Annotated in this window: 63 protein-coding genes and 1 riboswitch (1 of these 64 running past the window's edge); of the genes, 26 read left to right on the top strand and 37 right to left on the bottom strand. The window is 68.8% G+C overall.

Going from position 1 to position 49,238, the window contains the following annotated elements; all coding sequences use genetic code 11:
• Nucleotides 1–1,162: coiled-coil domain-containing protein (locus E5A74_RS18500; RefSeq protein WP_476712818.1), on the top strand; the 1,162-nt coding region annotated here is incomplete at its 5' end.
• A 26-nt stretch (nt 1,163–1,188) separates the two neighbouring features.
• On the opposite strand, the gene E5A74_RS18495 is transcribed toward E5A74_RS18500, so the two are convergent.
• From E5A74_RS18495 to E5A74_RS18465, 7 genes are all read right to left on the bottom strand, one after another.
• Nucleotides 1,189–1,593, bottom strand: a complete 405-nt coding sequence (locus tag E5A74_RS18495; RefSeq protein WP_135987106.1) for a hypothetical protein — start codon at nt 1,591–1,593, stop codon at nt 1,189–1,191.
• 77 nt (nt 1,594–1,670) lie between these two features.
• Nucleotides 1,671–3,185 (bottom strand): RNA polymerase factor sigma-54, encoded by a 1,515-nt coding sequence (rpoN, locus tag E5A74_RS18490; RefSeq protein ID WP_135987105.1) that lies wholly within the window; start codon nt 3,183–3,185, stop codon nt 1,671–1,673.
• Between the two features lie 6 nt (nt 3,186–3,191).
• Entirely contained in the window at nt 3,192–3,968 is a 777-nt protein-coding gene (gene lptB / locus E5A74_RS18485) for an LPS export ABC transporter ATP-binding protein (RefSeq protein WP_135987104.1), read from the bottom strand.
• 131 nt (nt 3,969–4,099) lie between these two features.
• Entirely contained in the window at nt 4,100–4,660 is a 561-nt protein-coding gene (locus E5A74_RS18480) for an LptA/OstA family protein (protein WP_135987103.1), read from the bottom strand.
• A complete protein-coding gene (lptC, locus tag E5A74_RS18475; protein WP_135987102.1) occupies nt 4,660–5,304 on the bottom strand; it encodes an LPS export ABC transporter periplasmic protein LptC in 645 nt (214 codons plus the stop codon). Before lptC ends, E5A74_RS18480 begins: the two co-directional genes overlap by 1 nt.
• 41 nt (nt 5,305–5,345) lie before the next feature.
• Nucleotides 5,346–5,966 carry a ribonuclease D gene (locus tag E5A74_RS18470; RefSeq protein WP_135987101.1) on the bottom strand — a complete coding sequence of 207 codons (621 nt, stop codon included), beginning with the start codon at nt 5,964–5,966 and terminating at the stop codon, nt 5,346–5,348.
• A 31-nt stretch (nt 5,967–5,997) separates the two neighbouring features.
• Nucleotides 5,998–6,810 carry a TerC family protein gene (locus tag E5A74_RS18465; protein WP_135987100.1) on the bottom strand — a complete coding sequence of 271 codons (813 nt, stop codon included), beginning with the start codon at nt 6,808–6,810 and terminating at the stop codon, nt 5,998–6,000.
• Nucleotides 6,811–7,019: 209 nt separating this feature from the next.
• Between E5A74_RS18465 and E5A74_RS21385 the strand changes: the two genes are divergently transcribed.
• Nucleotides 7,020–7,820 (top strand): cold-shock protein, encoded by an 801-nt coding sequence (locus E5A74_RS21385; RefSeq protein WP_166745767.1) that lies wholly within the window; start codon nt 7,020–7,022, stop codon nt 7,818–7,820.
• Nucleotides 7,821–7,900: 80 nt separating this feature from the next.
• Here E5A74_RS21385 and E5A74_RS18450 read toward each other — a convergent pair whose 3' ends face one another.
• Nucleotides 7,901–8,257 carry a VOC family protein gene (locus E5A74_RS18450; RefSeq protein WP_135987099.1) on the bottom strand — a complete coding sequence of 119 codons (357 nt, stop codon included), beginning with the start codon at nt 8,255–8,257 and terminating at the stop codon, nt 7,901–7,903.
• A 152-nt stretch (nt 8,258–8,409) separates the two neighbouring features.
• Between E5A74_RS18450 and E5A74_RS18445 the strand changes: the two genes are divergently transcribed.
• Nucleotides 8,410–8,931 (top strand): TetR/AcrR family transcriptional regulator, encoded by a 522-nt coding sequence (locus E5A74_RS18445; RefSeq protein WP_135987098.1) that lies wholly within the window; start codon nt 8,410–8,412, stop codon nt 8,929–8,931.
• Here E5A74_RS18445 and E5A74_RS18440 read toward each other — a convergent pair.
• The gene (locus tag E5A74_RS18440; RefSeq protein ID WP_135987097.1) at nt 8,921–9,769 is read right to left on the bottom strand and encodes a DMT family transporter; all 849 of its coding nucleotides are present in this window, start codon (nt 9,767–9,769) and stop codon (nt 8,921–8,923) included. The two genes, E5A74_RS18445 and E5A74_RS18440, sit on opposite strands and share 11 nt — an antisense overlap.
• A complete protein-coding gene (locus E5A74_RS21000) occupies nt 9,766–10,242 on the bottom strand; it encodes an Lrp/AsnC family transcriptional regulator (protein ID WP_166745747.1) in 477 nt (158 codons plus the stop codon). Before E5A74_RS21000 ends, E5A74_RS18440 begins: the two co-directional genes overlap by 4 nt.
• 143 nt (nt 10,243–10,385) lie before the next feature.
• Here E5A74_RS21000 and E5A74_RS18430 point away from each other — a divergent pair, with 143 nt between their 5' ends.
• Nucleotides 10,386–11,693: a S41 family peptidase gene (locus E5A74_RS18430; RefSeq protein ID WP_135987095.1), complete on the top strand. Its 1,308-nt coding sequence runs from the start codon at nt 10,386–10,388 to the stop codon at nt 11,691–11,693.
• Here the strand turns inward: E5A74_RS18430 and E5A74_RS18425 are convergent.
• Nucleotides 11,690–13,273 carry a cisplatin damage response ATP-dependent DNA ligase gene (locus tag E5A74_RS18425; protein WP_135987094.1) on the bottom strand — a complete coding sequence of 528 codons (1,584 nt, stop codon included), beginning with the start codon at nt 13,271–13,273 and terminating at the stop codon, nt 11,690–11,692. The genes E5A74_RS18430 and E5A74_RS18425 overlap by 4 nt on opposite strands.
• A gap of 69 nt (nt 13,274–13,342) precedes the next feature.
• On the opposite strand from E5A74_RS18425, the gene E5A74_RS18420 reads away from it, so the two are divergent.
• On the top strand, nt 13,343–14,179 hold the full coding sequence (locus E5A74_RS18420; protein ID WP_135987093.1) for a metallophosphoesterase: 837 nt from the start codon (nt 13,343–13,345) through the stop codon (nt 14,177–14,179).
• Here E5A74_RS18420 and E5A74_RS18415 read toward each other — a convergent pair.
• Nucleotides 14,176–14,532: a DUF1428 domain-containing protein gene (locus tag E5A74_RS18415; protein WP_135987092.1), complete on the bottom strand. Its 357-nt coding sequence runs from the start codon at nt 14,530–14,532 to the stop codon at nt 14,176–14,178. The two genes, E5A74_RS18420 and E5A74_RS18415, sit on opposite strands and share 4 nt — an antisense overlap.
• A gap of 151 nt (nt 14,533–14,683) precedes the next feature.
• On the opposite strand from E5A74_RS18415, the gene E5A74_RS18410 reads away from it, so the two are divergent.
• A complete protein-coding gene (locus E5A74_RS18410) occupies nt 14,684–14,998 on the top strand; it encodes a hypothetical protein (protein ID WP_135987091.1) in 315 nt (104 codons plus the stop codon).
• A gap of 66 nt (nt 14,999–15,064) precedes the next feature.
• On the opposite strand, the gene E5A74_RS18405 is transcribed toward E5A74_RS18410, so the two are convergent.
• Together E5A74_RS18405 and E5A74_RS18400 are read right to left on the bottom strand one after the other, a co-directional pair.
• Nucleotides 15,065–15,562: a Dps family protein gene (locus tag E5A74_RS18405; RefSeq protein WP_135987090.1), complete on the bottom strand. Its 498-nt coding sequence runs from the start codon at nt 15,560–15,562 to the stop codon at nt 15,065–15,067.
• Between the two features lie 162 nt (nt 15,563–15,724).
• Entirely contained in the window at nt 15,725–16,840 is a 1,116-nt protein-coding gene (locus E5A74_RS18400) for an amidohydrolase family protein (RefSeq protein ID WP_135987123.1), read from the bottom strand.
• A 156-nt stretch (nt 16,841–16,996) separates the two neighbouring features.
• Here E5A74_RS18400 and rpmG point away from each other — a divergent pair, with 156 nt between their 5' ends.
• The 4 genes from rpmG (at nt 16,997) to E5A74_RS18380 (ending at nt 19,955) form a co-directional block, all read left to right on the top strand.
• Nucleotides 16,997–17,164 carry a 50S ribosomal protein L33 gene (gene rpmG / locus E5A74_RS18395; protein ID WP_135987089.1) on the top strand — a complete coding sequence of 56 codons (168 nt, stop codon included), beginning with the start codon at nt 16,997–16,999 and terminating at the stop codon, nt 17,162–17,164.
• A gap of 110 nt (nt 17,165–17,274) precedes the next feature.
• Nucleotides 17,275–17,565 carry a hypothetical protein gene (locus tag E5A74_RS18390; RefSeq protein WP_135987088.1) on the top strand — a complete coding sequence of 97 codons (291 nt, stop codon included), beginning with the start codon at nt 17,275–17,277 and terminating at the stop codon, nt 17,563–17,565.
• A gap of 92 nt (nt 17,566–17,657) precedes the next feature.
• Nucleotides 17,658–17,749: riboswitch (TPP riboswitch) on the top strand.
• A 48-nt stretch (nt 17,750–17,797) separates the two neighbouring features.
• Entirely contained in the window at nt 17,798–19,699 is a 1,902-nt protein-coding gene (gene thiC / locus E5A74_RS18385; protein ID WP_135987087.1) for a phosphomethylpyrimidine synthase ThiC, read from the top strand.
• 4 nt (nt 19,700–19,703) lie between these two features.
• Nucleotides 19,704–19,955 carry a hypothetical protein gene (locus tag E5A74_RS18380; protein WP_135987086.1) on the top strand — a complete coding sequence of 84 codons (252 nt, stop codon included), beginning with the start codon at nt 19,704–19,706 and terminating at the stop codon, nt 19,953–19,955.
• 124 nt (nt 19,956–20,079) lie between these two features.
• Here the strand turns inward: E5A74_RS18380 and E5A74_RS18375 are convergent, their stop codons facing one another.
• The 3 genes from E5A74_RS18375 to E5A74_RS20995 are packed head-to-tail and all read right to left on the bottom strand — an operon-like array spanning nt 20,080 to nt 21,715.
• On the bottom strand, nt 20,080–20,436 hold the full coding sequence (locus tag E5A74_RS18375; RefSeq protein ID WP_135987085.1) for a hypothetical protein: 357 nt from the start codon (nt 20,434–20,436) through the stop codon (nt 20,080–20,082).
• Between the two features lie 45 nt (nt 20,437–20,481).
• The gene (locus E5A74_RS18370) at nt 20,482–21,576 is read right to left on the bottom strand and encodes a hypothetical protein (RefSeq protein ID WP_135987084.1); all 1,095 of its coding nucleotides are present in this window, start codon (nt 21,574–21,576) and stop codon (nt 20,482–20,484) included.
• Entirely contained in the window at nt 21,566–21,715 is a 150-nt protein-coding gene (locus E5A74_RS20995) for a hypothetical protein (protein ID WP_166745746.1), read from the bottom strand. The genes E5A74_RS18370 and E5A74_RS20995 overlap by 11 nt, the downstream gene beginning before the upstream one ends.
• 173 nt (nt 21,716–21,888) lie before the next feature.
• Between E5A74_RS20995 and E5A74_RS18365 the strand changes: the two genes are divergently transcribed.
• The 3 genes from E5A74_RS18365 (at nt 21,889) to E5A74_RS18355 (ending at nt 23,327) form a co-directional block, all read left to right on the top strand.
• Nucleotides 21,889–22,395 carry a 2'-5' RNA ligase family protein gene (locus E5A74_RS18365; protein ID WP_166745745.1) on the top strand — a complete coding sequence of 169 codons (507 nt, stop codon included), beginning with the start codon at nt 21,889–21,891 and terminating at the stop codon, nt 22,393–22,395.
• A gap of 99 nt (nt 22,396–22,494) precedes the next feature.
• Nucleotides 22,495–22,905, top strand: coding sequence for an NAD(+)--rifampin ADP-ribosyltransferase (gene arr / locus E5A74_RS18360; RefSeq protein WP_135987082.1), 411 nt, complete (start codon nt 22,495–22,497; stop codon nt 22,903–22,905).
• 17 nt (nt 22,906–22,922) lie between these two features.
• A complete protein-coding gene (locus E5A74_RS18355; protein ID WP_135987081.1) occupies nt 22,923–23,327 on the top strand; it encodes a VOC family protein in 405 nt (134 codons plus the stop codon).
• Nucleotides 23,328–23,343: 16 nt separating this feature from the next.
• Here the strand turns inward: E5A74_RS18355 and E5A74_RS18350 are convergent, their stop codons facing one another.
• Complete coding sequence (locus E5A74_RS18350) at nt 23,344–23,754, bottom strand: hypothetical protein (RefSeq protein ID WP_135987080.1); 411 nt, start codon at nt 23,752–23,754, stop codon at nt 23,344–23,346.
• Nucleotides 23,755–23,895: 141 nt separating this feature from the next.
• Between E5A74_RS18350 and E5A74_RS18345 the strand changes: the two genes are divergently transcribed.
• A complete protein-coding gene (locus E5A74_RS18345) occupies nt 23,896–25,038 on the top strand; it encodes a PQQ-dependent sugar dehydrogenase (protein WP_135987079.1) in 1,143 nt (380 codons plus the stop codon).
• Nucleotides 25,039–25,042: 4 nt separating this feature from the next.
• On the opposite strand, the gene E5A74_RS18340 is transcribed toward E5A74_RS18345, so the two are convergent.
• Together E5A74_RS18340 and E5A74_RS18335 are read right to left on the bottom strand one after the other, a co-directional pair.
• Entirely contained in the window at nt 25,043–25,417 is a 375-nt protein-coding gene (locus E5A74_RS18340) for a PaaI family thioesterase (RefSeq protein WP_135987078.1), read from the bottom strand.
• Nucleotides 25,411–25,860 (bottom strand): PaaI family thioesterase, encoded by a 450-nt coding sequence (locus E5A74_RS18335; protein ID WP_135987077.1) that lies wholly within the window; start codon nt 25,858–25,860, stop codon nt 25,411–25,413. The genes E5A74_RS18340 and E5A74_RS18335 overlap by 7 nt, the downstream gene beginning before the upstream one ends.
• A gap of 131 nt (nt 25,861–25,991) precedes the next feature.
• Here E5A74_RS18335 and E5A74_RS20990 point away from each other — a divergent pair, with 131 nt between their 5' ends.
• The 7 genes from E5A74_RS20990 (at nt 25,992) to E5A74_RS18310 (ending at nt 30,778) form a co-directional block, all read left to right on the top strand.
• A complete protein-coding gene (locus E5A74_RS20990; RefSeq protein ID WP_166745744.1) occupies nt 25,992–26,150 on the top strand; it encodes a hypothetical protein in 159 nt (52 codons plus the stop codon).
• Between the two features lie 14 nt (nt 26,151–26,164).
• Nucleotides 26,165–27,130 (top strand): hypothetical protein, encoded by a 966-nt coding sequence (locus E5A74_RS18330; RefSeq protein ID WP_135987076.1) that lies wholly within the window; start codon nt 26,165–26,167, stop codon nt 27,128–27,130.
• Complete coding sequence (locus E5A74_RS18325) at nt 27,118–28,008, top strand: transposase (protein WP_135987075.1); 891 nt, start codon at nt 27,118–27,120, stop codon at nt 28,006–28,008. The genes E5A74_RS18330 and E5A74_RS18325 overlap by 13 nt, the downstream gene beginning before the upstream one ends.
• 49 nt (nt 28,009–28,057) lie before the next feature.
• Nucleotides 28,058–28,396 (top strand): response regulator transcription factor, encoded by a 339-nt coding sequence (locus tag E5A74_RS21290; RefSeq protein WP_240699878.1) that lies wholly within the window; start codon nt 28,058–28,060, stop codon nt 28,394–28,396.
• Nucleotides 28,393–28,701, top strand: coding sequence for a winged helix-turn-helix domain-containing protein (locus E5A74_RS21285; RefSeq protein ID WP_240699877.1), 309 nt, complete (start codon nt 28,393–28,395; stop codon nt 28,699–28,701). The genes E5A74_RS21290 and E5A74_RS21285 overlap by 4 nt, the downstream gene beginning before the upstream one ends.
• A gap of 36 nt (nt 28,702–28,737) precedes the next feature.
• Nucleotides 28,738–29,517 carry a crotonase/enoyl-CoA hydratase family protein gene (locus tag E5A74_RS18315; RefSeq protein WP_135987074.1) on the top strand — a complete coding sequence of 260 codons (780 nt, stop codon included), beginning with the start codon at nt 28,738–28,740 and terminating at the stop codon, nt 29,515–29,517.
• Between the two features lie 67 nt (nt 29,518–29,584).
• Complete coding sequence (locus tag E5A74_RS18310) at nt 29,585–30,778, top strand: acetyl-CoA C-acyltransferase (RefSeq protein WP_135987073.1); 1,194 nt, start codon at nt 29,585–29,587, stop codon at nt 30,776–30,778.
• Here the strand turns inward: E5A74_RS18310 and E5A74_RS18305 are convergent.
• From E5A74_RS18305 to E5A74_RS18280, 6 genes are all read right to left on the bottom strand, one after another.
• Complete coding sequence (locus E5A74_RS18305) at nt 30,775–31,299, bottom strand: SRPBCC family protein (protein ID WP_135987072.1); 525 nt, start codon at nt 31,297–31,299, stop codon at nt 30,775–30,777. The genes E5A74_RS18310 and E5A74_RS18305 overlap by 4 nt on opposite strands.
• 1 nt (nt 31,300) lies before the next feature.
• Complete coding sequence (locus E5A74_RS18300) at nt 31,301–31,738, bottom strand: SRPBCC family protein (protein ID WP_135987071.1); 438 nt, start codon at nt 31,736–31,738, stop codon at nt 31,301–31,303.
• Nucleotides 31,735–32,130: a VOC family protein gene (locus E5A74_RS18295; protein ID WP_135987070.1), complete on the bottom strand. Its 396-nt coding sequence runs from the start codon at nt 32,128–32,130 to the stop codon at nt 31,735–31,737. The genes E5A74_RS18300 and E5A74_RS18295 overlap by 4 nt, the downstream gene beginning before the upstream one ends.
• On the bottom strand, nt 32,127–32,462 hold the full coding sequence (locus E5A74_RS18290; protein WP_206365913.1) for an ArsR/SmtB family transcription factor: 336 nt from the start codon (nt 32,460–32,462) through the stop codon (nt 32,127–32,129). The genes E5A74_RS18295 and E5A74_RS18290 overlap by 4 nt, the downstream gene beginning before the upstream one ends.
• A gap of 51 nt (nt 32,463–32,513) precedes the next feature.
• The gene (gene rarD / locus E5A74_RS18285; RefSeq protein ID WP_135987068.1) at nt 32,514–33,413 is read right to left on the bottom strand and encodes an EamA family transporter RarD; all 900 of its coding nucleotides are present in this window, start codon (nt 33,411–33,413) and stop codon (nt 32,514–32,516) included.
• Nucleotides 33,414–33,518: 105 nt separating this feature from the next.
• Nucleotides 33,519–33,818 carry a YciI-like protein gene (locus E5A74_RS18280; RefSeq protein WP_135987067.1) on the bottom strand — a complete coding sequence of 100 codons (300 nt, stop codon included), beginning with the start codon at nt 33,816–33,818 and terminating at the stop codon, nt 33,519–33,521.
• Nucleotides 33,819–33,895: 77 nt separating this feature from the next.
• On the opposite strand from E5A74_RS18280, the gene E5A74_RS18275 reads away from it, so the two are divergent.
• On the top strand, nt 33,896–34,426 hold the full coding sequence (locus E5A74_RS18275; protein WP_206365912.1) for a biotin transporter BioY: 531 nt from the start codon (nt 33,896–33,898) through the stop codon (nt 34,424–34,426).
• 3 nt (nt 34,427–34,429) lie between these two features.
• Here E5A74_RS18275 and E5A74_RS18270 read toward each other — a convergent pair whose 3' ends face one another.
• The 8 genes from E5A74_RS18270 to E5A74_RS18235 form a co-directional block, all read right to left on the bottom strand.
• Entirely contained in the window at nt 34,430–35,257 is an 828-nt protein-coding gene (locus tag E5A74_RS18270) for a protein phosphatase 2C domain-containing protein (protein WP_135987065.1), read from the bottom strand.
• Nucleotides 35,258–35,314: 57 nt separating this feature from the next.
• Nucleotides 35,315–36,616 carry a dihydrolipoamide acetyltransferase family protein gene (locus E5A74_RS18265; RefSeq protein WP_135987064.1) on the bottom strand — a complete coding sequence of 434 codons (1,302 nt, stop codon included), beginning with the start codon at nt 36,614–36,616 and terminating at the stop codon, nt 35,315–35,317.
• A 5-nt stretch (nt 36,617–36,621) separates the two neighbouring features.
• Entirely contained in the window at nt 36,622–37,626 is a 1,005-nt protein-coding gene (locus E5A74_RS18260; RefSeq protein ID WP_135987121.1) for an alpha-ketoacid dehydrogenase subunit beta, read from the bottom strand.
• Nucleotides 37,627–37,658: 32 nt separating this feature from the next.
• Nucleotides 37,659–38,924 (bottom strand): 3-methyl-2-oxobutanoate dehydrogenase (2-methylpropanoyl-transferring) subunit alpha, encoded by a 1,266-nt coding sequence (locus tag E5A74_RS18255; protein ID WP_135987063.1) that lies wholly within the window; start codon nt 38,922–38,924, stop codon nt 37,659–37,661.
• 125 nt (nt 38,925–39,049) lie between these two features.
• Nucleotides 39,050–40,612 carry a bifunctional phosphoribosylaminoimidazolecarboxamide formyltransferase/IMP cyclohydrolase gene (purH, locus tag E5A74_RS18250; protein ID WP_135987062.1) on the bottom strand — a complete coding sequence of 521 codons (1,563 nt, stop codon included), beginning with the start codon at nt 40,610–40,612 and terminating at the stop codon, nt 39,050–39,052.
• A 49-nt stretch (nt 40,613–40,661) separates the two neighbouring features.
• Nucleotides 40,662–42,395, bottom strand: a complete 1,734-nt coding sequence (locus E5A74_RS18245) for a heparinase II/III family protein (protein ID WP_135987061.1) — start codon at nt 42,393–42,395, stop codon at nt 40,662–40,664.
• Complete coding sequence (gene rpe / locus E5A74_RS18240) at nt 42,392–43,051, bottom strand: ribulose-phosphate 3-epimerase (protein WP_135987060.1); 660 nt, start codon at nt 43,049–43,051, stop codon at nt 42,392–42,394. The genes E5A74_RS18245 and rpe overlap by 4 nt, the downstream gene beginning before the upstream one ends.
• Before the next feature lie 74 nt (nt 43,052–43,125).
• Nucleotides 43,126–44,418 (bottom strand): RsmB/NOP family class I SAM-dependent RNA methyltransferase, encoded by a 1,293-nt coding sequence (locus tag E5A74_RS18235; protein ID WP_135987059.1) that lies wholly within the window; start codon nt 44,416–44,418, stop codon nt 43,126–43,128.
• A 13-nt stretch (nt 44,419–44,431) separates the two neighbouring features.
• Between E5A74_RS18235 and E5A74_RS18230 the strand changes: the two genes are divergently transcribed.
• Nucleotides 44,432–44,584, top strand: coding sequence for a DUF1674 domain-containing protein (locus E5A74_RS18230; protein ID WP_135987058.1), 153 nt, complete (start codon nt 44,432–44,434; stop codon nt 44,582–44,584).
• On the opposite strand, the gene E5A74_RS18225 is transcribed toward E5A74_RS18230, so the two are convergent.
• The 3 genes from E5A74_RS18225 to tsaD are packed head-to-tail and all read right to left on the bottom strand — an operon-like array spanning nt 44,581 to nt 47,113.
• A complete protein-coding gene (locus E5A74_RS18225; protein ID WP_135987057.1) occupies nt 44,581–45,117 on the bottom strand; it encodes a DUF1697 domain-containing protein in 537 nt (178 codons plus the stop codon). The genes E5A74_RS18230 and E5A74_RS18225 overlap by 4 nt on opposite strands.
• The gene (locus E5A74_RS18220; protein ID WP_135987056.1) at nt 45,114–46,091 is read right to left on the bottom strand and encodes an NAD(P)H-dependent glycerol-3-phosphate dehydrogenase; all 978 of its coding nucleotides are present in this window, start codon (nt 46,089–46,091) and stop codon (nt 45,114–45,116) included. Before E5A74_RS18220 ends, E5A74_RS18225 begins: the two co-directional genes overlap by 4 nt.
• Nucleotides 46,088–47,113 carry a tRNA (adenosine(37)-N6)-threonylcarbamoyltransferase complex transferase subunit TsaD gene (tsaD, locus tag E5A74_RS18215; protein WP_135987055.1) on the bottom strand — a complete coding sequence of 342 codons (1,026 nt, stop codon included), beginning with the start codon at nt 47,111–47,113 and terminating at the stop codon, nt 46,088–46,090. The genes E5A74_RS18220 and tsaD overlap by 4 nt, the downstream gene beginning before the upstream one ends.
• Nucleotides 47,114–47,149: 36 nt before the next feature.
• Here tsaD and hemC point away from each other — a divergent pair, with 36 nt between their 5' ends.
• The 3 genes in view from hemC to E5A74_RS18200 are tightly spaced (at most 31 nt apart) and all read left to right on the top strand, a layout consistent with a single transcriptional unit that may run on beyond the window.
• Nucleotides 47,150–48,064, top strand: coding sequence for a hydroxymethylbilane synthase (hemC, locus tag E5A74_RS18210; RefSeq protein ID WP_206365911.1), 915 nt, complete (start codon nt 47,150–47,152; stop codon nt 48,062–48,064).
• Nucleotides 48,061–48,729 carry a uroporphyrinogen-III synthase gene (locus tag E5A74_RS18205; protein ID WP_135987054.1) on the top strand — a complete coding sequence of 223 codons (669 nt, stop codon included), beginning with the start codon at nt 48,061–48,063 and terminating at the stop codon, nt 48,727–48,729. The genes hemC and E5A74_RS18205 overlap by 4 nt, the downstream gene beginning before the upstream one ends.
• A 31-nt stretch (nt 48,730–48,760) precedes the next feature.
• Nucleotides 48,761–49,238: the 5' portion of a hypothetical protein gene (locus tag E5A74_RS18200; protein WP_135987053.1), read on the top strand. Its footprint extends 383 nt past the window's final position; the window shows 478 of its 861 coding nt (coding positions 1–478); the start codon lies at nt 48,761–48,763; its stop codon lies beyond the right edge, outside the window.

The following is a 49,238-nucleotide window of genomic DNA, read 5'->3' as shown; positions in this document are numbered from 1 at the left end:
GCGGGGCGAGGGCGGGACGCTCGAGCGCGAGATCGCGCAGGCGCGCGAACGGCTCGCCGCCGCGACGGCCGAGACGCGCAGCTGGAAGTCGCGCGCGGGCGAAGCGGCGCGGCGGGCGAACGAGATGGAGAAGCGCGCCGCCGAGCTGGCCGAGGAGAGCGCGCGAATCGCCGCGCGGCCCGCCGAGCTCGATGCCGCGGTGGCCGAGGCGGAGGCGACGACCGAGGCGGCGCGCGTCGAATCGGCGACGGCGCAGGCGGCCGAGCGCGACGCCGAAAGCGCGTTGCGCGCGACCGAGGGCGCGGTCCGCGTCGCCAACGAGGCGCTGGCGGAAGCGCGCGAGACCCGGGCCGGGGCGAGCGCGCGGGCCGAGAACCAGGAGATGCGGCGGATCGAGATGGGGCGGCTGTCGGGCGAACGCTTCGAATGCCCGCCGCCTTTGCTCCCGCAAAAGGCCGGCTTCCAGGACGGCGATGTCCGCAGCCCGCAGGAGGAATCGGCAGCGCACGAGAAGCTCAACATAGATCGCGAGCGAATCGGACCGGTCAACCTCGTCGCCGAGACCGAGCTCGCCGAGCTCGAGGCGGTGTTCATGGGCAACGCAGCCGAGCGCGACGAGCTGGCGCAGGCGGTCAACCGGCTGCGCGGCTCGATCGGAACGCTCAACCGCGAGGGGCGTCAGCGGCTGCTCGCCGCGTTCGAGGCAGTCGACCAGCATTTTCGCCGGCTGTTCACCACTTTGTTCAACGGCGGGCAGGCGCATCTCCAGTTGATCGATTCGGACGATCCGCTCGAGGCCGGGCTCGAGATCATGGCGCAGCCGCCGGGCAAACGTCTTCAGTCGCTCACGTTGCTGTCCGGCGGCGAGCAGGCGCTGACCGCGGTGGCGCTGATCTTCGCGCTGTTCCTGACCAATCCGGCGCCGATCTGCGTGCTCGACGAAGTCGATGCGCCGCTCGACGACGCCAATATCGAGCGCTTCTGCGACTTGCTCGAGGCGATGACCCGCGAGACCGCGACGCGTTATCTGATCGTCACCCACAACGCCGCGACGATGAGCCGGATGCACCGGCTGTTCGGCGTGACGATGGTCGAGCGCGGGGTGAGCCGGCTGGTGTCGGTCGATCTGGGCGGAGCCGAATCGCTGCTCGCCGCGGAATAGGATCAGGCGCGGTGAGCGCGCGGATATCAGCCCGCCGCGCGAAGCGATCCCGCAATCGCGCCCTGGAACAGCCACGCCTCGGCCTCGACCACCGTGTCGAAGCACCGCGTATCGTTGCTGCGCCCGGTGAGCGCGCGCTGAAGCTGGCTGCGCGCCAGCGTGCGGCCGATCACGAAGGCGAGCCGGCGCGAGCGATATTCGGGCGCGCCGAGCATCTGCTGGAATTCGGCGACGCTGTCCTGCGGCTGGATTTTCATCTCGCGCAGATCGTTGATCGTCAGGTGCGCGTTGCGCGCGCAGGTGAGCCTCGCGTGCGCGGCCGCGCGCTCGGCATAGAAGCGTTGGATGTCTTCGGGCGTGAACAGACCCGCCATGGCGATCCGGATCAGATCGCGCTCGGGCTCGGCGTCGATGGAGAAGGTCGCGCTCATTCCCTCATTATAGGAAGAACGGCTCTACGGAGTCTTACGGCGCGGGACTCTCCGGCAGATTCGTCGCCAACCGCGTCTTAACCGACGCCTTCGAGCGCCTTTTGCCGCCGCCGCTGGACCGAGCTGCCGATCCCCATCGCCTCGCGATATTTGGCGACGGTGCGCCGCGCGATGTCGAAGCCCTTGGCGTTGAGCATCTCGACCAAGGTGTCGTCCGACAGGATCTTGCGCGGGTCCTCGGCCTGGATCAGCGCACGGATCGCGCTCTTCACTGCCTCGGCCGAAACCGCGTCGCCGCCATCGGCCGACTGGATCGCGCTGGTGAAGAAATATTTGAGCTCGAACAGCCCGCGCGCGCAGCTCAGATATTTGTTGCTGGTGACCCGGCTCACCGTCGATTCGTGCATCTCGATCACATCGGCGACCTGGCGCAGCGTCATCGGCTTGAGATGCGCGACGCCGTGGAGGAAGAACGCCTCCTGCTGCTTCACGATCTCGCTCGCCACCTTGATGATCGTGCGCTGGCGCTGGTCGAGCGCCTTGACCAGCCAGTTGGCGCTGGCGAGCATGTCGGACATCCACGCCTTACTCGCCTTGTCCTGCGGACCCGCCGAGATCTCGGCATAATAAGCGCGGTTGACCAGCAATTTGGGCAAGGTCGCGGCGTTGATCTCGACTGCCCAGCCGGCACCGCGGCGCGCGACGAAGATGTCGGGGACCACCGCCAGCGTCGGCTCGCCGCCATAGCGGCAGCCCGGCTTGGGGTCATAGTTGCGCAGTTCGCGGATCATGTCCGCCAGATCCTCGTCGTCGACGTTGCACAGCCGCTTCAGGCGCGCGAGGTCGCCGCGCGCGACGAGCTCGAGATTGTCGATCAGCCGCGCCATGCACGGATCGTAGCGATCTGCTTCCTTCGCCTGCAGCGCGAGGCATTCGGCGAGGTTGCGCGCGCCCACCCCGGTGGGATCGAAGGTATGGACCGTCGCCAGCACTGCCTCGACTCGCGCGAGCGGCACGCCGAGTCGGCCGGCGATATCGAGCAGCGGCGCCGTGAGATAGCCGGTCTCGTCGATCTGATCGATCAGATGCGCGGCGATGAACAGATCGGCGCCGTCGACGCTCGCTCCCGCCTGCGCCATCAGATGGTCGGCGAGGCTGAGCGCCGAGGCGCCCATATTGTCGAAATCGGGACCGTCCTCGGAGCCGCCGCCGCTGCCCGAGATGCCGAGGCTACCGTCGAGCCCGCCGATCGAATCGGCAGGGCTGTCATGGTGGAAGGTCTCGGCCGCGAAATCGACGTCGAGCGCCGCCTCGCCCGCCGCCTCGCCGCCGCCGGCGATCAGCTCGCTGGCATCGGCCGGCCCGTCGCGCGCGCCCTCGAAATCAGCTTCGGGCTCGGCCGCCGGCACGTCTGGCGTCTCGTCGCTGCCGCTGCCCTGCGATTCAAGCAGCGGATTCTTCTCGATCTCCTCGGCGATGAACGTTTCGATCTCGAGGTTCGACAGCGCCAGCAGCTTGATCGCCTGCTGGAGCTGCGGCGTCATCACCAGCGATTGCGACTGGCGCAGGTCGAGGCGAGGCGCGAGACTCATCGCAGGTTACAGCTCGAAGCTCTCGCCGAGATAGAGGCGGCGGACATTCTCGTCGCGCACCAGATCGTCGGGCGAGCCGGCGAACAACACGCGGCCGTCATAGATGATGTAGCCGCGGTCGACGATGTCGAGCGTCTCGCGGACATTGTGATCGGTGATCAGCACGCCGATCCCGCGGTTCTTGAGCTGGATCACGAGCTCGCGAATGTCCGAGATCGAGATCGGATCGATCCCCGCGAACGGCTCGTCGAGCAGGATGATCGTCGGATCGGCGGCGAGCGCGCGGGCGATCTCGGCGCGGCGCCGCTCGCCGCCCGAAAGCGCCATCGCCGGGGCGGCGCGGAGGCGCGTCAGGCCGAACTCGTCGAGCAATTGGTCGAGCCGCGCCTGCCGCGCCGCCTTGTCGGGCTCGGCGAGCTCGAGCACGGCGCGGATATTGTTCTCCACGGTCATGCCGCGGAAGATCGAGGTTTCCTGCGGCAGATAGCCGAGGCCGAGGATCGCGCGGCGATACATCGGCAGCTTGGTGATATCCTCGCCGTCGAGCATGATGCGGCCGCTGTCGGGCTTCACCAGCCCCATCACCGAATAGAAGCAGGTCGTCTTGCCCGCGCCGTTCGGCCCGAGCAGTCCGATGACTTCGCCGCGCCCCACCGAGACCGAGACGTCGGTGAGCACCACGCGCTTGTCATAGGATTTGGCGATCGAGACGACCGCGAGCCCCTTGTCGGGCAACGGCGCCGGATCGGCGACGGGGTGCTCGAGCATGGCTACGTCGTTCATAGGCTTTCCTGCACGAACCGTTTCAATCACGCCCGCATATAGGGCGTAGTTGGCAGGATTCCTGCAAGAGAATGACGAAGATGAAAAGCGAAACTGCGTCAGGGCGTTGAAAAACGCCGCTTACTCGCCTGCTATTGCTCGCCCTGCCGCTTGGGCACCGAGAAGCGGCCGGTGACTCGCCCGCCCGAGCTCTGCACCCCGGGCTGCCCCGGAGTCGCGCTGGTCGACCCGCGCACGCCCGATCCGTCGATCGTCGCGCGGCCGGTATCGAGGTCGATCGACAGCCGCCCGCCCGAAACGGTGTTCGCGCCCTGGCGCAGCGTCACGCCGCCGATCATCGTGATCACCCGGCGATTGAGGTCGTAGACCGCGAATTGCGCGCGCGCGCTCTGATCCGGCCGGTTCACGGTGACCCCGCCCGACGCGTCGAGTCGCGAGACCTGCGGCGAGCCGTCGCTGACCTGCCCGGTATAGGTGACGGTCACGCGTGCCGCGGTGAGCGTCATCTCGGCCTGGGTGATCTTCACATTGCCGCTCAGCAGCGCGCGGTTGGCGCGATCCTGCAGCTCGATACGATCCGAGGCGACGTCGATCGGCGCCGAGGAATTGTGACGCGTCTGCGCGACGGCGGGCACCGCCGCGGCGAAGATCAGCGGGAGCGCGAACGCATACAGAGCGGGGCCGCGGTGCATCACTGCCTATTTGCGCGGTTGGGCAGGATCCGCAAGCGGGCATTGCCGGTTAGCGATACGGTGCGCTGTTCGAGATCGGCGCTGAGCCTGTTCGCACTGAACACGCCGGATGGGGTATTGCCGGTCACCGCACCTCCGCTTTCGAGCCGCCGGCTCTTCAGATCGACCGTCGCGTCATGGGTGTTGAGCACATAGCCGTCGGACGTCTGGAATTTGAGCGGACCCTCGATCGCGACCTTCTGGTTGGCCATGTCGTAATGCCCGCGCTCGGCGCGGAGCGAGGCCGGTCCGGTGTCGAGCCGAATCTCGGCGGAAAGGTCGTTGAGCTTCACGATGGGCTCGAACGAACTCCGCTGCACCGCGGATCCCGCGTGCAGATGAAAAGGCCGCCCTTTGGCGTCGGCGCCGCGATATTCGGCAGCGTCGATACGCAGCCGCTCGGGCGAGACGTCGACCTTGTTCTTGTCGAGCACGAAGCTCATGTCGCCGCCCATCATGAGCGGCGCCACTACAAGGAATGCCGCGAGCACGCCGATGCCGATCGGGAGCAGGATCAGCCCAAGGCGCACGATGCGATCATGGCTGCTGCCGGGATGTGCCCAGCCGCGCTTCTGCGAGCGGAGGCGTGCGGCGACTTCAGACATGGCGTGCCATGCCCGCGAGATAGGACGTCGTGGGCGGGGCGCTAGATATGCGCAAAGATATCCACCTCGGGCCAGCCGGCGAGATCCAGCTCTGCGCGCCAGGGCAGGAATTCGAAAGCGGCCTGGGCGAGCGGCATGCGGCCTTCACGCTCGAGGCGCCGGTCGAGTTCCTCTTTCATCGCGTGGAGATAGCGCACGTCGGACGCGGCATATTCCTTCTGCGCGTCCGAGAGCTCGGGGCCGCCCCAGTCCGAAGACTGTTGCTGCTTGGAGATTTCCTGGCCGAGCAGCTCGCGAACGAGGTCCTTGAGGCCGTGCCGGTCGGTATAGGTGCGCACCAGCCGCGAGGCGATCTTGGTGCAATAGACCGGCGCCGCGGTCACGCCGAGATAGAAGCGGATCGCGGCAAGATCGAAGCGCGCGAAGTGATAGAGCTTGAGCCGTTCGGGATCGGCGAGCACCGCCCGCAGATTGGGCGCGTCGTAGGACGAGCGCGGGCCGAATCGAACGAGATGCTCGTCGCCGCTGCCGTCCGACAGCTGGACGACGCACAGCCGGTCGCGCGGGGTGATGAGCCCCATCGTCTCGGTGTCGACGGCAATCGCGGCGCCCGGTGCGAACACGCCTTCGGGCAGGTCTTCTTCGTGGAAGTGCACGGTCATGCCGACCGCCTAGACTTGTTCGCTCCGCGCCTCAATGGGTTGAACGCGGCTGATTCGCCGCCGCCCGCCGCTCTTTCGCGCGCCGCGACCAGATGTTGAGTCCCTCGACTGCCGCCGAAAAGGCCATCGCGGTATAGATATAGCCCTTGGGAACATGCGCGCCGAACGCCTCGGCGATCAGCACCATGCCGATCATCAACAGGAAGCCGAGCGCGAGCATCACCACCGTCGGGTTGCGGTTGATGAAGTTGGCGAGCGGGTCGGCGGCGAGGAGCATCACCGTCACCGCGAAGACCACGGCGACGTACATGATCTCGACATGCTCGGTCATGCCGACCGCGGTCAGGATCGAATCGATCGAGAACACGATGTCGAGCAGCAGGATCTGCACGATCGCGGCGGTGAAGGTGATCGACACCACTTTCTTCTTGTCGAGCAGATCGTCGGTGTCGTGCGCCCCCGAATCGACCGAATGATGGATTTCGGTGGTCGCCTTCCACACGAGGAACAGCCCGCCCGCGAGCAGGATCAGATCGCGCCACGAGAAGCGCGTTTCGAACGCGGGCTCGCCATGCGCGTCGAGCGGCCCGACGATGCCGAGGTCGAACACCGGCGCCGTCAGCCCCACGATCCACGCGATCATCGTCAACAACGCCAGCCGCATCACCAATGCGAGGCTGATCCCCACGCGCCGCGCCTTCTGGCGCTGCCCTTCGGGAAGCTTGTTCGACAGGATCGAAATGAAGATGAGATTGTCGATGCCGAGGACCACCTCCATCACGATCAAGGTGACGAGTGCAGCCCAGGCGGCGGGACTGGCGAGCAGTGCGAGGATTGCTTCCATCAAGCCCGGTCTGCCGCGCGCCGGAGCGGGGCGCAAGCATGGCTCCCGGACGAATCTGCCTTAATCAAGTCGATTTTCGTTCGCGCGCTGTACGATTTTGGGCTATGGCCGATTCCGTGGCGCTGTTTTTTGTGCCCGAACACCTGCGTTTTTCGTCCGACGCTTGGGTTTTGATTGGAGTATGGGCGAACCGGGAAGACGAACAGGGCATGAGTTTTGATCGAGGGCGCCGTGGTGATCGCGGCGGGCGCGGCAGAGACAAGCGCGACGGTTTCGGCGACGAGGGCGGTTTCGGCGGCAGCAGCTACGGGGATCGTGGCGGCTTCGGCGGCGGCGGCGGCTTCGGTGGTGACCGCGGCTTCGGCGGTGGTGGCGGCGGCTTCGGCGGCGGCGGCGGTGGTGGTTATCGCGGCGGCGGCGGTGGTGGCGGCTTCGGCGGCGGCGGTGGTGGCGGCGGCTTCGGCGGCGGCAACCGTATGCCCCCCCAGGTCGTCGGCGAGGCGACTGGCGTAGTCAAATTCTTCAACGCACAAAAGGGCTTCGGCTTCGTCGTCCGCGATGACGGCGGCGAGGACGTGTTCGTGCACATTTCGGCAGTCGAGCAGGCCGGCCTGACCGGTTTGGCGGAAGGCCAACCGATGGGCTTCACGCTCGTCGATCGCGGCGGCCGCATCTCGGCCACCGATCTCAAGATCGAGGGCGAGCCGATGCCGGTCGAGGACCGCGGCCCGCCGCGCGATCGCGATGCGGCAGGCGGCGCCCGTGGCGCCGGCGGCCCGCAGCGTCAGCTGACTGGCGAGAAGGCGACCGGAACGGTCAAGTTCTTCAACGCGATGAAGGGCTTCGGCTTCATTCAGCGCGACGACGGCCAGCCCGATGCGTTCGTGCACATCAGCGCCGTCGAGCGCGCCGGCATGCCGACGCTCAACGAGGGCGACCGGCTCGAGTTCGAACTCGAGGTCGATCGTCGCGGCAAGTATGCGGCGGTGAACCTGACGCCGGGCAGCTGATCTCAGCGAACCGAATCACGAAGGGGCCGGGCGGAAACGTCCGGCCTTTTTCGTTGCCGGCGGCAACGCGTGGCGCCGCGCTACTCCAACACCCGCCCCACCCGCACCAGCGTCCCACTTGGATCGCTCACGGCGAACTCGTACGTCCCCCATGGCCTGGCGTGCGGCGTGCCGGGCGCGATGATCAGCTCGCGGACGCGATCAGCGATGGCATCGACATCCTCGACATAGAGATAGAGGCCGAACGGATTGTCCTCGACGTTGCGCGGCCACCCCGGCATCCGGTTGAGATGGAGATGCCAGCCGCGCCCGTCGGCGAGGATGCGGTAATGGCCGTGGTCGCTTACCACCGCGAAGCCGAGCCGCGCATAGAAGCGCTCGCTCGCATCGAGATCGTCGCTCGGCAGAATCGCCACTACGCGGTGCGCTTCGCTCATTCGTCCACTCCTGCTTTTCCGCGTGCATCCTGCCGTGGCGGCGCGCGGTGCGCGAGGAACAATGCGCCGCGAATCGGCCTTTCCGGACGAACCCCCGCAAAAGTCCGGCGCGCTGCCGCCGCGATGCGCTAGACCCGGCGGCGGAGGGCCGGATGCAAGGCAATGATCCCCGCGCCGAACGCACCCGCGCCGCGATCCTCGGCGCGTTCACGGAGCTGTTGTTCAGCCGCCGCTACGACGCGATTCGCACCGCCGATCTGATCGCCGCGGCGGGCATCGGCCGCTCGACCTTCTACGAGCATTTCCGCGGCAAGGACGACGTCCTCGTCGCCGCCACCGAGCCCGTCCTGCAGACTCTCGCCGCCGCCGCGCTCGACCGCGCCAGCCCGGCCCAGCTGCGTGCGATGCTCGACCATGTCTGGCGACAGCGCGGCTTCGCGCGCCGGCTCCTCGAAGGCCGCACCGGGCGCATGCTCGAGGCCCGGCTCGCGGCGATGATCGCGGCCCGGCTCGAACCCGGCGCGCCGGCCGCGCTGCGATCGGCCGCCGTTGCCGCCGCTTTATGGACGATGCTGCGGCTCTGGCTCGCGGGCACGGTCGCGTGTCCCGCCGCCGAACTCGCCTTGCACCTCAAGGCCTGTGCCTGCCTGCGCGCCGCCCCCGTCACCGCGTGAGGATCAGCACCGCGCCGCCGAGAATTCCGAGCACCCCCGCCGCGCGCCCGAACGTCACGCGCTCCTTGAGGAAGAATGTCGCGATCAGCAGCGCGGTCACCATCCCCGTCTCGCGCAACGCGGCGAGCGGCGCGGTCGGCCCGCGCGCGAACGCGCTCAGCGCCAGCCCATAGGTCAGCACCGACAGCGCCCCCGCCGCGACGCCCGGCCGCCACTGCGTCCGCGCCGTGGCGAAGATCGCCCCGCGCGACAGCAAAGCGAACATCGTCGTGGTCAGGCTGCCCATCAGCACGAACATCCAGACGATGAAGCTCAGCGGAGTCGGCGCCGCGCGCACGCCATGCGCATCGATCACGGTATAGCCGGCGATCGTCACGCCGGTGAACAAAGCCCAGCCGAGCCCCGCGCGGCTGATGTGCCGGCCGCTGACCATCACGAACATCGCCGCGCCGATCAGCGCGATCCCGGCAAGCTCGCGTCCGCTCGCCGGCTCGCCGAACACCCCGATCGCCAGCGCCGCGGTGACCAGCGGCGCGGTGCCGCGCAGGATCGGATAGGCCGCCGAGAAGTCGCTCGTCTCGAACGCGCGGACCAGCGCGTAGAGATAGGCGCAATGGAGCAGCGCCGTGCTCGCCAGCCAGCCCCATGCCCCGTCGGGCAGCGGCACCAGCAGAGTCGCCGGCAGCATCAGCACCGCGCTCGATCCGTCGATCACCGCGCGCCCCGCCATCTTGTCCTTGCCGCCCTTGAGGATGGCGTTGACCACCGCGTGGATCGAGCCCGAGGCGATCATCATCGCCGGCGCCAGCCAGACCGGGTTCGCGTCCGCCCAGTTCATCCGGCGTCGATGTCGAGCGGCAAGGCGAGGCTGAACTTGCGCCGGCGTTTGACGAAGCTGGTCTCGTAGCGCCGCACTACCGGGTCGCTGCCGAGCATCGTGTCGGCGAATTCGTTGAACGCCGCCATGTCGCGCACCGTCACCAGCAGCAGCAGGTCGAAGGCTCCCGACACGTCGAGGAACAGCTGGACATGGGGGCTCGCGCCGAGCCGCCGTCGCAGTGCCTCGACCGCGGCGAGCGCGTGCCGGTCCATCTGCACCTGCACCACCGCCGAGAGGAACGGCCCGATCTCCTCCGACAGCACCGCGACATCGCCGGTGATCGCCCCGCTATCGCGCAGCCGGCGGATCCGCCGCGCGATCGCCGAGGCCGAGAGCGGCAGACGCTGCGCGAGCGCGTCTGCGGTGAGCAGCGCATCGTGCTGGAGCATATCGAGGATACGCAAATCGAGCGTGTCGCGCAGCGCGCCCATATTCCGGCGATCATCTCCCTTCGCGTGCCAGAAATGTGCGCGCGATCGCGCAAATATGCCTCCGCAACGGCGCGCAGGCCAGCGCAGACTGGCAGCAGGGGCGTCGGCCGGGGCGATACCGGCAGACTTCGGGAGGAAGTTCGATGCGTAGTTTGTTGCTGGCCGGGGCGATCGCCGCCGCGGCCCCGTTCGCTTTGGTCGCCATGCCGGCCCAGGCCCAGACCGCCGTAAAATTCGATTCGCGCGCCACGGTCGAGGCGGTCCGCAAGACATTGCGCGAGAATTACGTGCTCAAGGAGCGCCGCCCCGCGCTCGATGCCGCGCTCGCCAAAGGGCTGGCGAGCGGCCGCTACACCGTTACCGATCCGCAGGAGCTGGCCAGCCGCATCAACGCGGATCTCGACGCCGTCGCGCACGACAAGCATCTCGGCATCAGCTTCAATCCGCAGGTCGCCGCCGAGCTCAAGCCCGGCGGACAGGGCGACGACGATGGCGAGCAAGCGCAATTCTTCCGCGATCTCGCGCATCGCAACAATCACGGCGTCACCGAGCTGCGCGTGCTCCCCGGCAATGTCCGGCTGCTTCGTTATGACGGCTTCATGTGGACCGGCGCCGAGAGCCAGGCCGCGATCGACACCGCGATGGCGTTCCTGCGCGGCGGCGATGCGATCGTCATCGACTTGCGCACCAATGGCGGCGGCAGCCCCGACGCGGTCCGCCGCCTCGCCAGCTATTTCGTCCCCGCCGGCGCCAAGCTCGTCACCTTCCATATGCGCGACGAGAAGCCGACCGTGTCCAACGCCGATGCCGAGGTCGCCGGCGGACGCATCACCGGCAAGCCCGTCTATGTCCTGACCAGCGGGCGTTCGGCCTCGGCCGCCGAGGAATTCGCCTCGCACGTCAAGGGTTTCGGCTTCGGAACGCTGGTCGGAGAGACCACTGCCGGCGCCGGCTATCGCAACGATAGCTATCCGATCCCCGGCGGATTCGTGCTCAGCGTCTCGGTCGGGCGCCCCGAGCTTCCCGACGGCAGCGACTGGGAGGCCAAAGGCGTGCCGCCCAGGCTCGCGGTGGCGCCGGATCTCGCGCTCGATCGCGCCCAGCAGGACGCGCTGACCAACCTCGCGGGCAAGGCGCAGGGTCCGCTTCGCACCGAGCTCGAATGGGCCGCCGCGGTCCACGCCGCCCGCATCGCCCGCGCCGCGCCGGCGCTTGCCCTCGCCGCCTATGCCGGCCGCTATGGCGAGCGCTCGATCGCGGTCGAGGGCGCCGGGCTCATCTTCCAGCGCGACGGCGGCCCGAAGAGCGCGCTGGTCCCGCTCGGCGGCGATCTGTTCGCGCTCGAGCGCGATCCGCGGACGCGGCTGCGCTTCGTCTCGGCCAACGGCGCCGTCACCGGCTTCGTCCTCGAGCGCGCCGACGGCAGCAAGATCGAAGCAAGCAAGGCCTAGGTCGCGAGCTTCCGCAGCGCGGCGATCGTGTCCGCCTCCTGCGCGGGCTTGTCGTTGCGGATCCGGCTGATCCGCGGGAAGCGCATCGCCAGCCCCGATTTGTGGCGTTTCGATTCATGGATCGAATCGAACGCCACTTCGAGCACCAGCGACTTGTCGGTCTCGCGCACCGGCCCGAAGCGATTGACCGTGTGGTTGCGGACATAATGGTCGAGCCATTTGAGCTCCTCGTCAGTGAAGCCGAAATAGGCCTTGCCGACGGGGAGCAGCTCCCCGCCCTCGGTCCACGCGCCGAAAGTATAATCCGAATAGAAGGACGAGCGCTTGCCGCTGCCGCGCTGGGCATACATCAGCACGCAATCGGCGGTCAGCGGATCGCGCTTCCATTTGTACCACAGACCCGCGCGCCGCCCGGTGACATAGGGCGAATCGCGCCGCTTGAGCATCACCCCCTCGATCGCCGCGTCGCGCGCGCCGGCGCGGATCTCTTCGAGCGCGGCGAAGTCCGCCGCCTCGATCACTGCCGAGACATCGAACCGCTCGGCATCAAGCCCGGCGGCAAAAGCCTCGAGCCGCACCCGCCGCTCGGACCAGGGCAAGCCGCGCAGATCCTCCAGCCCGTCGAACAATATGTCGTAGAGCCGCACGAACGCCGGATATTCGGCGAGCGTCTTCGCAGAGACCAGCTTGCGCCCCAGCCGCTGCTGCAGCGCATTGAAGCTCCCCGCGCCGCCTTCGCCGCCCTGCGCGCTGCCCTTCACCAGCAATTCGCCGTCGAGCACGCCGGGTGTAGCGAACGCCTTCGCCACTTCGGGGAAACTGTGGGTGATGTCGTCGCCCGCCCGGCTGTAGAGCCGGGTCTCGCCCGCGACATGGACGAGCTGCACCCGGATCCCGTCCCATTTCCACTCGGCAGCATAGTCGTCGAGGCTGACTTCGGCCTCTTCGAGGGGATGCGCGAGCATGAACGGCCGGAACACGGGGACATTATCGGGAGTCGGCTGGGTCCCGCGCCCCTCGGCCCAGTCGAACAGCGGCGCATAGGGCGGGACGAGCCCGTGCCACACTTCCTCCACTGCATCGACGTCGAGCCCGAAGGCCTGCGCGAGCGCGGTCTTGGCCAGCCGCGCCGACACCCCGACCCGCAGCGCGCCCATCGCCAGCTTGAGCAGGGCGAATCGCTCATCGGCCTCGAGCCGGTCGAGCATCGCCGCCAGCGCCGCCGGCGCATCGGACTTCGAGATCGTCCCCAGCACGCGCACCACCTCGGAGAGCGTCAGCGGCGTGCCGTCCCCCGGCGGCACCTCGGGCGCGGGCCAGAGCAGGGCAATCGTCTCGGCCGAATCGCCGACAAAGTCGCGGCTCAGCGCGAACAGCACCGGATCGACGCGCGCCTCGACCAGCGCGCGCACCAGTGCCGGCTTGATCGCCGGCAGGTCGAGGCTCCCGGTCAGCGCTGCCATCGCCCAGCCGCGGTCGGGATCGGGCGTGCCCCTCAGATAATCGCCGATCAGCCGCAGCTTGGCGTTGCGCGAGCGAGTGTAGATCAGAGCGTCGAGCAGATCGGCAAAAGCGCGCATGGTCGCGCAACGCATAGCATGACGCTTGCGCTCCCGTTACGAGTTGTCGCGATGAGCGGAGGGATGCGGATGAAGCGCTGGGGTATCGCGATCGGACTATTGCTGCTCGCCCCAATTCTGCTCGCCGGCTACAGCTTCATCGAGGCACGCCGCGATCCCGTGGTCCGCACCGCAACGATCGCGCTGCCGCATTGGCCCGAGGGCGCGCCGCCGGTCCGCACCGTGCTGCTCAGCGACATCCATATCGGTACCGCCGCGATGGGGCCGGCGAGGCTCGGGCGAATCGTCGACCAGATCAACGCGCTGCATCCCGACATCGTCTTGATCGCCGGCGACTTCATCTTCGGCCATGCGCCCGGCAGTGCCACGCGGCTCGGCGAGCAGATGGTCGCACCGCTCGCGAGACTGCGGCCGCGGCTCGGGGTGATCGCCGCGCTTGGCAATCACGATCACTGGACCGGCGCGAGCGCAGTGCGCGATCAACTCCGGCGCGCCGGCATCGCCGTAGTCGACAACGGTGCCGTGATCCGCGGGCCGCTGGCGATCGCAGTCGCTGGCGACGATTTCACCGGGCACGCGGATCTGCCCGCGACGCTCCGGGCGATGCGGCGCCTCGCTGGCGCAAGGCTGATACTCACGCACTCACCCGACATCGCGCCCGCGCTTCCCGCCGACGTGTCGCTGCTGCTCGCCGGCCACACCCATTGCGGGCAGGTGTTGCTGCCATGGCTCGGGCCGATTTCGGAGGTCTCGCGCTACGGCGCCCGCTATCGCTGCGGTGTCGCGCGCGAGCCCGGCCGCACTGTTGTGGTCACCGCCGGCCTCGGCGCCAGCGGCGGACCCTTCCGCCTCGGCGCCCCGCCCGACCTCTGGCTGCTGACGCTGGGGCCATCGGCGCTGCGCTAATCCCTTCCCATCGCGACGATCGGCGTGAAGCAGCCGAGGATCAGCCGGCGCGCATCGAACGGTGGTTCGCCGGCGCTGTCCATCCGCGGGTCGTCGTGCATCCGGGCTTCGGCGGCTTCGAAAAACGCCTTGTCGGGCCAGATCTGCCACGTGAACACGATCTTCTCGCCCGGCTCTGCGGCGACGGCGCGGCGGAAATCGGTCTGTTTGCCCTCGGGGACGAAATCTTCCCAGCACTCGACGATCTCGAGGCAGCCATATTCCCTGAAGAAGGCCGCGCCATTCTCGGCCCATCGGCGATAGGCCTCGATGCGTTCCGCCGGTACGGGAATCACCAGTCCGCAGACATACATGGCGCCGCTCCGCTTGGGGTCGATTCAGCATGCCATAGCCGCCGGCGATGGCGAAACCGCGGCTGCGGCACTGCAATGGCGCCGCCACGAAACTGCGGTTAGATTCGCGCCGCCGGCGGCATGCCGGTCCCTGGGCAGAAGGTTCGCTCACATGAAGTTCATCGTTCCGGCCGCCGCCGCGCTCGCGCTGCTCACCCCTGCCGCCTTCGCCCAGACTGCAACCGCACCTGCGCCCGCTGCCAAGCCTGCCGCGGCGAAGTTCAATCTCGACACCCCGATCGAGACGCTCGTCGGCGATCCCAAGGCCAAGGCAGTGCTCGACGCCGACCTGCCCGGCATCGCCACCCATCCGTCCTACGAGTTTTTCAAGAGCATGAGCCTGCGCGCGGTCCAGCCGATGTCGGACGGCAAACTCACCGACGAGATGCTCAAGAAGGTCGAGACCGACCTCGCCGCGATCATGTAACCGGGCACAGACGCAAAAAGGGCCGGGGATCGCGCCCCGGCCCTTTCGACTCGATTATTCCGTCGATCAGCCCTTGCGGCTGGCCTCGAACAGGAACCAGGCGCGCTCCTCGGCCTGATCGGTCCATTCGTCGACGATTCCGCTGGTGGCGTTGTCGCCGGCATCCTCGGCGGCCTGCTTCACTGCCCGGAAGCTCTCGACCAGCTTGAGATTGTCGTCGCGCAGCTCGGCGAGCATGTCGCCCGGAGCGACATAATCGGCGTCATTGTCCTTGAGCGTCTGGCGGCGCGCGATGTCGCCGATCGAGCGGAGCGTGACGTTGCCGGTCTTGCGGACGCGCTCGGCGATCGCGTCGGTTACGCCATAGATCTGCGCGGCCTGGTCATCCATGAGCAGGTGATAGTCGCGGAAATGCGGGCCCGAGACGTGCCAGTGGAAGTTCTTGGTCTTGAAATAGAGCGCGAAGCAGTCGGCCAGCGCGCTGTTCAGCGCATCGGCCACGCTCTTGGTGTCGTTGCGGTTGAGATCGGTGGGCGTCTGAAGCGCCGCCTTGGTGTCTGCCATGTGTTCCTCCGGAAACGATACGGGTGCCCAACGAACGCCATATAGGAAGGGCTCCGCGCGCCGCCATGGCTATTTTCCGATGACTGTGATCGCCGGTGAGTGTCGCGCCGGCCTCTCGGCTGGAACGAAACCCAAGGACGGTCGTCGCCTGCGCGACATTGCTCATTCGATGTGAAAAAGCCGCTCCGCATTGCGATGGAGGATGCTGCTGCGCTGCGCGGGAGTCAGTCGCGCCCCATCGATGAAGGCCACCGCGTCCCGGGAATTTTCATAGGGATAGTCGATCGCCCACATCACGTTCTCGATCCCTGCGGTCTTGATGACCAGCTCCAACACTTCGGGGGCTTCGAAGCCACTGGTCGTCACTGCGATGTTTCGCCGGAAATAGGCGCTCGGGGCAAGCGCCAGCGGCTTCATCCGCCCGTCCTTGGCGCGGCGCACCGCCATGTGGTCCAGGCGCCACATCCAGAACGGCAGCGCCTCGCCCATATGGCCGAGGACGATGCGCAGGCGCGGGTATCGATCGAAAACGCCACTGAGGATCAGCCTGACGGCATGCGTTCCGGCCTCGACTCCGAAGCCCCAGATGGAGCCGCCCATGCTATAGTCGCGAAACGGCCCGGCCATGCCGTTCGACGGCGCGCGTGGGTGAAGGTAGATTGGCCGGTCAAGCGCCTGCGCCGCCTCCAGGATCGGCGCGAAGCGGGCGTCGTCGAGATACAGGTTGCCGGTGTGCGAATTGACGATGAAGCCGTTCAGCCCGAGCATTTTCACGGCGCGCTCCATCTCGCGAACCGCCCGCACCGGGTCCTGCGGCGCGAAGCAGGCCAGGCCGGCGAAGCGTCGGGGATGGCGCGCGATCGCCGCCGCGAGATGATCGTTGGTGGTGATGGCGAGTGCGCTGGCCATATCGGGCTCGAACATCTGGACACCTGGAATGGTGACCGAGAGTATCTGCATGTCGACGCCCGCCGCCTCCATGTCGGCGAGGCGTTCGGCGTCGAGATCGAGCAATTGCCGGCGAAAGCGATCCTGGTTCGAACCCGGGCGCGGATTGTCGAAGATCGAGAGAATGCCGGTCGGCACATCGAGGCTCGACCCGGGCTCGGCGCGCGCGATCGCGAGCCATGCCTTGACGAGCTCGGGTGTGGCGAAGGCCTCTTCGGTCGCGATCCTGCGTATGGGCGCCTGAGGTCGGCCGTCTGCCGGCGCGCCCAGGCTGGCCGCCGCGATCCCGGCTGTCGTTGCGGCCAGGAATTCCCGACGATTCGTGCGCATGGTCGGCTCCCCCCGCGGTCGCTTCTACAGATTTGGTGTATGTACGGACAGGCTGCCTTGACTTTTGCGCCCGATTCGCGCATCCGCCGCGGCCTGACAGCGGTGCGCCCGTGCGTGCCGCTCTTTTCTTTTCGCACGATTCAAGGGTTTCGGGTCATGGCCAAGCCGACCACTGTCAAGATCAAGCTCGTCAGCACGGCGGACACGGGTTTCTTCTACGTCACGAAGAAGAATCCGCGCACCCAGACCGAGAAGTTCTCCTTCCGCAAGTATGATCCCGTCGCGCGCAAGCACGTCGAGTTCAAGGAAGCCAAGATCAAGTAAGCCCGCTTGGGCGGCTTCCCCCGCCCGCGGCACGCGGAACCTCGCGGGGTTTCGGCGATTGGTGCGCGAGGCCCGCTTTGGCGGGCCCGCGAAACCATAAGGGGAACTCCATGAAGATTCTGCTCAAGGCGACCGTCGCTGCCGCCGGGCTGCTCGCGCTCGGCGCGTGCGGCAAGAATGCCGACGATCAGGCCGCCGCGAACATCGAGGCCATGGCCGACAACCACGCCGACGCGCTCGAGAACCAGGCCGATGCCGCCGCCGCGGCCGGCAACGACCAGCTCCACGACGCGCTCGAGGCGCAGGCCGACAATGTCGAGGATCGCGGCGAGGCCGCGGCCGACAAGGCCGATCATGATGACGACGCCCGCGTCGAAAATCAGGTCAAGAACACGCTCTGATCCGCCGGCAAGGCACAGAGAGGGCGCCCGCCGCATGGCCGGGCGCCCTTTTTCGTTTCCCCTCGCGCGCCCATCGGCCTAAGACCCCTGCATCCCCGGGGGACCGCTGGCGCAGCGGTTGAGAGGAGGGCCGCAGCCCTCGACCCGCTGAACCTGATCCGGCTGACACCGGCGTAGGGAGGGAGCGGCCGCGCCAGACGACCGTCCTCTCCCGTCTGAGGAGTAGAGACGAATGGCCGATATCCCCGCCCGCACCGAGCTCAAGGTCACCACCGGCCCGATCCGCGGCTCGCGAAAGATCCATGTCGGCCCGCTCGGCGTCGCGATGCGCGAGATCGACCTTGAGCCGTCGTCGGGCGAGCCGCCGATCCGTGTCTACGACACCTCGGGCCCCTATACCGACCCGCAAGCCCGGATCGACATCATGGCCGGCCTGCCCGAGATCCGCCGCGACTGGATCCGCGCCCGCGGCGATGTCGAGGAAGTCGCCCAGCGCGAGGTCCGCCCCGAGGATAACGGCCAGCTCGGCCCCGACCGCAGCGGCGGCGTCCAGCCCTTCCCCAATGTGCGGAAACAAGTGCTGCGTGCGAAGCCCGGCGCGAACGTCTCCCAGATGCACTACGCCCGCCGCGGCATCATCACCCCCGAGATGGAATATGTCGCCGAGCGCGAGAATCTCGGCCGCGCAAAAATGGGGACAGTCGCTCTTTCCCGCGACGGCGAGTCCTTCGGCGCGTCGATCCCCGATTACGTCACCCCCGAATTCGTCCGTGATGAGGTGGCGAGGGGCCGCGCGATCATCCCCAACAACATCAACCACCCCGAAAGCGAGCCGATGGCGATCGGCCGCAACTTCCTCGTCAAGATCAACGCCAATATCGGCAACAGCGCCGTCGCCTCGACCGTCGCGTCCGAGGTCGACAAGATGGTCTGGTCGATCCGCTGGGGTGCCGACACGGTGATGGACCTCTCCACCGGCCGCAACATCCACGACACCCGCGAATGGATCCTCCGCAACGCCCCCGTGCCGATAGGGACAGTCCCCATTTATCAAGCCCTTGAAAAGGTTGGCGGCGTCGCCGAGGACCTGACCTGGGAGATCTTCCGCGACACCCTTATCGAGCAGGCCGAGCAGGGCGTCGACTATTTCACCATCCATGCCGGCGTGCGGCTCGGCTACATCCCGATGGCCGCCAAGCGCGTCACCGGCATCGTCTCGCGCGGCGGCTCGATCATGGCGAAATGGTGCCTCGCGCACCACAAGGAGAGCTTCCTCTACGAGCACTTCGACGAGATCACCGAGATCATGAAGGCGTATGACATCGCCTACAGCCTCGGCGACGGCCTGCGCCCCGGCAGCATCGCCGACGCCAATGACGAAGCCCAGTTCAGCGAGCTCTACACTTTGGGCGAGCTCACCCACCGCGCGTGGAAGCAGGACGTCCAGGTGATGATCGAAGGCCCCGGCCATGTGCCGATGCACAAGATCAAGGAGAATATGGACAAGCAGCTCGAGGTCTGCGGCGAGGCGCCCTTCTACACATTGGGGCCGCTCACCACCGATATCGCGCCCGGCTATGACCATATCACCAGCGGCATCGGCGCCGCGATGATCGGCTGGTACGGCACTGCGATGCTCTGCTACGTCACCCCCAAGGAGCACCTTGGGCTGCCGGACCGCGACGACGTCAAGGTCGGCGTGGTGACTTACAAGCTCGCCGCCCACGCTGCCGATCTCGCCAAGGGCCACCCCGCCGCGCAGGTCCGCGACAATGCCTTGTCAAAGGCGCGCTTCGAGTTCCGCTGGCGCGACCAGTTCAACCTGTCACTCGATCCCGACACGGCGGAGGAATATCACGACCAGACCCTGCCGGCCGAAGGCGCCAAGACCGCGCATTTCTGCTCGATGTGCGGCCCCAAATTCTGCTCGATGCAGATCAGCCAGGAAGTCCGCGCCTTCGCCAACAAGCAGAATCAGGGCGTCGAAGGCTTCCTCGCCACCGGCCCGACCGGCGCCGAAACCGCAGCCGCCAGCAAGGCCGCCGCGCTCAAGGGCATGGAAGAGATGAGCAAGGTGTTCAAGGAGACGGGAAGCGAGCTCTACATGGGCTCGGGCGGACGCGAGCACGACTGAGCCGATGGCGCGACGGGCACTCGCGCTGCTCGCCAGTTTCGCGCTCTGCGTGCTGGCGGCGCTGCTCGTCGCGCTGACCCTGCACCGCGCGGAGCTGCCCTATGACGAAGCCGGCCGCTTCTTCGACGCGCGCGCGGCTGTGGTCTATGGCGAGGACGCCGTTCCGGTCTTCGCCACGATGGCCGCGCTGGCGGTCGTTGCGGCCGCGGCGGCGGTGCTCGCCACTCTCCGTCTGTGGCGCCGCAAGCCGCGCTAGCGGCGTAGTATTCTCAGAAACGGACGAGCTCTCCACCCATTTCGGCGCGGACGCGGATAGCTTCGAAGGCAGCGTTCACGTCGGGGATGAGGGCCCGGAGGCGAGCACGGCCGGCGCCCGCGACCTATCCGCGCAACAGGGCGGCGGACCCGGCAGCATAGCCCGGCACCCGCGCCGCGATCATCTCGGTCGGGATTTGCGGGCGCGGGGCGGCTTCACCGTGCAGCCAGATCGAAGCGAAGCTGGGGAAGATGAAGGCATAGCCAGGCCCCTCGTTGGTCTCCATGTCGTAGCGGACGCCACGCGCATTGCCGGGGCCGAGGCACATTTGCGGCCCGCTGAGCCCGGTCAAAAAGGCGCCCGGCGGCGATACCATGCCGACATATTGCATGCCGTTGAACAGTGGCGCCGCCACCGCCCCCGCGGACGGGTTGGGCGACGGGGCGGGGTTTGCGGAAAGTCCCTTGCGGCCAAATGTCATTGCGTTGCTCCCTTGCGCTTGCTGTTGCAGCACAGTCCCGGCGACCTAGGCTTTCCTTCGCCCGAACACCGGTCGGTTGCCAAAGCCCGGCGCCGGCAGCCCGCCCGGCCGCGCCGGGGGCGTGCCGCCATCGCCCGAATCCCTCGCGCGCACTTCGAAGCGGCCGCCGATCGCTTCGGCCAGCGCGCGCTTCTCGCGCCACTCGTTGACGAGCTCCATCTTGTCCTCGTCGTCCTCGGGCATCAGTTCCGGCGGCGGCGCCCGGTCGTTGATCACCCTGTCGAGCGGGACATAGTCGTCCGCCACGAAGCCATATTCGCGGAACAGCAACGGCCGAAGCTCGCAGAGCGGCACGTCGTCCGCCCCCGCCTCGCGGTGCAGGACGCGATAGGACAGGCTGCGATCCTCGGGTCCGAACGTATCGCCGTCTGGGATGACGTAACCGTCCTTGATCGTCGCGACGCGCAGGAAGGTGAGGATCGTCTCGTAATTGACGGCCCATGGCAGCACGCTCGGTTCGACGATGATCTCGCGCCCGATGAAGTGGCGCGCGCCGAAGGTGCGGATGCCGACCTTGCCGCTCTGTGCATCGCCGAACAGATAGGGGTGAATGTGCAGCGGACTCGGCACCGTTCCCACGGCGGCATAGACGTCGAACTTGTCGCCCGGAACGATCTGGTCGCTCTGCGTCCAGTGGACCGCCTGCGCCGGCGCGTGCTCGCAGACGATCCGCGCGATCATCGCGCACATCGCGAGCCGGTCGACGAACTGGGGCAGCGAATGCCCCTCCATCTCGCGCCCGATCGATGCCATCAGCGCCATCAGCTCGGGCGAGTTGCCGAGCACGCCGTGCGAAACGTTGATCAGGATGTGCGACTTGTTGCGCATCAGCCGCTGACGGACGTCAGGGCAGACGATCCCGGTGATCGTCGAGCGCAGCGCGGGCTGGAACACCTCGATATCGGCGGGATGATCGAGATATTCGAAGGTGATCATCCAGCTGTCGCCGCCATAGAGCCGGTAAAAGCTGCCCGGCCTGGATTCGGGCACATTGAACTGCGCCCCCGTGCGCGCGCCCTCGATCCGCATGAAATCGCGCACGATCGTCTCGAGGTTGGAGAGCGGTCGATCAAAAAGCAAAGCCGCCTGAATATCGTTCGGAAACTGCATCGCCCTCTTCCGCCAGTTGGCTGAGAAGATCCCTATCCGAAGCTTGTTTTACAATGGTTAATGCCGCGTCGATTCGCCCTGATGATACTTGTCCAGGCATGGCGCGCATTGCATCGTTACTTGGAATGGCCCGATATTCACTTGATCCAACAGGAGCCGATCGCCCGGGCCGGCATTTTAGCGCTGTCGCGGGCACAGGGTGCGACCGGGCTCTCGACTCCCGCCCAGGGACCGGGATGCCGCCGATCCCGCGCATCGCGCCAATCTGCTACACTTCTGGCGATGCGCGCCCGGAACCCCCTCTACATCCAGGCCAAACCGCCTCCGCACGTGCAGGCGCAGATCGTCGCGCTCGCGCGCAACGATCCCGGCCGCGGGCCGGAGCTTCTCCACGCCACGCTGATGTCGCTGTTCGACCTGCACTACGCCCCGGCCGATTGGCTGCCGCGCATCATCGCCGCGCTGGACAGCTTCTCCGCCCCTCCCTTCCCGCTCGCCTTCGACCGGATCGAGAATCGCAAGGCGGTCACCCTGCGCACCCGCGAACCCCTTGTCGAAGCCCGCGCCTTCCAGGCCGCGCTGGTCCGCCATCTGCTCGAACGGCGTGCGCCGATGATGCTCGGCACGACGCCCGAGCCGCATGTCACGATCAACTATCGCGGCGATCGACTGCGCGCGCAGAAAATCGCGCCGATCGGCTGGACGGTCGATGCGATCCTGCTGGTCGAAAGCGTGGTCGGCAAGGCCACGCATATCGAGCATGGCCGCTGGCCGCTCCGCACCGATTGAACCCGGCCGGCGAACGCCGGCCCGCTTTCGCGAGACATTTGCCAGCAGGCGGTGGCGTCGGCGCTTGCCGGGCACGATCCGGCACGGGATAGTCGCGCGATGACCTATGCCATCGACGCCACGCCGCCCTTTTATCACGGCACGCGCGCCGATCTGAAGCCGGGCGATCTGCTCGCACCCGGCTTCGCCTCCAATTATCGTGAGGCGAAGCTGTCGTGGATCTATTTCTCGGCGCGCCTCGAATCGGCGATCTGGGGCTGCGAGCTCGCGCACGGCGAAGGCCGCGAGCGCATTTATATCGTCGAGCCGACCGGCGCGTTCGTCGACGATCCCAACCTCACCGACACCAAATTTCCCGGCAACCCCACCCAGTCCTATCGTTCGCGCGAACCGCTCCGCGTAGTCGGTGAAGTCGCGACATGGCAGGGGCATTCGCCCGAGCAGCTTCAGGCGATGAAGGATGGCCTCGCACGGCTGACCGCCGAAGGCCGCGACCACATCATCGACTAGCCGGGGAACCGCGCCGCATGCCTCATCTCGCGCATATCGCCCTCGTCGTCCGCGACTATGACGCGGCGCTCGCATTCTATGTCGGCAAGCTCGGCTTCACCTTGGTCGAGGACAGCTACGTCCCCGAGCAGGACAAGCGCTGGGTGACGATCCGTCCGCCGGGCGCGACGGCGGACGCCACCACGATCCTGCTCGCGCGCGCGGCGACGCCCGAACAGGCGCGCTGCGTCGGCGATCAGGCGGGCGGGCGCGTCTTCCTGTTCCTCGCCACCGACGATTTCGACCGCGACCACGCCGCCTTCACCGCCGCCGGGGTCGTCTTCGTGCGTCCGCCCGCGGTCATGCCCTATGGCAAGGTCGCGGTGTTCGAGGATCTCTACGGCAATCGCTGGGATCTGGTCGAGTTCACCCTGGAGGCCTGAGCGCGTCGGCCGTGCTTCAGTGCGCGTCGGGGTTGGGGTCGACCATCGGCTGCCCCGGCTCGAACGACACGGCGTCGGGGCGCTCCTCGGCCTCGATCTGCGCCATCTGCCGGTCGATCGCCTCGCGGTCGCGCCGGACGATCGCCCGCGCCGCGGCGAGCTGTTCGGGAGTCACCGTGACGCTCGCTTCGCCGCGGCCATAATGGAGCTGCGCCCCGTTCGATTCCCCACCGCTCGCCTTCACCTGTTCGATCGCGCGGCGCATCTCGGGGCTGGTCGGCACCGGATCGCCAGGCGCGAAGGCGGTGGCGTCGGGGATCACGCGCGGCGGCTGCGGATGCGTCGGCGCGAAGACGAAGGCGATGCCGCGCACCGTCAGTGCCAGGCACAGGATGAACCCCAGCCGTGCCGCAAGTCTGCCGAGCATGTCCGCCGCCTCCCCTCGTCGCGTCGCGTCGCGCTTGCGTAGCCGCGCAAGGGTTAAGGATCGGCATGCGCGCGCCGAGGCTGGACCGCGGAACGCAACTGGGGGATGTAGGTTCGGCCAGCGAACAACAAAGGGTTCCCGATGCGTAAGCTCCGCATGCTCCTTCCGGCGGTGTTGCTCGCCGCGTGCAATTCCGGCTCCAACGCAGTGGCGCAGGACAATGCGACCCCTGCGGCGCCGGCCGGCGGGCTGCCGTTCAAGGTCACGCCGGTCGCCGATTTCGATGCGCCCTGGGCGATGACCTTCCTCCCCGACGGATCGATGCTGGTCACCGAGAAGGCGGGGACGCTGCTGCTGGTCTCGCCCGACGGCAAGCAGAAGCAGCCGGTGGCGAGCTTCCCGGTCGATTCGGCCGGCCAAGGTGGGCTGATGGACGTCGTCCTCGCCCCCGATTTCGCGAAGAGCCACCATGTCTATCTGAGCTATTCGGCCGCGGGCGAAGGCGGCAAGGGCGTCGTGCTCGTGCGCGGCGCGCTGACCGGCGATCCTGGGGCGCGTCCCGCGCTGACCGGGATCACCGAACTGTTCCGCGCGACTCCCTTCGTCGAGGGTAGCGGCCATTATTCGGGCCGCATCGCCTTCTCGCCCGACGGCAAATATCTGTTCTTCACCAATGGCGAACGCCAGAAGTTCGATCCGGCGCAGGATCCGAAGATGACGTTGGGCAAGGTGCTGCGGCTCACGCCCGACGGCAAACCCGCGCCGGGCAATCCGCTCGCCGCGCAGGGCTTCCATCCCGCGATCTGGTCCTACGGCCATCGCAACCTGCTCGGCATCGCCTTCGACGCGCAGGGCAATCTCTGGGAGCAGGAGATGGGCCCCAAGGGCGGCGACGAGGTCAATCTGATCCTGCCGGGCCGCAACTATGGCTATCCCAAGGTCTCGAACGGCGATCATTATGACGGCCGGCCGATCCCCGATCACAGTCCGGGCGACGGATTCGAGGCGCCCAGGGTCTGGTGGAACCCGGTGATCAGCCCGGGCGGGCTGATCGTCTATTCGGGCAGCATGTTCCCGCAATGGAAGGGGGACTTGTTCATCGGCGGCCTGTCGAGCCAGTCGCTGGTCCGCGTCGACGTCAACGGCACCGACGCGAAGAAGGGCGATCAATGGCCGATGGGCGCGCGCATCCGCGAAGTCGAGCAGGGCCCCGACGGCGCGCTCTGGCTGCTCGAGGACGGCGGCGAATCGCAGGGCCGGCTGCTCAAGCTGACCCCGAACTGATCGGTCAGCGCACGATCAGATAGTTCATCCGCGCCGCGGCGATCGGCCGATCGGGCTCGTCCTGCCACGCCACCGCCTCGACATTGGCGACGCGTGTGCCGAGCCTCGTGACCGTTCCGCGGGCGCGGGTCGGCTTGTCGCGGCCGCCGCGCATATAGTCGACGGTCAGGTTGATCGGTTTGATCCGCACCGCGCCCTCGTCGGCAAGCGCCTGCTTGAGCGCGCCGACCGCGGCCATTTCGAGCAGCCCGCCGATCGCCCCGCCATGGAGAAAGCCGGGGCGGCCGATCACGTCGACCGCGAAGGGCATCACATAGGTCGGCGCGGTCTCGCCGGGCTCGACGCTGAGCCCGAGCAGTTCGGCATAGGGAATCACCAATAGCCCTCCACCGCCATGAACGTCCCCGCGACATGCGCGAGCGGATCGTTCGGGTCGCCGTCATGCGCCTGCCCGCGGACAAAGGCGATCGAACGCGTGATCCGATAGCATTCGCCGCGGCCGATCACCGTCCGCCCGGGCCGCGCGGGGCGGAGATAGTCGATGCGCAGATCGAGCGTCGCATGCCCCTTGAACGCGTCGAGCTTGAGCCAGACGCCGACGCTCGTCGCCATGTCCATCAACGCGAGAATCGGCCCCGAGGCGAGCACGCCCGACGCCGGATCGCCGATCAGATCGGGGTGATAGGGCAAGGCCAGCTCGGCCCAGTCTTCACCATGGTCGTGATAGACGATCCCCAGCCTGCCGCCGTGCCCGCCGAAGCGGCCGCCGAACAGGCGCCTGGGATCGAACGCGCGCCCGGCCGGCGTCTCGCTATCGCTCATCCCCTCGCCCTAGCGCGCGCAGGGGCAGCGCGCAAACCCGCGGGATCCCGGCGATTACAGCGTTGTAATGTGCGCCGGGAGCGGCCCCGCGCTAGCCTCGTGGCGGGACTTGTTTGGCGGAGGCAGAGCAGATGGGGCTGGTGCAAATCGATCCCGGCGAGATCGTCGAGCTGGGGACGCAAGTGGCGGTGCACGGCGCGGTGCGCGTCGCGGAGATGGCGAGCGCCGACGATCTTTTCGAGCTGCTCGTCGGGATCGCCGTGCTGATCTACGAGATCGTGCCGGGCTGACCGGAGCGCGCGGCATGGACGCGACGATCTGCGCCGCGCTCCTCGCGGCCCGCGAACGCTCGGCCCGAACGAACGCGGCGTGGCGCACCAGCGCCGCGTACCGCGCCGCGACGGACGCTTTCGCCGGTTGCCCGGGCCCGGACAATCCTGCCGGCGCGCCCGAGGCTGCCACGGCGCGCGCAGAAGCGCTGCTGGCGGATGGCGGTTGGGTCGAGGCGCTGCTCGCGCCGCTGGTGACCGCGCTCGCCGGCGATCCTTTCTTCGAGCCGCCGTTCAAGGTGCATCGCGACGCGCTGCGGATCGGCGCAGTGCTTTTCGACTGCCCGGCAGCGTCGATCGCGGCGAGCGTCACGCGCGCTTCGGCAATGGCGGCGCTGCCGCCGCCGGCGACCATCGTCTTCACCGGCCGCGTTTCGATCACCCGGACGATCCGTGCCGGTGGCGCCCATCTGGCGCGGTGGTGGGCCGAACCGATCGACGCGCAGTTTCGCGCCGACGAGGCTCCGCAGTGCACGGCGCTCGAACCGATCGCGCTGCGCGACGGGATGCTGCACCGGACCGATGGCCGGCGCGAGGCGCAATTGATCCGCGACGCCGCCGGCGACGTGGTCACGCTGGTCGCGACGATCCGCGCGGGCGCCGCGCCGCTGCTGCGCGAATATGACCGCGCCAGCCGGGCGCTGCTCCGCGTCGGCGATGGCGACGACCGGCCGTCGCGCATCGGGATGCTGCTGCACCTGCTACGCGTCGCCGGACGGACCGACGCATCGCCCTGCTTTGCCGCCGCGACCGAGGCACCGCAATTCCATCTGCGCTGGGCGGCGATGCGCGAATGGCTGGCGCTCGACGCCGCCGCTGCGCTGCCCCGTCTCGCGACGATGGCGCGCAGCGATGCGCATGCCGAGGTTCGCGCCGCCGCCACGCGCATGCTGCCGGTGGTGGCGCAACGCCTTGCCGAGGCGGCGCGATGCCCCGGTTGATCGATCCCGGTGCCGGCGACGCGATCGGGCTCGACGATCTGGTCGAGGCGCTCGACGCCGCCCCGGTCGACGTCCGCGACGAGGATGCTTTCGCGGCGCTCGGCCCGCTGCTCGCCCGGTTGGGGCGCAACCGCGACTTTCTCGCCGATCTCGCGATCGAGGAGCTCAAGGGCCGATGCGAGGGCCAGCATCGCGGAAACGGCTATGGCGCGCAGGTCTTCCTGCTGCGCCCGCCCAATGGCCGCTATGTGCTACGCGCCAATTTCTGGCCGGCGCGCGCCGATCCGACGGTGCGCGCCAGCGGCGCCGCCGCCTTTTTCTACGACTTGCCGCACGATCACAATTTTCCGTTCCTCACCTATGGCTATGTCGGGCCCGGCTATTGGAGCGACTATTTCGAATATGACGTGGCCGCGGTGACCGGGTTGCCGGGTGAGCATGCCGGGCTGCGCTTCGTCGAGCATTCGCGGCTCGAGCCGGGCAAGCTGATGCTCTACCGGATGCGCCGCGACGTGCACCTCCAGCTGCCGCCTGACGCATTCTCGGTGTCGCTCAACATTCTCGGCGCCGATCCGGCCCAGCCCTGGCTCGATCAATATCGGTTCGACATCCGCCGCGGCACGATCGCCGAGGGCCTGACCTGCACCGCCGCCGAGGCGCTGCTCGCGATTGCGGTGCATGTCGGCAATGGCCAGGATCTCGCCGCCGCATTTCTTGCCCGGCATCCCTGCGATCGCATGCGGCTGACCGCGCTCGACGCGCTGGTCTCGGCGATGCCGGCCGATGCGGAGGCCTTGCTCGAACGCGCCGCCGCCTCGCCGCGGGCAGGCCTCGCCGGCCAGGCCCGGTTGCGGCTGGCAGCGCGGACAGCTCCGTAACGGAGATGTTTTCGTCCGAATCGGCTGAATAGCGCGCTAGGTTCGTGCGGTGGCGGGAATTGTCGCATGCGCACTCGACTTGCCCGATCTCCGGCGGGCGGCGGATGCGCGCGGCCTTGCCCTGCTCCCGATCGCGGCGACCGCGCTGGGGCCGAGCGGCGCGCAGGCGGCGATCATCGCGCTCGACGGCCGCGACGCCGCGGCGTGCGTCGCGATGGTGCGCGGGCAAGGCTGGCACGGCGCGTTGCTGCTGGTGCTCGCGCGCGATTGCGGGGCCAGCGTCGAGAGCGCGTTGGACGCGGGCGCCGACGACGCCGTGACGCTGCCCGCCTGCCCGGGCGAGATCGTCGCCCGGCTTGCCGCGCGGCTCCGCGTGTGCCGGCGGTGACGCTGGGCGACCTCCGGATCGATCCCGTCGAACGGCGGGTGGAGCGGGAGGGCCGCGCGATCGCGCTGTTGCCGCGCGAATATGCCCTGCTGCTCCACCTCGCGCGCTCGGCCGGGCGCAGCATCGCGCGCGAGGAGCTGCTCGCAGCGGTCTGGGGTTTGCGCTTCGATCCGGGAACCAATGTCGTCGAGGTCCATGTCTCGCGTTTGCGCGCCAAACTCGATCGCGGCTTCGCGGCGCCGATGCTGGTGACCGACAAGGGGCGCGGCTATCGGCTGATCGCACGGGCTGACCCGCAGCCGTGATCTGGGCTAGCATGGCCCGAGAAGAGGAACCCGAAAATGGCCGAGCAGCGCGTCACCATCGCATTCGCAGACCATGTCGCCGAGGTCCGGCTGGCCCGGCCCGACAAGCTCAATGCGCTCGATCCGGCGATGTTCGCCGGCCTGATCGACGCGATCGCCCGGCTGGCCGAGATGCCCGGGCTGCGCGCGGTGGTGCTCTCCGGCGAAGGCCGCGGCTTTTGCGCGGGGCTCGACATGGCGAGCATGGCGAGCGGCGGATCGGGCGTCGATCTGGCGGCGCGCACCCACGGGCTCGCCAATGATTTCCAGCAAGTCGCGTGGGGCTGGCGCAGCCTGGCGGTGCCGGTGATCGCGGCGGTGCACGGCGTGGCGTTCGGCGGCGGGCTGCAGATCGCCAGCGGCGCGGACATACGGATCGCGGCGCCCGATGCGCGGCTGTCGGTGATGGAGATGAAATGGGGCATCGTCCCCGATATGGCCGGCTTCGCGCTGTGGCGCGGCACCGTGCGCGACGATGCGCTGCGCGAGCTGGTCTACACCGCGCGCGAGTTCGGGGCGGAGGAAGCGCGGGCGCTCGGGTTCGTCACCCGGATCGCCGAGGATCCGCAGGCCGAGGCGATGGCGCTCGCGCGCGCGATCGCGGGGCGCAACCCCGATGCGATCCGCGCGGCCAAGCAGCTGGCCAATCTCGAGGGCGGGGCGGCCGCGATTCTGGTCGGCGAAAGCGTTGCGCAGGCGGGATTGCTACGCTCGCCCAACCAGATCGAGGCGGTGATGGCCAATATGCAGAAGCGGGCACCGCGCTTTACCGACTGAGTCTTGCAATCAGGGGAGACGGCTCTAGACAGACAACCATACCCGAAACTCGAAAAGCGAGTCCTGCATGCGAGAGGCTGCCATTGTTTCCACGGCGCGGACCGGTGTCGGCAAGGCCGTCCGCGGCTATTTCAACGATACCGAGGCACCGATACTCGCTGCGCACGTGATGAACGCGGCGATCGAGCGCGCCGGGATCGATCCGGCACGGATCGACGACGTGTTCTATGGCATGGGCAATCAATGGGGGACGCAGGGCGGCAACATGGCGCGGCTCGCGCTGTTCGCCGCGGGCATTCCCGATAGCGTTCCCGCCTTCAGCCTCGATCGGAAATGCGGCTCGGGGCTGACCGCGATCGCGCTGGCGGCACGATCGATCATGACCGACGAGATCGACGTCGCGCTCGCCGGGGGCATGGAGTCGATCAGCCTGACGATGAAGAACGCGCCGCGCGTGGTGAACCGCTCGGTGATCGAGCAGGTTGCGGCGGCCTATATCCCGATGATCGAGACCGCCGAGATCGTCGCCGAGCGCTACGGGATCAGCCGCGAGGCGCAGGATCTTTTCGCCGCGACCAGCCAGCAGCGCGCCGCGGCGGCGCTCGAGCGCGGCGCCTTCGACGCCGAGATCGCGCCGATCACCGTCGAGAAGGCGCTGTTCGACAAGGAAGGCAACCGCACCGGCAGCGAGACAGTGACCGTCACCCGCGACGAAGGCATCCGCCCGGGCACCACCGCCGAGGCGCTGGCAGGCCTAAAGACCGTCTGGAAGGACGGCGCCTTCGTCCAGCACGGCCGCAACGTCACTGCCGGCAACGCCAGCCAGCTCTCCGACGGGGCGGCCGCGCAGATCCTGATGGATCGCGCCACCGCCGAGGTCGAGGGCAAGGACATCCTCGGCATCTATCGCGGCTTCCAGGTCGCCGGCTGCGCGCCCGACGAGATGGGGATAGGCCCGGTCTTCGCGGTGCCAAAGTTGCTTGCCCGCGCCGGGCTGACCGTCGCCGACATCGGCCTGTGGGAGATCAACGAGGCGTTCGCCAGCCAGTGCCTCTATTGCCGCGACACGCTGGGCATCGATCCCGACAGGCTCAACGTCAATGGCGGCGCGATCGCGATCGGCCATCCGTTCGGGATGACCGGCTCGCGGCTCGTCGGCCATGCGCTGATCGAGGGGCGGCGGCGCGGCGCGCGCTTCGTCGTGGTGTCGATGTGCACCGCCGGCGGGATGGGCGCGGCGGGGCTGTTCGAGATCCCCTAGCCCAGCCCGAGCGCCCTTGCCGCGGCGGCCTCGGCCTGCGCGTGCAGGGCCCAGAAACTGGCGATGTGCTTGCCCTCGAGCCGGCGTTCGAGCACCGCGAGGTGCGAGCCCCAGCCGCCGCCGAAATTGCGGGCGTCGTCAGGGCCGCGCAGCCCGGCATGGGTGAGCGTCAGACGGGTGCGCGTGTCGCCGAGCGGCTCGAGCGCGATCGTCACCTCGCCGGCCTCGCCGCCCGACCAGGTGAAGGCGATCAGCCGCGCCGGCTCGAGCCGCGTGATCTTCTCGGACCAGGCCTTGCCGTCATAGGGCGCGTAGCGTTCAGGCATCGGATCGGCTTCGTCGGCAAGATTGCCGTGCCGCATCGTCATGCCGATCGCACCGCCTTCGCGCAGATCGGTCGGCCCGCCCATGAACCAGCGCGCGCGCAGCTCGGGATCGACCAGATATTGCCAGACGGTCTCGACCGGGGCGGCAAGCTCGCGCTCGAAGCGCAGGGTTTCGGCGGTGAAGGTGTCGGCCATTTCAGCTCTCCAATATCCGCGCGAGGCTGGCGAGGATCATCGTCCAGCCCTTGCGCACCGGTTGGGCATAATCGGCCCATTGGGCCGGGATCTCGTGGGTGAGGGTGAGCGTGCAGCCGCGGCCGCGCTCGACGATGTCCACCGCGACGCGCGACCATTCGTCCGGCGCGGTGCCGGGACCGCGGAACAGGAAGACCAGCCGGTGCGGGCGATCGATCTCGACATAGCGGCCATGATGCTCGGCATCGCCATCGGCACGACGATCGACGAACAGGAAGCTGCCGCCGACGCGCGGGTCGAGCTCGGCGCGGACCATCTCGCCTTCCGGCGTGGCGAACAGAAAGCGCGCGGCCTGCACCGGGTCGAGCCAGGCATCGAACACGCGCGCCGCGGGTGCGGCATAATCGTGCCGCAGGCTGAGCATGACCGGCGCGCTCATTGCAGATTGACCTGCCACGCGACACCGAACCGATCGGACACCCAACCGAAGCGGCGGCTCCAGCCATAATTGTCGAGCGGCATCAGCACCCCGCCGCCCTCGCCGAGCGCCGCGAACAGCCGCTCGGTCTCGGCCTCGTCGGCGCACTCGACGAAGAACGACCAAGAGGGAGTGAAATCGAAGCCGTGGACGATGAAGCTGTCGTGCACCATCACCGGCTGGCCGGCGATCTCGACATGGGCGCGCAGGATCGTGCCTTCGGGCCCGGGCCCCTCGGCGCCGAACCGCTCGATCGCGACGATGCGGCTGCCGGGGACGGTCTCGACATAAAAGTCGAGCGCGGCTTCGGCCTTGCCGTGCTGGAACATGAGGAAGGGGGTTGCCCTGGTCATACGCGTCCTCCGTTTTGATCTTCGGCGATCAGCGCCTCGAGCCGATCGAGCCGCAGCGTCCAGAACTGCTCCCATTGGCGCAGCCATTTGTCGGCCTCGGCGAGCGGGCCGGCGTTGAGCCGGCAGAGCTGGTTGCGGCCGACCTTGCGCCGCGCGACCAGCCCCGCGCCTTCGAGCACCTTCACATGCTTGGCGGCGCCGGCGAAGCTCATCGCGAAGGGTTCGGCGAGCTCGCCGATCGATTTCTCGCCGAGCGCGAGCGTGGCGAGCATGCCGCGGCGGGTCGGATCGGCCAGCGCGTGGAAGGTCGTGTCGAGTCGTTGTTCAACCATATGGTTGAACTTGACCATGTTCCGCCGTTTAGTCAACCATATGGTTGAATGTCAGATTCGGGCGGGCGTCGGGGTGCGGGCCGCGCGGATGCTGTCGAATGCATAGAGCGCGCAGCCGGCCCAGATCAGCGTGAAGGTGACGATGTGCACCTGGCGCACCGGCTCGCCGAAGATCAGCACGGCTTCGGCGAACTGGAGCGAGGGCGCGATATATTGGAGCAGCCCCAGCGTCGCGAGCGGCAGCCGGCGCGCGGCGGCAGCGAAGAGCAGCAGCGGCAGCGCGGTGACGACACCGGCGAGCGCGAGCAGCCAATCGAGATGCGCGGACTGGCCGAAGGCATTAGTGCCCGCCTGACTGGCATGGAGCAGCAACGCGACGCTGAACGGGGCGAGCAGCAGCGTCTCGACGGTCAGCCCGCCGAGCGCGTCGATCGCAGCGACCTTGCGCAGCAGGCCGTAGAGCCCGAAGCTCAATGCGAGCATCAGCGACAGCCACAGCGCGCCGCCGCCGCTGATCGCGAGGACCAGCACGCCGATGGCGGCGACGCCGATCGCAGCCGCCTGGAGCCGGCGCAGCCGCTCGCCCAGAAAGGCGAAGCCGAGCGCGACATTGACCAGCGGATTGATGAAATAGCCGAGGCTCGCCTCGAGCACATGGCCGTTCTGCACCGCCCAGATATAGACGATCCAGTTGATCGCGATCATCAGCGCGCTGCCGACGAGCAGCAACAAGGTGCGGCCGCGCGCCGCAGCGAGGATGCCGGGCGCGCGGCGCAGCACGACGATCAGCAGCAGCAGCAACCCGAGCGACCAGAGCACGCGATGCGCGAGCACCTGCAGCGCGGGGACGTCCTTCAGCAGATGGATGTAGAGCGGCAATACGCCCCAGAGCGTGTACGAGCCGACACCGAAGGCGAGGCCCGCGGCGCCGGGCTGGGACGAATTACGCATGCGCCCCCTTCGCCCGCCAATCGGCCGCGGGCAAGCGCGACCCGCTTGGGGGCCGGCAAGCAACTCTTGTCGGGCCAGCGCACCGCCGGCCCGGGCGGCGAAGGGTCAGGTGGTGGGCCTGACCGGTGCCGCCGCGTCGGCGCCGACCACCGTGTGCCACGGCACGACGTGCCACTGCGTCACCAGTCCCTTGGTCACATAGGGATCGGCCGCGGCGAAGGCGCGCGCCGCTTCGGCATCGGTGAACAGCAGCAGCGCCGATTCGACCGGATCGCCGACCGCGCCGCCGAGCAGCAACTCGCCACGCTCGACCGCGGCCCATGCCCGCGCGAGATGCACGTCGCGGAAGGCCGGGCGTCGATCGAGATAGTCGGCGGCGAGCGTGTAGCGGAGCAGATAATGCATGCGCCGATGCTAGGCCGTCGCCGCAAATGCGCCAAGCCGGGATTGCCTTGCCGGCACCAGACTCTAGGACGCGGGACATGCGCATTCTTGGCTGGCTGGTCACGACCGCCGCGACGATCGGGCTGCTCGCCCTCGCTTCGCGCGTGCAAATCCCGATGGCTCCGGTGCCTGTCACGCTGCAGACGCTGGCGGTGACGCTCGCCGGCGCATTGCTCGGCTGGCGCCACGGCGGGCTGGCGGTGGCGCTATGGCTCGCGCTGGGCGCGGCGGGATTGCCGGTGCTCGCCGGCGGCGGCGCGGGGCTGGCGAAGTTCGAGGGCGCAACCGCCGGCTATCTCTTCGCCTTTCCGGTGGCCGCGGCGCTGGTCGGGGCATTGATGGCACGCGGCTGGGACCGCAGCTGGGTTCTGGCGATCGCGGCAATGCTGATCGGCAACTCGGTCTGCCTCGCCGGCGGCGCGGCATGGCTGGCGTGGCAGGGGCAAAGCATGGCGCGCGCCTGGGCGAGTGGTGTCGAGCCCTTCCTGATCGGCGCGGCGCTCAAGGCGGCGGCGGGCGGGCTGGCGATGCGCTGGCTGGCGGCGAACGGCTTCCGCACGCCGCGCTAGCGCTCAGCCACCGATGCGCAGCCACAACGCAGTGGCGTCGTCCGAGGTCTTGAACCGCACGAAACGGGTGCAGGCGGCATCGCCGGTCTCGATCGCGCGCAGCTGCAGCGCCAGCGGTGCCAGCCCGTCGCGGGCGACCGCAGCCATCAACGCCGCCGCGTCATAGGCATCGTAGCTGTCGACGAGCGCCGCGAAGCCGTCGGTCATCAGCAGCAACTCGTCGCCCGGCGCGCAGGCAGCGCGTTGATATTCGGCGCCGTCGGTCGCCCCCTCGACGCCGAGCACCACCAGACCGGGCCGCTCGCGCGTGCCGCGTAGCGTCTCGATCACGGCATCGTCGCGACCCTTGATGGTGCCCAGCCCATGGCTGGCGAGGCTTTTCGCCAATTCGGTCTCGCGGTCGCGCTCGACCGGCAGCCGGCCGAGGCGGACGACCTCGCCGGTCGTGCGGCGGAGCAGGCCAGCGCAGTCGCCGAGCCATGCACATTCGAGGGCGTCGCCGGCGAGCCGGGCGAGGAGGAGCGCGGCGATCGGCAGCTCCCAGCGGCCGACCGGTTCGCGCGCGCGGGCTTCGGCGAAGCGCTCCGCCATACGCATGGCGAGCGCGGCGAGCATCTCGCCCGCGGGCGCGTCGGCGGCATGCGCGAGCGCGGCACTGGCTTCGTCGGCGAGCCAGGCGGCGCCGCCGCGCGAACCGACGAGCCCCGGCGGGCCGAGGTCGGTGGCGCCGTCGATCACCCAGCCGAGCGTGTCACGCGCGCCGGCGCGATCGTCATTGGGGATGCCGGCCTCGCCGGCGAGGCTGAGCGACTGGATCAGATCGAAACGCATGCCGCTCGCTAGCATCCCCGCGTGACGCTCCGCCATGCCTTCCGTTACGGCGGCGTGTCAGTCCGTGAATAGCAGCACGGGGGTCTCGAGCAGCTTCCGGAGCGCCTGGACATAGGAAGCGGCATCCCAGCCGTCGACGACGCGGTGATCGCAGCTGATCGACAGGTTCATCAGCTTGGCGCGGACGATGTCGTCGCCCTGGAAGATCGGGCGCTCGACGATCTTGTTGGGACCGATGATCGCGACTTCGGGGCGGTTGATCACCGGGGTTGTGGCGATCCCGCCGAGCGGGCCGAGCGAGGTCACGGTGAGCGTCGAGCCGCTCAATTCCTCGCTCTTCGCCTTGCCGGTGCGCGCGGCCTCGGCGAGGCGGGTGATCTCGGCGGCGAGCTGCCAGACATTCTTGTCCTGCGCGTCGCGGATCACCGGGACCATCAGCCCGGCATCGGTCTGGGTCGCCATGCCGAGATGGACGCGGCCGTAGCGGGTGACCACGCCCGCCTCGTCGTCGTAGCGCGCGTTGATCATCGGGAAGTCGGGAATCGTCCGGCAGATCGCGACGATCAGGAAGGGCAGCATCGTCAGCTTGGGACGATTGCCGCGATGGGCATTGAGATCGCCGCGCATCGCCTCGAGCGCAGTGACGTCGATCTCGTCGACATAGGTGAAGTGCGGGATCGCGCGCTTCGATGCGGCCATGTTCTCGGCGATGCGGCGGCGCATGCCGATGACCTTGACCGGCGCGTCCTCGCGGGCGCGCGACGCGTGCGGGGCGTGATAGCCCTGCCCCTGGCCGTAGCGCAGATAGGCGTCGAGATCGGCGTGACGGACATGGTTGCCGTCGGCCTTCACCTCGGCGAGGTCGATGCCCAGATCCTTGGCCCGGGCGCGGACCGCGGGGGAGGCGAGGACGTGCTTTTCGCGCGGCGCCTCCACCGCGTGCTCCGGCGTAGGCCGGAGCGTTGCGGGGCTGGTGGGCTGGTCTCCTTCCAGCGCTCCGGCCTTCGCCGGAGCACGAGTGGGTTCGGGGGAAGGTTCAACCACTTCTTCGACCCCCGGATTCTCCGCCTCGACCTGCTCCTTGATTTCCTCGGAAACCGGAGCTTCCGCGCCGTCGCCGTCGGTCTCCACGACCATCAGCGCCGAGCCGATCGCGACCTGATCGCCGACCTCGCCGGCGAGTTCGAGCACGACGCCCGACACCGGCGATTCCATCTCGACGGTGGCCTTGTCGGTCATCATGTCGGCGACCTGCTGGTCTTCCTCGACGCGCTCGCCGACCTTGACGTGCCAGGCGACGATCTCGGCCTCGGCGATGCCTTCGCCGATATCGGGCAGGCGAAACGTGAAACGAGCCATCGCGGTCAGTCCTTCAGGATCTTCTTGAGCGCCTCGCCGATGCGGACCGGGCCGGGGAAATAGGCCCATTCGAGGCTGTGGGGATAAGGCGTGTCGAAGCCGGTGACGCGTTCGATCGGGGCTTCGAGATGGTAGAAGCAGCGTTCCTGGACGAGCGCGGAAAGCTCGGCGCCGAAGCCCGAGGTGCGCGTCGCCTCATGGACGATCATGCAGCGCCCGGTCTTCTTCACCGAGGCTTCGATCGCCTCGATGTCGAGCGGCACCAGGGTGCGCAGATCGATGATCTCGGCGTCGACTCCAAGCTCCTCGACCGTGTTGGCGACGACATGGACCATCGTGCCGTAGGCGAGGATGGTCAGCGCCTCGCCGGTGCGGACCGTCGCGGCCTTGCCGAGCTCGACGCGGTAATGGCCTTCGGGCACGTCGGCGCCGGGGTGATCGGCCCAAGTCTTGGCGGGGCGGTCATAATGGCCGTGGAACGGGCCGTTATAGATGCGCTTGGGCTCGAGGAAGAGGACGGGATCATTGTCCTCGATCGCGGCGATCAGCAGCCCCTTGGCGTCATAGGGAGTCGACGGAATCACCGTCTTGATCCCCGAGACATGGGTGAAGATGCCCTCGGGCGACTGCGAGTGGGTCTGGCCGCCGAAGATGCCGCCGCCATAGGGCGAGCGCACCGTGATCGGCGCAGTGAAATCGCCGTTCGAGCGATAGCGCAGCCGCGCCGCTTCCGAGACGAGCTGATCGAGCGCCGGATAGATGTAATCGGCGAACTGGATCTCGGGGACCGGGCGCAGGCCATAAGCCCCCATGCCGATCGCGACGCCGACGATGCCGATCTCGGTGATCGGCGTGTCGAACGCGCGGGTCTTGCCATATTTGGCCTGCAGCCCCGCAGTGGCGCGGAAGACGCCGCCGAAATAGCCGACATCCTCGCCCATCACGACGACGTTCGAATCGAGCGCCATCATCACGTCCATGGCGGAGTTGATCGCCTGGATCATGTTCATGCGGACCATCGCGCCCGCTTCGTCCCCGGCGCTCATATCCCCGCCGCCTTGCGCTCGGCGATCATCTGTTCGGACTGTTCCTTCAAATGCCACGGCGTCTCTTCGAACACGCCCTCGAACATCGTCTCGAAGGGCTGGTGCATGCCGTGGCCGAGGATGCCGTTCTTCTCGGCTTCCTTCTGCGCGCGCTTCACTTCCTCGGCGAGCGCGAGGTCCTGCGCGGCATGGCGTTCCTCGTCCCATTCGCCGAGCGCGATGAGGTGATCCTTCAGCCGCCGGATCGGATCGCCGAGCGGCCAGGCATTGGGCTCGCCCGCCGAGCGATAGGCAGTCGGGTCATCCGAGGTCGAATGGCCCTCGGCGCGATAGGTGAAATGCTCGATCAGCGTCGGCCCCTGATTGGTCCGCGCGCGCTCGGCCGCCCACAGCGTCGCGGCATAGACCGCGAGCGCATCGTTGCCGTCGACGCGCAGCCCGGCGATGCCGTAGCCCACCGCGCGCGCCGCGAAGGTCGTCGCCTCGGCGCCGGCGAAGCCGGAAAAGCTGCTGATCGCCCATTGATTGTTGACGACGTTGAGGATGACCGGCGCCTTGTAGACGGTCGCGAAGGTCATCGCCGAGTGGAAGTCGCCCTCCGCCGTGCTGCCCTCGCCGCACCACGTCGCGGCGATGCGGGTGTCGCCCTTGGCGGCGCTCGCCATCGCCCAGCCCACCGCCTGCGGATATTGCGTCGCGAGATTGCCCGAGATCGAGAAGAAACCGGTCTCCTTCGACGAGTACATGATCGGCAGTTGGCGGCCCTGCAGCGGATCGCCCTTGTTCGAGTAGATCTGGTTCATCATCGTGATCAGCGGATAGCCGCGCGTGATCAGGATCCCCTGCTGGCGATAGGAGGGGAAGCACATATCGTCGCTGGCCAGCGCCATCGCGGCAGCGACCGAGACGGCCTCCTCGCCGGTCGACTTCATGTAGAAGCTGGTCTTGCCCTGGCGCTGGGCGCGGAACATCCGCTCGTCGAACGCGCGGGTGAGCGCCATCGCACGGAGCATCTTGCGCAGCGCCTCGGGATCGAGCCGCGGGTTCCACGGGCCGACGGCCTGCCCCGATTCGTCGAGCACGCGGACCAGCGTATAGGCCAGCTCGTGGAAGCTGCTCGCAGGCTCGGCGGTGTCGGGGCGACGTGCCGCCCCGGCCGGGGGAACGTCGACAGTGCTGAAATCGGCTTCGTCGCCCGGGCGGAAGCGCGGTTCCGGCACGTGCAACGACAGCGGCGGCAAATTGGCGCGCGGCGCGTCCATGATCTCTCCGAATTACGGACCGTGTCGCTCGGAGAACGCACGGACTCGGGTTCCGGACGCTTGTTATAAAATTTCAACGCCGCTGTCGAGAAGGTCAGCAAGGCTGACCTGAAACTTGGTCGCGATCAGTGGCGGAAATGCCGCATCCCGGTGAACACCATCGCAAGTCCGGCTTCGTCGGCGGCGGCGATCACCTCGTCGTCGCGAATCGAGCCGCCGGGCTGGATCACGGCGGTGGCGCCCGCCTCGACCGCGGCGAGCAGCCCATCGGCAAAGGGGAAGAAGGCGTCGGAGGCGACCGCCGAGCCAAGCGTGCGCGGCTCGGCCCAGCCAGCCTTGTCGGCAGCGTCCTTGGCCTTCCACGCGGCGATGCGCGCCGATTCGAGCCGGTTCATCTGCCCCGCGCCGATGCCTGCGGTGCTGCCGCCTTTGGCATAGACGATCGCGTTCGACTTGACGTGCTTGGCGACGGTCCAGGCGAAGCGGCAATCGGCGAGCTCCTGCTCGCTCGGCGCCCGCTTCGTCACGACCTTGAGCTCGCCGAGCCGGCCATTGTCGCGCGACTGGACGAGCATGCCGCCGGCGATCGACTTGAGCATCAGCCCCGGGCGGGCAGGGTCGGGAAGTTCGCCGGCGACGAGCAGGCGGAGATTCTTCTTGCCGGCGAAGACCGCACGGGCATCGGCATCGGCATCGGGGGCGACGACGACTTCGGTGAAGATGCCGACCATCGCCTCGGCGGTCTCGCGGTCGAGCTTGCGGTTGACCGCGATGATGCCGCCGAATGCCGAGACCGAATCGCAGGCGAGCGCGGCGAGATACGCCTCCTTGAGCGTGTCCCCGGTGGCGACGCCGCAAGGATTGGCATGCTTGACGATGACGACGGTGGGCGGGCCGTCCTTGAACTCGGCGACCAGCTCGAGCGCGGCATCGGCATCGTTATAGTTGTTGTAGCTCAGCGCCTTGCCCTGGAGCTGCTCGGCCTGCGCGATGCCGCGCGCGCCGGTCTGCGGCAGATAGAGCGCCGCCGACTGATGCGGATTCTCGCCATAGCGCAGCTCCGGGCCCTTGGTCAGCGCGACCGGGAGCGTCTGTGGGAAGGCTTCGCCCTGATCGGCGAAGGCGAACCAGCTGGCGATCGCGGCGTCATAGGCGGCAGTGGCGGCATAGGCCTTGGCGGCGAATTTGCGGCGCTGCTCGAGCGTGGTGCTGCCACCATGGACGAGCGCATAATCGGCGGGATCGGTGAGAATCGCGACCGAATCATGGTTCTTCGCGGCCGAGCGGACCATCGACGGGCCGCCGATATCGATATTCTCGATGATCTCGTCGCGCGCCGCGCCGCGGGCGACGGTCTGGGCGAAGGGATAGAGGTTCACGACTACGAGATCGATCGCGCCGATCGCATGCTCGTCCATCGCGGCGACATGCTCGGGATTGTCGCGCACCGCGAGCAGGCCGCCATGGACCTTGGGATGGAGCGTCTTGACCCGGCCGTCCATCATCTCGGGAAAGCCGGTGAGATCGGAGATGTCGCGCACTTCCAGACCCGCATCGCGCAACGCCTTGGCCGTTCCGCCGGTCGAGACCAGCTCGACACCCTTGGCGGCAAGCGCCCGACCGAGTTCGAGGATCCCGGTCTTGTCCGAGACCGAGAGGAGCGCGCGCTTGATGGTGACCTGATCCATGGCCCGTCCTCCTAAGGACCGAGCCTCGCATCGCAACCCCTATTTGTCCCTATCGTGCGCGGTGGAACAGCCAGCTGACATTGGCGCCGCCTGCGGGCGTGGCGCCGGTGGCGACGAGCTGCTGGCTCGCCAGCGGCCGCCCGCGGGCATCGACCCAGACGCTGTCCTCGATCGCGAGGCTGCCGCCCTTGCAGCGGAACTGCCAGAGATGTCCCGAGGCGGTGCGCAGGATCGCGGCGAGGCCGTCGGCGGTGGGGGTGACTTCGATCTGCGGGTGCAGGTGGAAGCGGATGACGAACACCGAGGGCGTCTTGTGCTTGCGGCGATCGGCGGGGAGCAGCATGTCCTCGCCGCGGACGTCGCGCCCGTCGGGCGACATCGCGACGACGCGGCGATGGAGATAGCCGTGACGGCGGACATAGCCGTCATGGCTCGCCTCGATCCGGCTGGCGGTGTCGGTCTCGTGGCGCGCCAGCTCGACTTCGACCACCCCGCGCCCGAGCGTGCCGTCGGCATGGATCGCAGTCGAATTGCTATTGCTCAGCACCAGAGTCGAATGCGCGGCGGTGGTGCGCAGGCCCTCGACCAGCGCAGTCGGCACCTTGGCCAGCGCGGCGCGCGCGCCGCCGCAATTGACCACGATCCGATCGGGCCCGTCGGAAAGCTCGAACGCCAGCGTCGAGGCGCAGCCGCCTTCGACCAGCCGGGCGAGCGGCGGCGGCGCGGCGTCCATGATCAGCACGCTCTGCCCCTGCGACAGGCGCTGATAGCCCCATTCGCGCGCCTGTTTGAGCGGGCGGGTGCGCACCCCGGTGGCCTCGACCAGCTGCGCGACGATCTCGCCATCGATCGGGCCCGAACCCTGCCAGCTCGAAAGCCCCTTGTCGCCATGGCACAGGCCGAGCAGCGCGGTGACCATGCGATTGCGCGTCGCCTCGACGAAACCGGGCGCCTCGAGCCGGCGCGCGGCATAGGCCTCGCCGACCAGGGTGAGGAACTGGATCGATTCGATCTGCGCGACGGGCGAGCGCGTGACGCTGCCGCCATCCTCGAACACCGATTGCTCGAGCGCGCGCTTGAGGCCGTTCTCGCCATAGGCGCGACGCGGATCGCCGCCGGGCATCGCGAGACCGGCGACCAGCACCCCCGACCATGCCGCGATCAGCGCATTGCCCGGATGGACGCGATCGGCGCCGCGATCGAGATGCCGCGCGCCGCGAGCGAGCGCGTGGAGCACGCTCGAGCGATAGACGAGATCGGTCGACGACAGGATCAGCGGCGCGTGCGCGGTCCAGAACAGGATGCGGCGGCCCCAGATATCGGCGCGCCACGCAGGTTCGGAGACCTTCTCGCCATGCGCGACGATCCAGCGCCGCATGATCTCCTCGGCAATCGGCACGCCGCGGGCGCGCGTCGCGACGCTCGACAGGTCGCGCAGCCAGGCGAAGCTCTGCAGATGGTCGCCGAGCGCCGGCGACCAATCGGGATTGGCGAAATCGAGCGAGTCGATCGCGCGCTCCTCGCCGCGAAACCGGATCTTGCCCTCGAGCAGCGCATTGCCGCGGGTGGCCTCGCCGAAAAAGGGATCGTCGGGGATCGCGATCAGCTTGAGCGGATGGCGGCCGCGCAACCGCATCGCGTGGAGCGGGGTGCCCCAGGTGAGGCGCTGGAAACGTTCGGAGATGCGTTCGGCGAGGCTCAGCCCGCGATCGCCGCCGGTGCGGATGAGCCGCTTGCCTTCCTCGACTCCGTCGGCGGCGGACCCGGGCGATTCGTCGTTCATCCGCCCCGCAGCGCCGCGATATTGGCGGCGTAGCGATCGGGGCCACCGGTGAAGGTGGCGGTGCCGGCGACCAGCGCGTCGGCGCCCGCGGCGATCACCCGCGGCGCGGTCTCGCGATCGACTCCGCCATCGACCTCGAGATCGATCGCGCGGCCCGACGCGGTGATCCGGCGGCGCAGCTCGCTGATCTTGGGCAGCTGGCTCTCGATGAACTTCTGCCCGCCAAAGCCGGGGTTGACGCTCATCACGAGGATCAGGTCGATCAGGTCCATGACATGGTCGACAACGTCGACGGGGGTCGCCGGGTTCAGCACCACGCCGGCGCGCTTGCCGAGCGCCTTGATCGTCTGGAGCGTGCGATGGAGGTGCGGCCCGGCCTCGGGATGGACCGAGATCGTGTCGGCGCCGGCGTCGGCGAAGGCGGCGAGCAGCGGATCGACCGGCGCGATCATCAGATGGACGTCGAAGGGCTTGGCGGTGTGCGGGCGCAGCGCCTTGATCACCCCCGGGCCGATCGTGATGTTGGGGACGAAATGGCCGTCCATGACGTCGACATGGATCCAGTCGGCCCCGGCGGCGTCGATCGCGCGGATCTCCTCGCCGAGACGGGCGAAATCGGCGGAAAGGATCGAGGGGGCGATGCGAACCTGCGGCATGGGTGAATCCTTAGCATGGCGCGACTCGGGCGCAACAGCGCGGGGCTCGACGATCGTACCGAAAATGACCGGCTTCAGCCGGTGCGACGCAGCCGGGCGATGAAGAAGCCGTCGAGACCGCCCTGATCGGCGAGCATGCCGGGGAGGAGGCGCAGGCTGCCGTCCGCGCGTGGCGCGATCCCTCTCGGCAATTCCTCGCCGCGGACGGGATCGAGGGCGAAATCGGGATGCGCGGCGAGAAAGGCGTCGAGCTGGGCTTCGCCTTCCTGCGGCTCGAGCGAGCAGGTCGAGAAGACGAGGGCGCCGCCCGGCTTCACCCATAAGGCTGCGCGCGCGAGCAGGCGCGTCTGCAGCGCGGCCATCTCGGCGATCAGCGACGGGCGGACGCGGTGAAGCACATCGGGGTGGCGGCGGAAGATGCCGGTGGCGCTGCACGGCGCGTCGAGCAGCACCGCGTCGGCGGGTGCGGAAGGTTGCCAGCGCAGCAGATCGGCGGCGACCACGTCCGCCTTCAGTCCGGTGCGATCGAGATTCTCGGCAAGTCGCGCGAGACGACTTTCGGAGATGTCGACTGCGGTGACCTCCCAGCCGGCGGCGGCGAGCTGGAGCGTCTTGCCGCCGGGTGCGGCGCACAGATCGAGCGCGGTGCCTGCGCCCTTGCCGAGCAGCCGCGCGGGGAGCGAGGCGGCGAGATCCTGCACCCACCAATCGCCTTCGCCATAGCCTTCGATCCCGGGAACGGACGCGCGCTCGTCGAGGCGGAGATGGCCGGGGAGCAGGCTCTGGCCCGGCAGATCGGGGGCGCGCGCCGGGTCGCGCAGGGTGAGGTCGAGCGGCGGCGGGACCGCGATCGCGCGCTCGGCATCCTCGATCATCTGGTCGCCCCAGGCAGCGTGCCAGCGCAGCGCCACCGGATCGGGCAGCGTCGGCGGCTCGGGCAAAGTGGCGCCCTGCCGCGACAGCGTGCCGAACACGCCGTGCACCAGCTTGCGCGGGCCGCCATCGACGAGCGGCAGCACGGTGGCGATCGCGGCATGGCCGGGGGTGCCGAGCGCGAGCGCCTGGACGAGCGCGATGCGCAACGCGAACCGCGCCTTGGCGTCCTCGGGCAAGTCGCGCTGGGTCGCCGAATCGATCAGCGCATCGAGATCGGGGAGGCGGCGCAGCGATTCGGCGGCGATGGCATGGGCAAGGCCGCGATCGTTGGGCGCGAGACCCTGCGCGGCCGAATCGAGCGCCTGCTCGAGCGCGAGGCCGCGGCGCAGCACCGCGTCGAGCAGCTTCAGTGCGGCGCGGCGCGCGGGGACGCCCGGGGCATCCGGCTCTTGACCGCCCGGGCGGCGGGGACGATTGGGGGCTTTACTCATTGGAGCCAGTGCCATGGGCCAGCGCCCGAGCCATGTGAAGCCCCCGCAGCATCTCTCGAAGAGCCCGCCGGTGCCCAAACCCGCGCCCGCGTCCCCTTCGAACGACCCGCTCGACCCGACTCGCTACGGCGATTGGGAGCGCAAGGGAGTCGCGGTCGACTTCTAGCCGTCGAGCGCGGCGAGCAGCTTGAGAACGGTGTTCCAGTTGCGGCCGGTGTTGGCCTGCGAGAGCTTGGCCTTCTGCATCACCGGAATCAGATTCGAGCGGCCTTGGCCGTCGGGGAAATCGGTGACCAGCTCGCGGTCGATCACGACCATCCGTTCGGGGCCGTCATAGCAGTGCGCCACCCGCTCGATCGCCGCCTTGTCGACCGGCTCGCGATGGAAGCTGACCACCAGGAAGCTCGGCCGCTCGCGGGCTTCCGCCGGAAAGGGGTTGTTCTCGACCAGTTCGGCGAGTTCGGCGCGATCGCGGACGAAGACCTCGGACTTGAGCCCGGTCGCTTTCTCCAGCGCGGCATGAAGATCGCGCTCGATCGCCTCGGGCTTCGCGTCGCCCGCCTCGAACACGACATTGCCCGAGGCGAGGATCGTCTTGACCTCGGTGAAGCCCATCCCCTCGACCACTGCCTTCAATTCGGCCGATTTGAGCTGGCGTTTGCCGAGATTGATGCCGCGCAGCATCGCCGCCCATTTCATTGCGCTTCCTCGCGCAACGGGCGGCTGAGCAGGGCCTCGACGATTTGGCGGACGGGGACGCCCTCGAGCAGCGCATTGACCGCCTCGACCACCGGCATGTCGACGCTCGCCGCGCGCGCCGCCTCGCGGAGCACGGGCGCGGTGTGCGCGCCCTCGGCGACGGTCTTGCGATCGGCGAGCAACGCGGCGGCGCTTCTGCCTTGGCCGAGCCCGACGCCGAGCGAGAAATTGCGCGAATTGGTCGAGCTGCAGGTGAGGACGAGATCGCCGAGCCCCGACAGCCCGGTGAGCGTCTCGGCCTGACCGCCACGCGCGAGCCCGAAGCGCGTCATCTCGGCGAAACCGCGCGCGATCAGCGCGGCGCGGGCGTTGAGCCCGAGCCCCGCGCCCTCGACCACCCCGCAGGCGATCGCGAGGACGTTTTTGACCGCCCCGCCGATCTCGGCGCCGATGACGTCCGCCGAGCCATAGACGCGAAAGGCGGGGTCGACGATGCGCTCGGCGAGGCGGTTGCGCAGGTCTTCGTCCTCGCAGGCGAGCGTCACCGCGGTCGGCTTTCCGGCAGCGACCTCGTGCGCGAAGGTGGGGCCGGAAAGCACTGCGATCGGCGCGGCGGGCGCGACTTGCTGCGCGACCTCGCCGACGAGCAGCCGGCTGCCGGTCTCGATCCCCTTGGCGCAGAGCACCAGCGGCGTGGACCCGACCGGCGCGGCGCCCAGTACCGCGCGGACATGCTGGGCGGGGGCGACGACGAGCAGCGCGTCGTGCCCTGCCAGATCGGCGAGGTCGCCGGTGGCGCGGATGGTCGGCGAAAGCGCGACGCCGGCGAGGAACGCGCGGTTCTCGTGATTGACGTTGACGCCTTCCACGACCTCGGGTTCGCGCGCCCAGAGCGTCACCGGCTGGCCGCCGCGCGCGGCGACCTGCGCGAGCGCGGTGCCCCAGGCGCCACCACCGATCACTGCGATCCTCATGCCTTCACTCCTGCGCCGCGCACCTTCTCTGCCCCCGGATCGAGCGGCCAGCGCGGCCGCGCGGGGAAATCGAGCGGGTCGGTGAGACCCGCGGCGAAACGCTCGACGCCGGCCCAGGCGATCATCGCGGCATTGTCGGTGCACAGCCATAGCGGCGGCGCGACGAAGCGCCGGCCGTGCTCGCCGGCGAGCCGCTCGAGCGCGGCGCGGACGCTGGCATTGGCCGCGACGCCGCCGGCGACGACCAGCGCGCTGGCCTCGACCGATTCGAGCGCGCGACGGGTGCGATCGAGCAGGCAATCGACCACCGCCTGCTGGAACGACGCGGCGATATCCTCGGCGCTGTACTGGCCGACGACTCTCGCGACGGCGCTCTTGAGTCCTGCGAAGGAGAAATGCGGCTCGGCCGAGCCGAGCAGCGGGCGCGGGAGCGGGACGGCCCGCGGATCGCCCCGCACCGCGGCCTTCTCGACGGCCGGCCCGCCGGGAAAGCCGAGCCCGAGCAGCTTGGCGGTCTTGTCGAAGGCCTCGCCGGCGGCATCGTCGATCGTGGTGGCGAGGCGACGATAGGCGCCGACGCCCTCGACGAGCAGCAGCTGGCAATGCCCGCCCGATACGAGCAGCAGCAGATAGGGAAAGGCGAGATCGGGATCGGCGAGCCGCGGCGATAGGCCATGGCCTTCGAGATGGTTGACCGCGATCAGCGGCTTGCCGCTGGCGAGCGCGAGCGCCTTGCCGGTGACGAGCCCGACCATGACCCCGCCGATCAGCCCGGGCCCGGCGGTGGCGGCGATCGCGTCGACCTGATCCAGCGTCACCCCGGCTTCGGCGAGCGCGGCCTCGACCAGAGGCGCCATCACCTCGACATGCGCGCGCGCCGCGATCTCGGGAACGACGCCGCCATAGGGGCGGTGCGCGGCTTCCTGGCCGGCGAGCTTGTGCGCGAGGATGCGACGATCGCTGGTCACCAGCGCGGCGGCGGTTTCGTCGCAACTCGATTCGAGGCCAAGGATCAGCGCCATTGCATCCAATTAGTCCGCGGGGGCATTAGCGCAAGCATGCCCATCTTCCGCCTCGGCACCCGCGGCTCGCCGCTTGCCCTCACACAGGCCCATCTCGTGCGCGATGCGCTCGCCGCCGCGCATGCGCTGGCGCCCGATGCGATCACGATCGTTCCGATCCGCACCACCGGCGACAAGGTGCAGGACCGCGCGCTCGCCGAGATCGGCGGCAAGGCGCTGTGGACCAAGGAGCTCGACCGCGCATTGCTCGACGGCGAGATCGACGCGGCGGTGCATTCGATGAAGGACGTCGAGACCTTCCGTCCGGCGGAGATCGCGATCGCGGCGATGCTCCCGCGCGCCGACGTGCAGGATCGGCTGATCGGCGCCGATTCGATCGATGCGCTCGGCGTGCGCGCGGTGGTGGGCACCAGCTCGCCGCGCCGCGCCGCGCAGCTGCGCCGGCTGCGGCCCGATCTCGAGATCGTGCTGTTCCGCGGCAATGTCGACACCCGCCTCGCCAAGCTCGCCGCCGGGGAAGTCGACGCAACGCTGCTCGCCGCCGCGGGGCTCGATCGATTGAGACGTCATGACGTCGGCACGCCGATCCCGATCAATCTGATGCTGCCGGCGCCGGCGCAGGGCGCGGTGGGGATCGAGTGCCGCGCCGACGACGCGCATGCCCGCGCGCTGCTGGCGAAGATCGACCATCCCGAAACGCATGCCTGCGTGACCGCGGAAAGGGGCCTGCTCGCGGCGCTCAAGGCCGATTGCCATTCGCCGGTCGCGGCGCTGGCGGTGATCGAGGGCGCGATCATGACCCTGCGCGCCGAGCTGCTCTCGGAAGACGGCAGCGTCCATGTCGCGGCGCAGGAAGCGGGCGCGCCGACCGATCCGACGCTGCCGATCGCCGTGGCGCGCGACTTGCTGTTCCGCGCGCCCGAAGCGATCCGCGCGCTGTTCGGCGGATGAGCCGCGCGATCGCGGTGCTGCGGCCCGAGCCGGGCAACCGCGTGACCGCCGCGGCGATCGAGGCGCGCGGGCGCCGCGCGATCCGCCTGCCGCTGTTCGACGTGCGCCCGGTGGCGTGGCAGATCCCCGCCGCGGAGGATTTCGACGCGTTGATCCTGACCAGCGCCAATGCGCTGCGCCATGGCGGGCCGGGCCTTTCGACGCTGCACCGCCTGCCGGTGCACGCGGTCGGCAAGGCGACCGCCGACGCGGCGCGGCGCGCGGGCTTCGACGTGGCGCATGTCGGCGAGGACGGCGCGGCCGCGTTGCTCGCCGAGGCAGAGGCGGCGGGGATTCGCCGCGCGCTGCATCTGGCCGGGCGCGAGCGAACGATCGCGGCGGGCGGAATCGTCGGCGCGGTGCGCACCGTCTATGCCAGCGAACCCCGCACGCCCGAGGCGCTGACCGGCCTCGCCGGCAGCATCGCGCTGGTGCAATCGGCGCGCGCCGCCGCGTGGCTCGCCGAATTGGTCGACGCCGCGGGAATCGATCGCGGCGGCATCGCGCTGGTCGCCGTCAGCGCGCCGGCGGCGGCAGCGGCGGGGGGCGGCTGGGAGCAACTGGTGGTGCCCCGGACGGTCAGCAGCGAAGCAATGATCGCCGCGGCGATCGCGCTCGCCGATTGACCGCGCGGGCGGCGCGGCGAATAAGGGGGGCATGAGCGACGAGCCCCTCGCGGCGGAGCCCACCCGCGGCGCCGATACGCGGACCCACTATCTCATTGGCGGCCTTGCCTTTGCTGGCGGAATCGCCGTGACCGCGGCCGCCTTCCAGCTCGGCGGCGGCGGCATCGCGACTGGGCCGACTCCCGTGCCCGCGCCGATCGAAGCGGCGCAGCCCGAGCCGAATCGCGCCGCGACGCTGCCCGCCGGCACCGATATCGCCACGCTGAATGCGCGCGAGCAGGAGCTTGCCGGCAAGCTCGACCAGCTCGAGCTGCGCCTGCGCGACGTCAGCGGCAGCGCGCGCAACGCCGCCAATTATGCCAGTCGCGCCGAGCAGTTGCTGATCGCGGCAGGGGTGCGCCGCGCGCTCGAGCGCGGCCAGCCGCTCGGCCCGCTCGAAGGCCAGCTGCGCCAGCGCTTCGCCGAGGACCATGGCGAAGCGGTGGCGACGATCCTGCGCGCATCGGCCG

It is taken from the genome of Sphingomonas naasensis, assembly GCF_004792695.1.
GTDB classification, from domain to species: Bacteria; Pseudomonadota; Alphaproteobacteria; order Sphingomonadales; family Sphingomonadaceae; genus Sphingomonas; species Sphingomonas naasensis.
Note: the sequence above shows the minus strand (reverse complement) of the source record. Positions and strands in the feature narration are given on the sequence as shown.

What these genes read in the sequence shown, in the direction of transcription:
- E5A74_RS18280 (WP_135987067.1), bottom strand. Translation starts at nt 33,818, where the DNA reads ATGCATTATCTGCTCCGCTACACGCTCGCCGCCGACTATCTCGATCGA.
- rpe (WP_135987060.1), bottom strand. Translation starts at nt 43,051, where the DNA reads ATGCCGCAGGTTCGCATCGCCCCCTCGATCCTTTCCGCCGATTTCGCC.
- E5A74_RS18440 (WP_135987097.1), bottom strand. Translation starts at nt 9,769, where the DNA reads ATGAACTGGGCGGACGCGAACCCGGTCTGGCTGGCGCCGGCGATGATG.
- E5A74_RS18375 (WP_135987085.1), bottom strand. Translation starts at nt 20,436, where the DNA reads ATGACATTTGGCCGCAAGGGACTTTCCGCAAACCCCGCCCCGTCGCCC.
- E5A74_RS18420 (WP_135987093.1), top strand. Translation starts at nt 13,343, where the DNA reads ATGAAGCGCTGGGGTATCGCGATCGGACTATTGCTGCTCGCCCCAATT.
- E5A74_RS18300 (WP_135987071.1), bottom strand. Translation starts at nt 31,738, where the DNA reads ATGAGCGCGCCGGTCATGCTCAGCCTGCGGCACGATTATGCCGCACCC.
- E5A74_RS18330 (WP_135987076.1), top strand. Translation starts at nt 26,165, where the DNA reads ATGGACGCGACGATCTGCGCCGCGCTCCTCGCGGCCCGCGAACGCTCG.
- E5A74_RS18365 (WP_166745745.1), top strand. Translation starts at nt 21,889, where the DNA reads ATGCGCGCCCGGAACCCCCTCTACATCCAGGCCAAACCGCCTCCGCAC.
- E5A74_RS18380 (WP_135987086.1), top strand. Translation starts at nt 19,704, where the DNA reads ATGGCGCGACGGGCACTCGCGCTGCTCGCCAGTTTCGCGCTCTGCGTG.
- E5A74_RS18450 (WP_135987099.1), bottom strand. Translation starts at nt 8,257, where the DNA reads ATGAGCGAAGCGCACCGCGTAGTGGCGATTCTGCCGAGCGACGATCTC.
- E5A74_RS18235 (WP_135987059.1), bottom strand. Translation starts at nt 44,418, where the DNA reads ATGAGTAAAGCCCCCAATCGTCCCCGCCGCCCGGGCGGTCAAGAGCCG.
- E5A74_RS18405 (WP_135987090.1), bottom strand. Translation starts at nt 15,562, where the DNA reads ATGGCAGACACCAAGGCGGCGCTTCAGACGCCCACCGATCTCAACCGC.
- E5A74_RS18335 (WP_135987077.1), bottom strand. Translation starts at nt 25,860, where the DNA reads ATGAGCGATAGCGAGACGCCGGCCGGGCGCGCGTTCGATCCCAGGCGC.
- arr (WP_135987082.1), top strand. Translation starts at nt 22,495, where the DNA reads ATGACCTATGCCATCGACGCCACGCCGCCCTTTTATCACGGCACGCGC.
- lptB (WP_135987104.1), bottom strand. Translation starts at nt 3,968, where the DNA reads ATGAACGACGTAGCCATGCTCGAGCACCCCGTCGCCGATCCGGCGCCG.
- E5A74_RS18230 (WP_135987058.1), top strand. Translation starts at nt 44,432, where the DNA reads ATGGGCCAGCGCCCGAGCCATGTGAAGCCCCCGCAGCATCTCTCGAAG.
- E5A74_RS18275 (WP_206365912.1), top strand. Translation starts at nt 33,896, where the DNA reads ATGCGCATTCTTGGCTGGCTGGTCACGACCGCCGCGACGATCGGGCTG.
- E5A74_RS18220 (WP_135987056.1), bottom strand. Translation starts at nt 46,091, where the DNA reads ATGAGGATCGCAGTGATCGGTGGTGGCGCCTGGGGCACCGCGCTCGCG.
- purH (WP_135987062.1), bottom strand. Translation starts at nt 40,612, where the DNA reads ATGGATCAGGTCACCATCAAGCGCGCGCTCCTCTCGGTCTCGGACAAG.
- E5A74_RS18315 (WP_135987074.1), top strand. Translation starts at nt 28,738, where the DNA reads ATGGCCGAGCAGCGCGTCACCATCGCATTCGCAGACCATGTCGCCGAG.
- rpoN (WP_135987105.1), bottom strand. Translation starts at nt 3,185, where the DNA reads ATGAGTCTCGCGCCTCGCCTCGACCTGCGCCAGTCGCAATCGCTGGTG.
- E5A74_RS18400 (WP_135987123.1), bottom strand. Translation starts at nt 16,840, where the DNA reads ATGCGCACGAATCGTCGGGAATTCCTGGCCGCAACGACAGCCGGGATC.
- E5A74_RS18205 (WP_135987054.1), top strand. Translation starts at nt 48,061, where the DNA reads ATGAGCCGCGCGATCGCGGTGCTGCGGCCCGAGCCGGGCAACCGCGTG.
- E5A74_RS18480 (WP_135987103.1), bottom strand. Translation starts at nt 4,660, where the DNA reads ATGCACCGCGGCCCCGCTCTGTATGCGTTCGCGCTCCCGCTGATCTTC.
- E5A74_RS18410 (WP_135987091.1), top strand. Translation starts at nt 14,684, where the DNA reads ATGAAGTTCATCGTTCCGGCCGCCGCCGCGCTCGCGCTGCTCACCCCT.
- E5A74_RS18265 (WP_135987064.1), bottom strand. Translation starts at nt 36,616, where the DNA reads ATGGCTCGTTTCACGTTTCGCCTGCCCGATATCGGCGAAGGCATCGCC.
- E5A74_RS18290 (WP_206365913.1), bottom strand. Translation starts at nt 32,462, where the DNA reads ATGGTTGAACAACGACTCGACACGACCTTCCACGCGCTGGCCGATCCG.
- E5A74_RS18260 (WP_135987121.1), bottom strand. Translation starts at nt 37,626, where the DNA reads ATGAACATGATCCAGGCGATCAACTCCGCCATGGACGTGATGATGGCG.
- rarD (WP_135987068.1), bottom strand. Translation starts at nt 33,413, where the DNA reads ATGCGTAATTCGTCCCAGCCCGGCGCCGCGGGCCTCGCCTTCGGTGTC.
- E5A74_RS18245 (WP_135987061.1), bottom strand. Translation starts at nt 42,395, where the DNA reads ATGAACGACGAATCGCCCGGGTCCGCCGCCGACGGAGTCGAGGAAGGC.
- E5A74_RS18295 (WP_135987070.1), bottom strand. Translation starts at nt 32,130, where the DNA reads ATGACCAGGGCAACCCCCTTCCTCATGTTCCAGCACGGCAAGGCCGAA.
- E5A74_RS18325 (WP_135987075.1), top strand. Translation starts at nt 27,118, where the DNA reads ATGCCCCGGTTGATCGATCCCGGTGCCGGCGACGCGATCGGGCTCGAC.
- E5A74_RS18255 (WP_135987063.1), bottom strand. Translation starts at nt 38,924, where the DNA reads ATGGACGCGCCGCGCGCCAATTTGCCGCCGCTGTCGTTGCACGTGCCG.
- E5A74_RS20995 (WP_166745746.1), bottom strand. Translation starts at nt 21,715, where the DNA reads ATGCGCGCCATGCCTGGACAAGTATCATCAGGGCGAATCGACGCGGCA.
- E5A74_RS18445 (WP_135987098.1), top strand. Translation starts at nt 8,410, where the DNA reads ATGCAAGGCAATGATCCCCGCGCCGAACGCACCCGCGCCGCGATCCTC.
- E5A74_RS18390 (WP_135987088.1), top strand. Translation starts at nt 17,275, where the DNA reads ATGAAGATTCTGCTCAAGGCGACCGTCGCTGCCGCCGGGCTGCTCGCG.
- E5A74_RS18470 (WP_135987101.1), bottom strand. Translation starts at nt 5,966, where the DNA reads ATGACCGTGCACTTCCACGAAGAAGACCTGCCCGAAGGCGTGTTCGCA.
- E5A74_RS20990 (WP_166745744.1), top strand. Translation starts at nt 25,992, where the DNA reads ATGGGGCTGGTGCAAATCGATCCCGGCGAGATCGTCGAGCTGGGGACG.
- E5A74_RS21385 (WP_166745767.1), top strand. Translation starts at nt 7,020, where the DNA reads ATGAGTTTTGATCGAGGGCGCCGTGGTGATCGCGGCGGGCGCGGCAGA.
- E5A74_RS21000 (WP_166745747.1), bottom strand. Translation starts at nt 10,242, where the DNA reads ATGGGCGCGCTGCGCGACACGCTCGATTTGCGTATCCTCGATATGCTC.
- hemC (WP_206365911.1), top strand. Translation starts at nt 47,150, where the DNA reads ATGCCCATCTTCCGCCTCGGCACCCGCGGCTCGCCGCTTGCCCTCACA.
- E5A74_RS18350 (WP_135987080.1), bottom strand. Translation starts at nt 23,754, where the DNA reads ATGCTCGGCAGACTTGCGGCACGGCTGGGGTTCATCCTGTGCCTGGCA.
- tsaD (WP_135987055.1), bottom strand. Translation starts at nt 47,113, where the DNA reads ATGGCGCTGATCCTTGGCCTCGAATCGAGTTGCGACGAAACCGCCGCC.
- E5A74_RS18310 (WP_135987073.1), top strand. Translation starts at nt 29,585, where the DNA reads ATGCGAGAGGCTGCCATTGTTTCCACGGCGCGGACCGGTGTCGGCAAG.
- E5A74_RS18430 (WP_135987095.1), top strand. Translation starts at nt 10,386, where the DNA reads ATGCGTAGTTTGTTGCTGGCCGGGGCGATCGCCGCCGCGGCCCCGTTC.
- lptC (WP_135987102.1), bottom strand. Translation starts at nt 5,304, where the DNA reads ATGTCTGAAGTCGCCGCACGCCTCCGCTCGCAGAAGCGCGGCTGGGCA.
- thiC (WP_135987087.1), top strand. Translation starts at nt 17,798, where the DNA reads ATGGCCGATATCCCCGCCCGCACCGAGCTCAAGGTCACCACCGGCCCG.
- E5A74_RS18305 (WP_135987072.1), bottom strand. Translation starts at nt 31,299, where the DNA reads ATGGCCGACACCTTCACCGCCGAAACCCTGCGCTTCGAGCGCGAGCTT.
- rpmG (WP_135987089.1), top strand. Translation starts at nt 16,997, where the DNA reads ATGGCCAAGCCGACCACTGTCAAGATCAAGCTCGTCAGCACGGCGGAC.
- E5A74_RS18415 (WP_135987092.1), bottom strand. Translation starts at nt 14,532, where the DNA reads ATGTATGTCTGCGGACTGGTGATTCCCGTACCGGCGGAACGCATCGAG.
- E5A74_RS18355 (WP_135987081.1), top strand. Translation starts at nt 22,923, where the DNA reads ATGCCTCATCTCGCGCATATCGCCCTCGTCGTCCGCGACTATGACGCG.
- E5A74_RS18225 (WP_135987057.1), bottom strand. Translation starts at nt 45,117, where the DNA reads ATGAAATGGGCGGCGATGCTGCGCGGCATCAATCTCGGCAAACGCCAG.
- E5A74_RS18495 (WP_135987106.1), bottom strand. Translation starts at nt 1,593, where the DNA reads ATGAGCGCGACCTTCTCCATCGACGCCGAGCCCGAGCGCGATCTGATC.
- E5A74_RS18270 (WP_135987065.1), bottom strand. Translation starts at nt 35,257, where the DNA reads ATGCGTTTCGATCTGATCCAGTCGCTCAGCCTCGCCGGCGAGGCCGGC.
- E5A74_RS18465 (WP_135987100.1), bottom strand. Translation starts at nt 6,810, where the DNA reads ATGGAAGCAATCCTCGCACTGCTCGCCAGTCCCGCCGCCTGGGCTGCA.
- E5A74_RS18345 (WP_135987079.1), top strand. Translation starts at nt 23,896, where the DNA reads ATGCGTAAGCTCCGCATGCTCCTTCCGGCGGTGTTGCTCGCCGCGTGC.
- E5A74_RS18425 (WP_135987094.1), bottom strand. Translation starts at nt 13,273, where the DNA reads ATGCGCGCTTTTGCCGATCTGCTCGACGCTCTGATCTACACTCGCTCG.